A 57671-nucleotide genomic window follows, 5' to 3' on the forward strand; every position below is an offset into this window, starting at 1 on the left:
CAACAAATGCCGGGACAAAAAGGTCGCATTTACCAAACTAGGCCTGTGGCATAATCAGGTTGAGAATGCGGGCATTGCTTCCTTTGAGAGCGTAGCAAGATCCATTGCAGCTCATCATCAATACATTCTCCATTACTTCGACAACAGAAGTACTAATGCATCGGCAGAATCATTCAATGCAAAACTCAAAGCTTTCAGGAGTGTCTTCCGTGGCGTAAGGGACACAACATTCTTCCTGTACAGAGTGATGAAATTGTATGCTTAAAAGTCTTTACCCCCCAAACTTTCGGTATGATCCGCAATCCCCAGGCTCAAACCCTGAACCTTCTCCGAATCGAACCCAATATGGGTGCCTTCGGAATATTATTCGAATCCCGGCGGGCACAAAAAAAAGCTCAATCTTTCGATTGAGCTTTTTTTTGTGAACCCACTGGTACAGAACTCGAACTCTTTTTTGGAAGATTTGAAGCGATTGAATCAATTAAAAGACAGTCCATATCAATACGATTCAGAGGAATATGAGCATAAACCTATACAGCCGAAGAATACGAAGCAAGGTAGGAAATTAAAAACATAAAGGCTGATTTGCAAATTTCTTTTTGACGTTGTGCCGTATAACGAACAAATTCCTTCGTATCTATAATATTAGAGTTTATTTATTAATATAGCCTCGTGCGATGATTAAAGGGATAGATGGAATTGCTATTATAAAAGACAGCCTTTTTCAAAGTGCATAAAAATCTTTTGGATAATTAGGTAGTATTTCATTTGTAAACATTAATCATTCATCCATTTTTTCATGTTTGCTTGTAAGCGTGCTTGCTCATCCACCGTCAAAAAGTTCAGCCGGCCATTAGGGTGGATTTTTATGTTTTTTATATGCGGATAAGTAGCCCACAAAAAATTTCTGAATAAATCATCGTCACCGCTTTCCGTTATTCGGTGGGTTTCTTCTGCCAATAGGAAAAGATTGTGCTCAAATTCTCTTCTGGTTTTTGGCGGAGGCATTCCATATTTACTCTTCTCCATTTTCTTTTGATTTTAGTTCTTTTTGTTGCACCATATTGGCAACTGAATTTGCCATCAGCCTGGCCATTTCATCAACTGTATGAAGGTTAGCTCTTCGGTTAGGCGCTAATCTGGCATTTTTTATCCCTTTAATTGATTTGATGTTCGATCTGTTAATCATTACCTGGTCTCTTTCAAAACCTTCGGATAAAAAATGCATGTTAAGTTCAAATTCTTTTCTACTGTTCGGCATCTTTTCTGTTTTTAAATTCTGGTCTGTCGAAATTTGCCAATGAATTAGCTAATAGTCGTGTTGATTCATCAATAGTCAGAAAATTGGTTCGTCTGTTCGGTAATTGTTTTGCGTTCAGCAAGCTATTGAGCATCCTCCGACTAGGCGGTAAATGAAATCTTCCTTTCTCAATACTCTCGGCTAAAATATCTATATGCCGTTCAAATTCTTTTCTGTTGCTTGGTGTAATCATCTTATTAACTCCTTTTGTTCAAACACATCAATGTACCTGGAATCGTAGCCAAAAGATATTTGCCAAATAAGCTTATACCCGGCTTTCAGCGTTTCGATCTTGGCTTTTGTTACGGTTGTATAATAACCTGTTTTTTCAGCAACCCCCTGTTCTCTATTATCCCAATTTCTTCCTTTACGCCAGTATACAGATTTAGTATTGTCTTTGAGATTTGGGATTAGAGTACCTAGAATTGTAGTCATTACAGCTGGTACCAACTCACTTCCGGTAACATTACCCGCATATTCACTCTTAATAAATAGCGGAATTATATCTTCTTCCTCATAAACACTATCAGGATAACCATTCGCCGGAAAAGTTGGCCAAGGATAAGAGTGACGTTTTGCAGAGAATTTTGCCATAGGGATTAGATAGGCTGTAAGCTCAATTTTTTCTTTACCGCTACGGCGAGATTCCGAATGCTGTGTAGCGTAATAGTTCAATGGAAGTTCACCATCAACTAATAGTTTGTCAAAAGCAATATTTCCGGTTTCAAAAAAATCTTTTACAGCATTTTCAAAAGTTTCATTACTGATATTAAACTGAGGTGCTAATTTGTTTTCAGGGAAAGTTGGTTGATAAAACCGTAATATATTAGCAACTTTCTCTCTGTCACTGAGTGTAGTGCAAGAGCACACAGCAACATTTAAAGCGTATCTCAAAAGAACATCAAAATCCGAAACAAGGGAGATGTCGTTATGATCATTGAAACTCCGATCAATATATTCACTTGCTTTTTGAGTATCCTCAATAGATAGTGGGGTCAATGCTTTTACCTGTCCCACCAATGTCTCAGCAAACTGTTTGGTTAAAATATTTAACTCATTAAGCTCATGTAAGGGGTCGCTTAACGGTTCCAAATATTCTTCTTCAAACACTATCTCACCTTTGCTTTTATTAGATACAGCAAAAGTTTGCTCAAACTTTGCAATCAATTCATCTAGGTCGGTAATGCCACTATTTTTAAGCTCGATAAGAGATGTAAGAATGGCCTCCCTTACCATAAAGTGATTAAGCTTCAATAGTTCTTGTTCCTTTTCTTCAAAAGCAGCTTTCAGATTTTCGGCAAAACCATCAGGATTTACATTTGAGAGCTGATGAATAATTGCAGCGGAGAGTTCTTTAGAAATGCTATAGCCGTCACAAAGTATTTCCTTCACTAGTGCTCGCAAAACAATGCCTGGGTTAATAGAGCCAAGCCAAACCAAGGTTTCAATAACTCGATTTTTTACAACTAATGACGGATGATTTAAGAACCAAATAAGGAATTTTAGTAGATGATCATCTTGTTCATCGGTATTTACTTTATCAGCTCCATTATTCAGCCACTCATACCGATCATAAAAATGCTGGTCAGTTCTCACCATCAAATTAATATGCTCCAGGACAGTTTCTAAAATCAACTGCTTTTCTTGCTCGTCATTTATATTCCGAAGTAATGAAATAATTTGGTTGGCAATTACCCATTCTTCAAAATAGGGCTCATTAATAATCAGTTGTTTTATGTCTTTAATAAACTCTGCAGAATTATTGTAGGTTTCAGCAAAAAGATTTCTTATATCATTGATTTTATTGGAATAATTAAATGACCATATTCCATATTTTTCGTCCTGAACCTTTTTCAATGCGTCGATTATGACTTTTCTTGCACCGCTTTTATTTTCTGTATTAATCTTCCGCTGTGCTTCTTCTTTTGCTATAATTAGTTCGTCAAGAGAATCTTTCTCTTCTCGTTTAGGAGTTGAAGGTTTTCTTTCTTCTTCAGTTTCTTCTTTTTGAGGTTGAGTTGGTTGCATTCCAACCGCTTCTAAATACGGTTTCAGCTTCTCAAAATTTGAAGTGCTCAATTCGCTAAACAATTCCCGTAGGTACTCATATCGAAATTCATCACTTATTTCAGAAACCACAAACCGAGCCAGGCGCTTAAATACTATGTCTAACTTTCCTGGTTCATTGTTTTCCAAATGATTCAGAATGCCTGCCTGAATCTTTGCATAACCTCTGATATATCTATCATCCCCAAGCATAAACAATTCACTTAGTCCCCAAACGATAAGGGAACCTGAATCTTCAATATTCCGTAACATGTCCATTATACCACTCTGCTCCTCGATTGCCCTTGCTCCTAATACGTATCCCTCGCCTGTGTAAGGCATATCGACTGCTCCCGACTCAGCATTGGTAATAATGGTTAGGTAATCCGGAAGCAACAAGTGCTTAAAGTATTCTATTGATTTATTTAAAAAACCTACTTTAGCCAAGTCACCGACAAATTCCTCCTGCTGCTGTTTCACATATCGTTGAAATGTCATCTCGCCGGATGCGTTATGAAGATGCGCAGCGAACTTCTGCAGATACGAAAGATTACCATCTTTAGGGACGATATTTGAAACTGCAGTATTGATTATCCCCAACTGAGCTTCTTTGTACCATGATGGCCCCATTGAGGTATCAATCATTTCCTTAAAAATTTGTTTAGCTTTATCATGATTCTTCAGGAGCGCATACAATTCAACTAATCTCAACAGGTATTCATTTCTTTCCCATCTATTTTCTACTGTGCTAACAATATGTTCTTCTAGGACTTTTGCTACTTTAAAGGCCGGAACCTCATGTTCAGGTTGCTTAGCTAATTGCTGGGCAATAACAAACAAGCTATCGGTATAACCTTCGGTGTATAGCCCAAGCTGATATGACTTCTTGTTGACTATCTGCTCAACAAAAACAGGAATATAATCGGGGAAAGCATCAATCAGTAAATGAATCAGGCTTTTGTAGATGACCGGGTAAATCAATTCAGGAAGGGCATAGCTTCTATTCCAATTCATCCTATCCCTTAAGTCCGGAATTAGCTTTTCAATCAAAGCAGTTAGTTTACTCTGAAGCTGTTTGATCTCTTCATTCCTGTCATCAATTTTATAACGCTTTGCTTTTCCTGTCAGGAAGCATAGATATTTAAAGACAGATTTTATACTTTCCTCCCAATTGGATGAGTACCTATATTGTGGAAGTGTCGGAAATTGATCTTCGGTATCAAAATATCCAAGACATTCTGCATTGAGTGTAAACCGATGTATGGATTGATGATTTAAATCAACGCCATTTTCTTTTCGCAAATCGAACTCTTCGATACCTGGAAAGACGTCCTTGTACAGGTTATCGATAAGATCAAACCTCTTTGATCTTCCCAGAAGAATATACAATAGCATGAAGTAGTAGTCTGGATGTGTGCCATATTTATCAATCACATATTCCAAGTCTTCAATCCACGCAGGAATATTATCCGCTGTTTTTCTTTTAGGACTTTTTTCCTGAAAATCTAACGCATGGTAAATGCTTATTGCAATAAAACCGCTTGACTTATCATCAAATGTGAATTTGTCTTCCGTTTTCTTAGTAAAAGGAGGAAGATTAAATCTCCAGATAAGATAGCCGCTATTGTAAGAACCTATACCATCTTTAAATTTATGTATAGCTTCTTTTGAATTACCGCTTGCTTCAATCATTTTGATAGCCGTTTTCTTCAAGTGTCCAAACTCATGAAACGCATTTTCAAAATCAGAGTTTGATGATAAGGTAACAGCACTGAATTTTAATTGGATAAATCGATTGAAGGCTTCAGTATCAAAACCACTTTCTATGATATTTCTACACGTCTGATTAATTGCATTCAATAAGATTTCTGCTTCTTCATCTGCCTCATACTCGTAAAATTTTTGTAGAAGGTATAAAGCATCCCCATCAGCAGTTATTAGCGTTTTATTGCGTACAACGTACCTTATCGCTTCTTCCGGTCTGCCTAAAGCCAATAAAGCATTTACAAGAAAAATGGCGTTCTCCTGAAAAAGTGTATTGTACCTAAAATTTACCCGCTGTGAAAGAAGCAATAAAGAAATGACTTTGTGCGCTATCCCTAATTCAGCAGCGAGGCCGATTACATTTTTAACGTCTATCAAAACAATATCAGGGTTAATACTGTTTAATGCACAGTCATCAATCCATGCCTGGTTACATTCGTCTAATGCGTTTCTTTTACTTTGCTCATCTCCATGTGTCAGGTGATACACTTTCTCAGACAGGCTAAAATTTGTCTGAGGGTATTTTTGAATATAATTACTTATGTTTTTATGTACCTGTTCGTCTAATTCATCTGTCTTTTTATTTACAAAATCAGAAAAAGAGGTGTGATAGATACTTATCGCTTCATTGTCTCTTAACAAGTGTTCGATCTTCTTAAAACCTGACAGGAAACTATGCCTTGTAGCTTCGGGCTGTATTTCTGATAAGGTTTTCTTATCCACCGGTATTCTTAACCTTGATAAAGTAGCTGCAAGCCAGATTTCTTCTGGATGATCATTTATTTGCAGCCAGATTTTGTTATAATAGTTTTCTATTTCTCCACCAATTACAGGAATCGAACTAATCCAATCGTCAATAGAAGGTATTTCGTCCATTCCTAAAATATACTTGATCAAATACCTTAGATAAAGCGGATGCCCTTCTGATTTTTCTGCAAGTGCGGCTATTTGATTTGCGTTAAGCCCTTTTTCTTTTATATGCTCCAAAAGATATTTCTCCGCATTCTGAATTGAGAGTGGTGTGACCTTAATTTCTTTTGATGCATCAATTGTGGTCTGGATTGCATTAGGTAATAACTCTTTTGATGTACATGAGAAAATCACCTTGATATGTGGAGGTAACTTAACAGGCAACACGGAGAGAAAGTTCTCTATTTGGGATTTGCTAACATCATCCAAACCGTCTATAATCAAAAAGGCTATTTTCCCTTGTTGTTGATAATGTATGGATAACTGCTGTATTGCTTGGTGAATTTCTATTATCCTGTCATTTAGTGTTTTTTCAGCTTTGGGTTTGGGTGGCGGACTATTATACAGGGTACGGTGACAAACTTCTTCTACCCATTTCATAAAAAATCCGGTGTCGCCCTGATTTGTGTTGGAATTTCTTCGCTCTCCGGAACTTTTACAAAAAATCTATCGCTTATAATATGATTGCCATCCTCAAATTTGAATTGAGCAGCTATTGTAGTTTTGCCTGAACCCGGGCTGCCACTTACCAAAAAATAACTCCCGTCAATTTGCGCTGCAACTACATCATTTATTTTTTGCAACACTTCTTCATTGGGCGTAGTGTCTGATATATCACTTTCTATCGAATCTGGTATAGAATGCCCTTTATCGATAGTGACAATGATGTGGTGCTTGTTCAAAATCTCAGTAATACTACTGATACTTGTTGCACCGAGTGTTCCTACGGTATCATACCCAATAACTCCTACTACATGCCCATTCATTACCAGCGGTGCACCTGACAATCCATCAAATTGTTTTATATTGCTGTATTGTTCACATTCTAAATCCACATCCCATTTTGTACCTTCATTAGTCCGAGAGACATTGCCGGTATATCTTCCACCAGAGTTTACCCTTTGTGTCGGGAAACCATAGGTTTCCCAATTTTCATTGTAGGGGATTTCTATTTTTTTTAAAGGAAGACCAGGAATAATAGTTGCAGATTGATTTTTAAGTTCCAATATAGCCACATCACGATCTGATATTCTTTCCAAAATTTCCGCCTCTACTTCCTCATCATTTAGATATAGCTTCACTGGTTGCCCTTCAGGCAAATTATGCTCAGATGTAAGTAAGATTTGTTTATCTCCTTCGGTGACAACAAAAAAGGTTGTACCTGACTTGTTTCCGCAAGTGACCTGCACAGTTGCTGTTTCTATTTGCTTTGGGTTTAATATTTTTTGGCTCATAATGTTAGTGTATAAGGCTGCTGATCTAGGTAGTGGATTGAGTAATTATATTTCTCCTTCCAATCTTTCCTATCAAAATATTTTGAATTAGCAGTGATATAATTAAAATATAGTTTTCTATGAAAACCTGCCTTCCTGGTAATAATATGCACTATAGTTTCTTTGTCCGGATGACCATGCTTTTGGCCGTTAGTAGAGATAAGGTACTTTTCCGAATCAATTTTATGTAACAACTCACGGCTGATATTACCAAAGCTGCCATGATGGGACACTTTTATTAAATCGAAGATTATTGTGCCTTCATTTTGATATTCATTAAGGGATTGAACTATCAAACCAGGGTGCGCATCGGCAAGAAAAAGTATTTTTTTGTTTTGAACCTGTAAAATAAAGGCAATAGAACTGCCATTTGTAGCCGTATAATCTTCATCAAAAGGTGTTTTTAATAGTTCTTCAAGCGTTTCTTTTGTAGCTGAAATTGGCTTAGGAGCTATTTTAGCCTTCTCTATTTCCCATGACAAAAGCATCTCAAATGCGTCATCATATAGCTGCGCATTGCCTGAATTGAAATTAGCGCCATACCTTTTTAATTCATCAGTCCATAGATCTTTTAGCTTTCCTAACTTTTGCTTGTCAGGGGAAAGCAGGTAGATATTAGTACCAGGCTTTAGTTCAATTTCAGACCTTTGTTCAATACAAACAGCCTGATTATTAAAGTCGCAATTCCATGAATATTTTCCTTGTAGCAACAATGCGCCCACTGTTGTTCCTTGCTCTGCACTGATACCTTTCTCTCCCTGTTTGCTTTCGCTTTGGGGATTTCCTCTTCGAATTATCTGTTGTAAAATTCGCTCTTGCTTTATATCTATTTCACCTTCCTTTTGCACACAGAGATGACGATATGTGTTATGCCAAACTTCTTTTATTGCTATAAACTTTTCGGCATTGTTATCTTTTAAAAACCTTATTGCTCCCTGAATATGGTCTGCGTCAATATGTGTCAGAATTAGTTTTTCAAGGGTTCCGCCGCTTTCACCAATTTTTATTAAATCATCTTTTAGATACTTTTGGAATGTATCAACGTAGCCGCAGTCAATGAGCAAATGCTTTTTCTCCGTTATGATTTCCCAAAAACTTACCAGGAAACAATCGCCGTTTTTGGCTGGATATATTTTAATACTAACATTCATTTTACTCTTATCTATATAAAGACTTTTCGCCACCAATACCAAATTATTTTAGCAACCCTAAATTGAAAAACTTTTCAGCTATCTGATTTCGTGAAAAATCAAAAGGCGCCGTAACCAAAAGCTTTTCACATCTATTAGCTATTAGTGTAGCTAACATAGTTTCTGTCTTACTTGTACCTGTAGGCATTACTACGGTTGCTGCATCTAAAGGAAGTTTCAGATGTCCCATTATCATATGTAATGCAGCAATCTGAGGTTGTCTTAATCCTGACTCGTTTTTATCTTCTTCTTTATATAGAAAATCATTTTTCCATGATTGTATAATCTCATTGGATGAGTACTCTTTTAAAAGAGGGTGTTTCGCCCATCCCTTTATAACTATTTTACCCTCTTCAAACCGTTGTTTACTAGGGAGCATATTAGTAAAAAGAGCGTATTCAATTTCTTCGGGAATAAATTCTTCTTTGGTAGTGAGACAGATTTTATTTCCATTGTCTTCTACCAATAAGTAAAAGCGATTTTCCTGCAATACATTAAGTGGTATTGATCGCTTTGAGGCCAATAGTTGCTTTATAATATTTTTGCTTCTAGTTTTTTGATAGAGAGTTGACTTAAGAGTGGGTAAAGTTATTTTCATATGTTACATCAAATTCATTCTCAAGATTATTATTAAAGGTGATTGAATTACAATTTACTAAGTAATAAATTGTAATTCACACAAATATAACCAAATAAAAGCTCTTTAGATTACGGAAAACCCTATTCGAGTTGTAAATAAAAGTGTCTTATTTAACGCTGAGCTGATTCTCTTTGAGAACTTTAACGTTATCATGAGAAACTAATGACAACAGCAATCATATACATTCTAGTCAGAAAAATCGAACAAGCACAGATAAGATACTCGAGGCGTAAAGGAAATAAAATATCAATTCAAAAAGCGGCCAAAATTTTATTTTTTTAACAAGACTGACGAAAATTTGGAGTTTTAAGGAAAAAAATGAATCGGTTCGAAAACAGTTAACATATTTCCAGCTTTTAGCTCAAAATTAATCCATGATACTAATCTGACGAGTATTTAATTAGAAGAGATTTTTAAGAAAACCTTCCTATAGTAAAAGTAAAGGGATTATGATGAAAAATGGCACCATTTGTCTTCCAATGGCGCCATTTAGCTTTTTTTGTGAACTTACTGGTACAAAACTCGAACTCTTTTTTGGAAGATTTAAGACGATTAAACCAACTTAAAGACAGTCCGTACCAATCTGATATATTCGTGGAAAAGGTTAATCAACCTAAACCTAAACAGCTTCAAATTTCGACAAAGGTAAACAAATTGAAAAGATGACAATGCGTTTCTGCCAAAAATTTTAATGCTTCCTACAAAAAAAATCTTCCATGACTTCGACCTGTATTCTGTACCAAACTCATTGCAAAGGATAATATTTGTGTTTAGATAGTGATAGTGTACAATTTAAAAACCTTAGCTATGAGACATCCTTTGAACAATATTGTGGCTGAAATCCAAAAGCAAGAAAGGAAGCTGTCAGCCGAAACGTCCAGTTTCATTGACGAGGCATATAAGATGACGATTTACCTCCAAGAATTATTATATGCCGTCAAAGAGGACGTGATAAAAGAGGGCTTTTCCAGTAAGGACGAGGAAATCTATTTTTTTAAACAGGTCAAGCCGAACATCCTCGGAAAACTTATCTATTACAATAAGGTGTACCGGATTGAGACGGCTTGCCCCGTAGATAACGGAAAACTGCACCAAAACTATTTCGCTCTGCAACTGCGTGACTTAAAACAGGAATACCAAGAGCATATATGCAATTCTGAATTTTACAGGTACTTCCGCTCCGGCAGAACCGACCGTGACGGACATTACTTCACGTTGGGAAACATTAATTACTATGACGGGCTGAACAGTTATGTATTTGAAATCGACCCTAAATTTTCGACCTATTTTGATTACAAGGTGGCGAAAATCATAGCCAACGAATTAATCTATAACTATCTGACGACAAAGCTAAGCCCCGAACAAAATCCCGATGTCCTGCTACAACACGAGGAAACAAAAGACTTCTTTTGGACACAGACAAAAAATGCCCTTATCGAATTGATTTATGCACTCTATGCCTGCGATGCCATTTCGCACGGGAAAATAGGCATCCGCAAAATCAGCATGGTACTCCAAATCCTGTTCCGTGTGTCGCTGAACGACATACATAACAGCTTCCACAGAATGAAGACCCGTGCAGGCTCACGGACATTGTTTTTAGACCAACTCAAATACAGCTTAGAGGAATATATGGACAGGGAAGACAACCTATAATTTTGGTCTTCTCTTTCCATCAAAAAGGACAGCATCAATCGGTGCTGTCTTTTTTTTGCCCGTTTGCCTATATGTGTCTATCGGCAAATCCATTGATTTGGATGCCGACCGATTGACCAAAAGTGCGAAAAGCCCCCAAAAACAGGGCTTTACACGAATTGTAAAAAAATGAAAAAAGTGCCATTTTGATAGACACGTATCGGAAGACAGCCTGCGCCAATCGCTCCAATTTTGTGGTGTTAGAAATCATTAAAAAGTATTGTTATGAACATCGACAGAATGGAATTTATCGCATGGATGGAACGTATAATGGAACGTTTCGATATTTTGAAAGAGTACGTCCTAAACATCAAGAAAGAACGGCACAGCATAGACGGTGAGGAATTACTGGACAACCAAGACCTGCTCCTAATGCTGAAAATCAGCCACCGTTCCCTGCAACGATACCGCTCCACGGGTAAGCTACCATATTATACCATTAGCGGAAAGCTGTACTACAAACTATCGGATGTACACCAGTTCATTAGGGAAAGTTTTAAAGCCCCCATACGGCGTACAAAAGAAAACCGATGACAAACCCTACCACGAAAAGACGGGTACGGCATAGCCGTACCTGCTTCGCTTACTTTCGGACAGTATAATCTTTAAATAATCAATATCATGAGCGAACAGACAAATGAAAATCCACAGCAATATCCCGAACAGCTTTCGGATGTGCTGTTGGTGATGGACAAGGAAAAAAAGAAAATCCAAGCCGTTACGGGTGTTGACGAAAACGGTAATCTGAAAACCGTTGATGCCACCAAGAAAAACCAAAGCCAATTTATGCGGGTTGACAGAGCCGGAGATTTGTTTACAAATTTCTTCTCCAACTTTTGGCGACAGCTTAAAGACCCGACCCATTTTTCATTCTTCAAAGTACCTGCAAAGGAAGCGGTCGAAACCGCTAAAGAAATGCAGAAACAGGTTGATGCCCCCACCAAAGAGGGCGAGGCTGTTATGGCAAAGCATGAGGTCAAAGAACCAAAGGAGCAACAACAGGAAACCAAAAAGGATGTGGAAGCACCACAGGCGACACCGGAAACACAGCAAGCACAGGAGAAAAACGAATACCGCTATAAGGCAGAAGATGTGGACTGGAATTATTTAGCGCAATTTGGGATAAACAAAGAGAGGCTTGAAAAAGACGGGCAATTGGATTTGCTGTTAAAGGGCTATAAGACCAATAAGGTATATCCCACAAGTGTCAATTTCGGTGCGGTCATCATGCGCTCGGAAGCAAGGCTCGGTTTCCAAGACGGTGAAGACGGAAAACCTGTACTTATGATGTATGGTGTACGCCACGAACCCAACCTCAAAGCCCCTTTCTTTGGTCACGAGTTTACCAAAGAGGACAGGGAAAACCTACTCAAAACCGGAAACATGGGGCGTGTGGTGGAATTGACCAACCCCAAAACAGGCGAAAAGATACCCTCCGTTATCAGTATCGACCATCTCACGAACGAGGTCATTGCATTTAGGCATGAAAGAATAAAAATACCCGATGAGATTAAGGGCGTGAAGTTGAACGAAGACCAAAAACGGGATTTGAAAGATGGGAAAGCCATTTATTTGGAAGGGCTGGATTTTAAAAACAGTACGAACAAAAATGCCTATGTGCAGTTCAACGCCGACAAAAAATATACGGAGTTTCTTTTTGGCGATAAAGCCCCCAAACAGACACAGGAAAACGACCCGAAAATGTTCCGCAACAAAGTGTTTTCGGATGAACAGTACAAGCAACTCACCGAGGGCAAGACGATTTACGTTTCGGATTTCAAGGACGGAAAAGGAAACCCGTATAAAGGATATGTCACGCTGAACAAAGAAACTGGAAATTATGATTTCAGCTTTAAAAACCCCAATGCGCTGAAAAATAAGGCACAGCCTGCCGAAGCGCACAAAACACAGGTTGCCGTGAACTCCAACGGGAAAACCAACGAAGCGACCAAGCACATCAACGAGCCTCTGAAACCGGAGCAACAAACGCCGAAAAACAAAACTCAACAGCAACGGCAGAATGACCCTAACCGTCCGGCTAAATCCAGAGGGGTAAAAAGATAATACCATCAAAAAACATTTTCCTTTGGAAATCCCCTTTCACAGAATACGAAGGGGTTTCTCAAAGAGAAATGTTCACCACAAAATCCATTAAAAGAGATAGTATCATGAAAGCAATCATTGCAGAAAAGCCAAGTGTGGCGAGAGAAATAGCTACCCTGTTGGGAGCGACCGAAAAACGGGATGGCTACCTAACAGGGAACGGATACGAAGTTACGTGGGCATTGGGGCATTTGGTCGGACTGGCGATGCCCGAAGATTACGGGGTATCGGGCTTCCAAAGGGAAGTCCTGCCCATATTGCCCGACCCTTTTATCCTTACGGTACGCAAGGTAAAAAAGGACAAAAGTTATGTTCCCGATAGCGGGGCATCAAAACAGTTGAAGATTATCGAACAGGTCATCGGCAGATGCGATAGTATTATCGTGGCCACCGATGCCGGACGTGAGGGGGAACTCATATTTAGGTACATCTATGAATACCTAAAGTGCCGGAAACCCTTTGAACGCCTATGGATAAGCTCGCTCACGGAAAAGGCGATTAAACAGGGTTTTGACAACCTAAAAGCCGGAAGCGAATTTGACGGGCTGTACCGTGCCGGACAAGGGCGGAGCAAAGCCGATTGGCTTGTCGGTATCAATGCCTCGCAGGCGTTGAGTATTTCGGCAGGGCGTGGCGTTTACTCGCTTGGCAGGGTACAAACGCCTACGCTTGCCCTTATCTGCAAGCGGTATTTGGAAAACAAAGACTTTGCCGTCAAGAAATACTTTCAAATCCAGTTGGAACACCGCAAAGAATTTACAGACTTTAAGAGCCTTTCCAAGACCAAATGGGATGACAGAAAACTCGCTGACGATACGCTGAAATCCATTCAGCGTATCGGAACGGCTACCGTAACGGCGATGGAAACCAAAACGGTTTCGGAGCAACCGCCTTTGCTATTCGACCTTACGGGATTGCAGAAAGAAGCGAATAAAAGGGCTTTCTATACTGCCGAGGAAACATTGAACATTGCCCAAAGCCTGTATGAAAAGAAATTTATCACCTACCCCCGTACAGGGAGCAAATACATCCCCGAAGATATGTGGTCGGAAATCCCTGCACTGGTAAGGAATTTGGAAGCGAGGGCTTCCTGTAAAAAGGCGGTCGGAAAAGTGAAATGGGGGCGTTTCAACAAACGCATCGTGAATGACGTAAAGGTCACAGACCACCACGGTCTGCTGATTACCGAAAAAATCCCGTCCGAACTGTCAGCACACGAAAATGTTATCTATGATATGATTGCGCACCGCCTGTTGGAAGCCCTTTCACTTGCCTGTACCAAAGAAATAACCGACATCGGATTGCAGGCTTTGCACTATGATTTTACACTTAAAGGCTGTAAAATCCTCGAAGCCGGCTGGCGTGGCATCAAGGAAAAATTTACCGATGAAGACAGCGAGTCTGTGCAGGAACTGCCGGAATTAAAGGTCGGCGATGAGCTGAAAATCAAAGAGGCATCCGTACTGGAAAAGAAAACCAAACCGCCCGTGCTTTACACCGAGGCAGGTCTGTTGTCCGCAATGGAAAACGCCGGAAAGGAAACCCATAACGAGGACGAACGGAAAGCCTTAAAAGACATCGGCATCGGTACACCTGCCACAAGAGCCTCCATTATAGAAACGCTCTTTAAAAGGGATTACATTCGGCGTGAAAAGAAATCCCTTATCCCTACCCATAAGGGATTGCAGGTTTACGGGGCTGTTAAGGACAAAAAGATTGCCGATATAGCCATGACCGCCGAATGGGAAATGGCATTGCAGAAAATCGAAAACAACGAGGCGGATGCAGGTGCTTTTCACCGTGAAATGGAAGCCTATGCCACTTCCATTACACGGGAACTTTTGGACACTGGCATTGCCAATGAAAAACAACCGGAACTGACCTGCCCCAAATGCAAGAGCCGTCAGCTATTGATTTGGAACAAAGTTGTAAAATGCCCCGATGAGGCTTGCAACTGGCTTCAATTCCGTACCGTGTGCGGAGTGCCGTTGAGCCTTACCGATATAGAAAGCCTTGTGAAAAAAGGAAAGACCAACCTTATCAAAGGCATGAAAAGTAATTCGGGCAATAAATTCAATGCCTATATCGTCATGAACGATAAAGCCGAAACCTCTTTTGAATTTGAAAACAGGAAACCAAAAAGGAAATAAATGCTTTGTTTTCTGGACGGCATACAGCGTGAGGGATAGAAGCGACATCCTTTTGCGGTCCTCGCACATCCGCAAAAGATATAGCGGATAGCCCGACCCGTCTGCATTTTTCGGTAGCCCGGGCATGGGGTTAAAATGCAGACGGTGGCACGCCCAAACCCTACTTTTCGTCCTGCTTGTCCATTCTCCGTATAAGTTCCTCCCGAAGCGCATCAAGGAATTTTGTACGGTTCATCTTCCGGTTTCTCAACTCCAAATAGGTCTGATAAAAATTGCCCAAATCAATGTCAAAGGCACTTTCAAAATATTGGGCTACTTCTCTTATGTCTTTACTCCCGTTGTCAAACACACTTTGATAGTGCAGGGAATAAATCAGTTCTATCAATGCCACTTTGCTACCTGTCCATTTTAGATTTTTCGGGGCTTTCGATTTGTTTTTTTGGAATTTGTTATATAACTGGTCTTCTATGTAAACCTGTATCAAATCATTGGCTATTATTTTGGCGACCTTGTAATCATGTGAAGTGGAAAAGGACTGGTCAGACTGAAAATAATAGGTGTCCAACCATAACTTAATATCGTGGTTGCCCCGTAAAAACATCTTTTCGTCAAGGAACGAGTTGTTACTACGGTAATACTTATAGAAATCGAGGTTGTTGTCAAAGAACCTTTTTAGCTTCTTCAGTTCTTTGTTGAGGTATTTCCTTATGGGCTTTGCTCCATAGGGCTTTTTTGTCTCGATTTTGTAAATGGCATTGTAGTAAATGAGTTTCGCAACAATGGCAGGTTTCTGATATTTGAAAAAACGGATTTCTTCATTGGTATTCTTAAACCCTCTTTTCAAGATATATTTTTTTACTTCGGACAGGCATTCTACAATCAGATGTATAACAGCCTCTATCCGTTCTACGGAGCAATCAGCATCAATCACCGTTTCGGTGATTGAGGTTTCCAGTTTAGAAAGTGTTTCATTGTAAAATTTATCCATTCGGTTATGATATTGGCTATAAACGAAAATGTCTAAAGGTTATTCTTTACGATAGAATAACCTTTAGACCTATTTGATTTACTTTTTCTTGAACAGGGAACACGGTTATTAATTCCCTTGTTCCACCCGTTTCAATGCTTCGTTCTCCCTTGTTTCAAACTTGAAATTACGGAATGCGTCATCTGTCGGGATGTTCAGTTCAAAACTTTTCTGTTCTGAAATTTCGATTTTCAGATTTTTACCATTGAAGTCCAAGACGTGTCCACCCTGTGTTCTATCAGTAGAAAGAAAATGAAAATGGAAACCTTTGCTATTGATGCCGTTCAGATATTCCGGCAGATGGAAACCAATCAATGTTCCCTCTGTATCGGAAAAATCAAAGAATTTCTGTCTGTGAAAAATAGTCGTGATAACCGGAAAAGGTTCTTTCTCTACCGGAGGAAATGCCCGTGTTCTTACGTGGCTGAACTCCCCCGAAATTTTCACGGCATACATAGCATTCTTATTCGTAAGTAGACCGCCAACCAATTCCAAAAGTGCATCTTCATCAATTTGGCTCTCTACATTGATGGTTGTATCAGCTTTAAAAAACGTAACAAAGGACATCGAGGTTTTAAAATCGTTTTCCTTTTCAAAGGTTTCTCCGGTTGCTTTGGTCTGATAAACCTTTCCGTCCAAGACGGTCAATTCGCCATCAAGCATATCGGGTGCGCCCAAACCAAAATCTCCCTTTAACTTCAAATCTCCCACAGGCATAGTACCTCTGTACAGACCACCCACAAAAGCATCTGCAACCCCGTATTGGTACAGCCTGTTGTATTTCTCTTTATTTATCATTTGCAGTTCCTTTTTATCCGTAATGATTACCTTGTTTTTCTGCATTTGGGGCATATAGATTTTTTGTGTGACAGGATGGTAATAAATATCCGCAATACTTTCTTCGGTCAGCAACACTTCGGATTGTTGGGTTTTCAAATCGTAAACCCAAAGTTTGCCATAACCTTTGGTGGGAAACGTTACCCAATCCGAAATCAGCAAGCTGTTGTCGTCCAACCATTCCACGCCGTCAAAAAATCCGTTGGCAATGTTGGGAAGTCTCTCAAAATCTCCATTGCCTGTTTTGAGGTAAACAGAACCCTCGCCCAATGTTTCTCCATTGGTACATACAACAAGCTGATTGGTATTCCTGTTGAATGAAATGCCGTTTATTGTCGGAATGTTCCCGATGGTTTCAAGCGATTTTGTTTGTGTATTTACTTTGTAGATATTTCCCGAATAGGTATCTGTAACACCTATAAAGCCATTTTCCAAACGACAAATATCATTCAATACAGTAGCCTGCGGAATGGCAAGTTCAAAAACGGTCGTTCGGCTGTTTATGTCAAATCCCACGATGCGTTCAAGGTCTGCCACGTACAAAATGCCGTTTTCAACAGCCATACCTTTGGGAGCATGCAAAACACCTTTTGTGGGCGCAAATTTTAGTTCTATCAGTTTGCCGTCTGCGGAAATTTCACTGATAAATCCGTCACTATCCCGACTGCTGAAATCCTGCCCTTGATTGGACACAAAAAAGCGTTTGCCGTCCGATGTAACACTTTCCGGTGTTGCAAAACCGTTGATGACCTGTTGCGAAAAACTGTTTAAACCAATGCAGATAAGGACTGCGGTTAATATGCTTCTTATTTTCATAGTTCCCGTTGTTTTAAAATTTGACGACTACTTTTCCGAAAGCATTGCCCGATTTCAGTCTTAGAAATGCTTCCTGCGTTTGGTCTATCGTGTAAACGCTGTCTATGACAGGTTTAAGATTATTCTTCTCAATGGCATTTACCAATTCGTCCAATTCCTGTGCATTGCCCACGGAATAGCCCTGCAAGCGGATATAGTTCATAATAAGCGGAAACACGTCAAAAGACAGTCTACTACCGGACATGAAACCGACCAGACCCACAAAACCGTGTTCTTTTACGGATAGGATGCTCTGCTCAATGGTTTGCTGTCCTGCCACATCCAGCGTAACATCCACACCTGTACCGTTGTTCAGCCGTTTTACTTCATTGCTCCATTCGGGAAAGTCTCTATAATTGATAACTTCGTCTGCACCCGAGTTTTTCAGCTTTTGCTCTTTCTCCCTGCTACCTGTAGTTGCAATTACTTTCAGACCCGAAATCTTTGCAATTTGCAGGGCGGACAAAGAAACGCCACCGCTTCCCTGTACCAAAATGGTCTGTCCTGCTTTGATGCCTGCCTGCATAAGCATTGCCCAAGCTGTCAGACCTGCAACCGAAAGTGATGTAGCTTTTTCATCGGTAAGGTTTTGAGGGGAACGGACAAGCGTGTTCTCGGGTTGTACCGTAAACTCTGCCAATGTTCCCGAAGTTTGCAGACCTGTCCTTAGCGCATTGTGATAAGGCGTTGTCTTTCCTGCTTCCCAATTCGTAATGAACGGAATAAGTACACGGTCGCCTTTTTTCCACCGTGTTACATTCTTGCCCACGCTTTCCACGATGCCCACACCCTCTGAGACAGGAATGAACGGAAGCGGGATATTCAGCCCAGCGGTGTTCTCTACTGCAATAAGGTCGAGGTATTGAAGTGAAACGGCGGTAGTTCTTACCAAAACCTCATTTTCTCCAACTTCGGGAGTTGGAAGTTCGGTTAATTTCAGATTTTCTATGCCGTAATTTTCTAATTGTATTGCTTGCATAATCTTTTGAATGGAATTTGAAATTAATAACGCTGTCCTCCGATTGTTAAGCCTCCATCAACCAAAATACTTTCTCCCGTGACAAATGAAGCTGACGGGCTACTCAACCAAACAGCCAATTCGGCAACTTCTTCGGGATTTCCGAAACGACCAAGCGGAGCGTGTTTTTTCGTTGGCTCTTTTAATTTATCGGCTTCTTCTTTGGGAAAAGGATAAAAACGGTCAAACATCGGGGTTTGGATGTAGCCTGGCTGTATGTTGTTGACACGTATTCCCGCCGATGCCGTTTCTACTGCCAATACACGCACCAGGCCATCCAAAGCGGATTTGCTCGCCGAATACACGCCCGAACCTCCGAAAGCACCTCTTGATAGCCATGATGATGTATTCACGATTGCTCCGCCTGTTCCTTGTTTTTTAAACTGCTCAATTTCGTACTTACAGGACAGCCAAGTCCCTTTTACGTTGATGCCCATAACGGTATCAAATTCTTCTTCGGGCGTTTCGTCAATCGGTGCAAAATGCCCTTCAACTCCTGCATTGTTAAAGGCAATATCCAGTCTGCCAAAAATGCGGACGGTTTCAGCGATAAGATGTTGCACTTCCACACTTTTGGAAACATCGGTCTTGACAAAGTGAACATCGGGGCTTACTTTTTGCAATTCAATGAGAACGGTTTCGCCAAGCTCCTGCCTCCGTCCGGCGAGGACGACCTTTGCGCCTCTTTGTAAGAACAGCTTCGCAGAAGCCAAGCCTATGCCTGTTGTACCGCCCGTGATTAGGGCTATTTTCCCTATTAGATTTTCCTGTACCATAACTATTAATTTTTATTACGGTACAAAGTTCGCCCCGATGCTTTTTAAAAAATTATGCAAATCAAACAAATTGTTATGAAGTGCAACTAAATAGCATTATTTGCAATAATACGTCACCCTTAATGTTCGCAACTGGTCAGTACGAAAGCTTTTCTCCTTTCCAACCAGTGGTACGCAGGAACTCTTTCCATGTAAGTGCATTGGGGTTTATTTGTCTGCTCCAATTCAAGTCACGCTCTTTTTTGAAATATCCATATTCAACCGCATACTCTGCCATCCCTAAAATCTCACACACTAAAGTTTCATTTGAACGAAATTCGGGGAAATGGTTAATCAGTTCCTTTTGTGAAAATGCAGAGCTGTAAACAGCTTTTTTGCCTGTTACTTCAATAAACGTATCCACCATTTCCTGCGGTGATATAATATCCCCGATTACTGGCAACGACTTGCCCGCATACATGTTTGGATTTGAAAAAACTTCCAAAACAGCGGGGCCTGTCGCAGTAAGAGGGTCAACAAATGGCGCACGGAAATCCTTTGGCAAATAAATCGGAAACACAAGTGTATCACCTTTCATAACAGGGGGGTAAAATTCCAACAGATTGGTATAAAAGAAAGACATGTAAATAAATGAATTTGTGATAGGGAGCGTCCGGATATATTCTTCAACTTTGGCTTTGTCTGTAAAATGGGGAGCAAACTTTTTCCCTCCGGTAATTTTATCCACATTTTCCAAACTGCTGAATACAATATGCCGTACTTCTGCTTCAACTACTGCATCTGCTAATTGTTTGCCCAATTCCATCTCGTGGGTTGCAGGCGGAGCAATGTTCGGTGTCATCATGAAAACACCCTCTGAACCTCGAAAAGCCTTTACGAAATCTTCTTTATATCCGAGGTCAAGGGGTAAATCTACAAGTTCAAGCCCTTGTTCTGCCAAATTAATCGCTTCCGGTGAATTAATACGTCGGGTAATGCCCCTCACTCGGTAACGCCCGCTCTCTAACAATGTGCGTGCGACACTAAGACCTTGCTTACCCAAAACTCCGATAATAGTGATGAGTGGTTTGTCATCCTGTGTCATTCTCTCATTCTCTTTTAAATTTGATGCCATTCCTTTTTTATTTAATAAATCAATAAACTATAATTATTATAGTTGCAAAACTAATTTTAGCATATTACATTTGCAATAACTATCAAAATGGATAGGCTCAAAAAAATATGATATGAAGACTGAATGTATCGGTGATTTTGTAAAATTGAATGGAAAAACTTATCCCTGTACGGTAAGCCTAACAATGGATTTGGTAGGTGGAAAATGGAAAGCGGTTATCCTTTACCACTTAAAGGACGAACCGAAAAGATATAATGAACTTCGCAAGGAAATGCCGTCTGTTACCGAAATGACTTTGAGTTTGCAATTGAAACAATTAGAGAAAGACGGTCTTGTTTCAAGAAAAGTATACGGTAAAAAACCGCCTGTAAAGGTCGTTTATAGCTTGACCGATTTCGGTAAAAGTTTTGTACCTGTTTTGGAAGCTATTACAAAATGGGGCAATCAAGTTGTCGGCGAAAGAGGCGAGTTTATTTCTGCTGAACAGACCGTATAATATGGGATAAATTTTATTGTTTTTTAAACAATACTCGCCCCAATTTCTTTTCTGAACTGTAACGGGGTGATGTCGGTCTGTTTCTTAAAGAAAATGATAAAGTTTGACGAATGCTCAAACCCCAAACTGTACGCTATTTCCGCAATATCCCAATTGCTGAACTGCAATAATGCCTTAGCCTCTTTAGTCATCCTCTCGGCAATCCATTCCGTTGTGGTTTTGCCTGTACTTTCTTTCAAGGCTCTGTTTAGCGTATTAGTATGTACATTAAGCTGTACCGCAAATTCGTTAGCTGTTTTCAGTTTCATTGTCTGGCTTGGGGCATCAATAGGAAATTGTCGCTCCAACAATTCTAAAAACAATGTGGTGATACGCTCGGAGGCATTGACGGGCTGATAAAATGTTTCGGGCGGTTGCATCTTCATCGCCTCGTGTATAATGATTTGCACGTAACTTCTCAACAAGTCGTACTTATTGGTATATTCAGAATTGATTTCACGAAACATACTCTCAAATACGTTCTGCAAAAGTTTCAAACTCTCATCACTTGGAAAAAATACGTGGTTGCCACCGACTTTAAACAATGGCGACTGCGAAAGGCTTTCATTTTTCAACGCTGTATTCACAAAGTCTTCTGTAAAAAGACAGAAATATCCGGCTTGTTCTTCCAAGTTCGGCTCCCATGAATAAGGGATTAGGGGATTAAGAAACGTAATGGACGGTCTGTCAATCTTTATGGATTTGTCTGCATAGCTCAAAATACCTGTTCCTTTTGTGGTCATTGAGATTTTATAAAAATCCCTGCGGTTAGGCGGTAGCGAGGTACTATCACAGGCAAATTCTTCCCTACGGTATATATTGAATTGTCCTGCTTTTGGGTATTCCTTTCCGTGGTTAGCGTAAAAATCTTTGATTGTTTCCTTACGTTTCATTCTACAAAGTTATGAAAATCAAACAAGCAAATTCTCGTATATAAGGAAATTTTAGCTTGCTCGTTTAGTGAGGGATAGAAGCGACATCCTTTTGCGGTTCTCGCAGATCCGCAAAAGATACAGCGGATAGCCCGACCCGTCTGCATTTTTTCGATAGCCTGGGCATGGGGGTAAAATGCAGACGGTGGCACGCCCAAACCCTACTTCTCGTCCTGCTCGTCCATTCTCCGTATAAGTTCCTCCCGAAGCGCATCAAGGAATTTCGTACGGTTCATCTTCCGGTTTCTCAACTCCAAATAGGTCTGATAAAAATTGCCCAAATCGATGCCAAAGGCACTTTCAAAATATTGGGCTACTTCCCTTATATCGTTGTTCCCGTTGTCAAATACATTTTGATAATGCAGGGCATAAATCAGTTCTATCAATGCCACTTTGCTACCTGTCCATTTCAGCTTTTTCGGGGCTTTCGATTTGTCTTTTTGGAATTTGTTATATAATTGGTCTTCGATGTAAACCTGTATCAAATCATTGGCTATTATCTTGGCGACCTTGTAATCATGCGAGGTGGAAAAGGACTGGTCAGACTGGAAATAATAAGTGTCCAACCATAGCTTTATATCGTGGTTACCCCTTAAAAACATATTCTCGTCAAGGATGGAGTTGTTACTACGGTAATACTTATAAAAATCGAGGTTGTTGTCAAAGAACCTTTTCAGTTTTTTCAGTTCTTTTTTAAGGTATTTCCTTATGGGCTTTGCTCCATAAGGTTTCTTTGTTTCAATTTTGTAAATGGCATTGTAGTAAATGAGTTTTGCTACAATGGCAGGTTTCTGATATTTGAAAAAGCGGATTTCTTCGTCAGTGTTCTTAAACTCTCTTTTCAAGACATATTCCTTTACATCGGACAGACATTCGAGAACAAGGTGTATAACGGCCTCCATCCGTTGTATGGAGCAATCGGCTTCAACCTCCGATTCGTCAATTGCTGTTTCTAACCTATATAAGGTTTTATTAAAATATTTATCCATTCGATTAATCTGAATTTTAATGTTAAGGTTGTACAAAAACATAACTTTTTCGTGGCACGCTATGTGCAACTCTAAAAAAGAGGTTGCATTTCGCAACCTCTTTACATGTAACATTTTTTCCGATTAATCTAACGCTAAGCGAATAGCCTGTTCAACTGGAGTATAGCCGACAGTAGAATCCGAAATAGATAATTCATCCCTCAACAGCAAGGGCGGTTGTGCCATAAATTTAGGAATAGTTCCGCTGTGTGGTTGAGCCGAATGAACTATAAACGGATGACATAGATAAACTGTACCTGCTTTACCCATTGCATATACCTCTTTCCTTTTGGGCAGGTCGTCTAACTTGCTTGCAAGTTCCATAAATGAAAGACCAAAATCACCCTGTTTAGCTAATAGCTTTGCAACATCAATGTGAGAACCCTCATAAATGACCGTAGGCGCATCATTTTCGCTAACGTCGGAATACAATACAAGCATTAATAAGGCTCGCCCTTTTGATTTGACATTGACACGCCATTCAAAATAATTATTAGGGTCATTTCCCGCAAAACTTGCATCTACGTGCTTGCCTATATCATTAGGCTTCTGAACAGACGGAAACCTAACTGGAAATGTACCTACATTTCGACAAGGAATCCATCTATCTTTACCAATCAATTGGTTAAAAATTAAATGCATTTTTTTGCCATTTAGCGACTCGACAAAGGATTGTTGAGTGTACATGCCCAAACGTATAACAGGTTCAGTCCAAGTGGAAGGATTAGACCTATCACAAGGAAGGTCATTCCATAGAATATCTAAAACTGCATCTGCAATTTCTTGAGAAAATGCATTTTCAATGCGAACAAAACCATTAAGAACGAACTGCTCTATTTCCTTTTTACTTAGTATTTCTGACATAATTTTTTTGAGATATAAACTAATACAAGGAGCAACAATCGTCTGTTGACCAATTAGTTTAGATTATTAATAAAATTTTACAAATAGAAAATCACGCTATGTAGATAGTACAAAGCGTATTGCTTAAGAACTAAGCCGAAAAGGATTTTATAACATCACAGTCATTCTCATTTGACAAATGTAACGATTATTCTTGTTCTTACAGAATATAAAGGTTCTTAAAAACCGGATTTTTTGTTCCTAATATGCCCCACAGATGCACCAAACCAACAATGCAATGAAAATTCAAGGAAAACAATGCTCGTTTTTATTACGTACAAATACGACATTTTTACAAATGACAAAGCATTTTTTTAAATCATCCCTCTTGTATCAAATGCTGTAAATCGGGGTCATTCTTAATCCGCTCTATTTCGCTTTCGACAATGTGTACAATGTCCGCTTTGACCTGCCTGTAATTGGCTTCAATGACCTGTTTCATATTGTCGTTGCCGTGTTCATCGGCAAAGGATAATATCTGCGGTATCTTCTTATAGGCTTTGGTTTCGGCAGAAACCTTTTCGTTATCTACGACAATTTCAGCATGAAATATTTTCTGCTCGATACGCTCATCAAAATTATCTGAAACAGACCCTACGAACATTCCCTGTGTCAAGGTAGATATTTTGGATGCAGGTATAAGCGTGTCCAATTGGGTGGATATGGATGTGGATTTATCATTGCGGTTAATGGTGATGCTCTGCCGTTTCTGCAAGACCTTACCAAAGCGTTCAGAAAGTGTTTTTGCTGTCTCTCCAACGACCTGCCCACTAAAGATGTTACCGACCAGATTTTGTATGACTTTACTTTCTTTGTCGCCGTAATCCCTCGTCAACTGCGAATAGTCTTGGATGCCAAAAAGTGACGAAATTCGATTTGAACGTGCCGTACTGATAAAATCCAAACCCCTAAAATAAATTGTGGGCAATTCGTCTATGACAATGGAACTTTGAAGCTGTCCTTTCTTATTGATGAGTTTTACAATCCTCGAATTGTACAATCCCAAAGCGGACGAATAGATATTTTGGCGGTCGGGGTTATTACCCACGCACAAGATTTTCGGCTCTTGGGGGTTGTTGATGTCCAGTGAAAAATCATCCCCCGTCATCACCCAATAAAGCTGTGGCGAAATCATCCGTGACAGTGGGATTTTTGCCGATGCTATCTGCCCCTGCAACTGGTCTTGCGCTCCGCCCTGCCACGCATCCATGAAAGCCGAAAGATAGTTTTCAAGGTCGGGATATGAAGTAAGTATCGTAAATACGTCTGCATATTTTTTATTCAGCAATTCAATAGCATGGGGAAACGTGCAGTACTTTCCGTCTTCATAGATTTTCAGAAACCAAATGATTGAGGCAAGCAATATAATTGGGCTTTCCACGAAAAAATCCCCTTGCTTCAAAATCCACGACCTGTTGAGGTTAAGCATGATGGTGTAGGATGCTTCGTAGGCATCGGATATATCCGTCATAAAGGCAGGGCTTAACGGATTGCATCGGTGGCTTCGGCGTGGGTCGTCAAAATTGATAACATAAAATTTCGGCTTTACCTTATACTTATCGGAATGTTTCAGCAAATGGTTGTAGGCAATCGTGGAAAGGTCGTCAAATTTGAAATCGTAGATATACATCGCAAACCCCTTTTCGATATGTTGCTTGATGTAGTTGTTTACGATGGCGTAGGATTTTCCGGAGCCAGGAGTACCAAGTACAATCGAAGCTCGAAAAGGGTTGACGATATTAACCCATCCATTGTTCCATTTGCCTTTGTAATAAAACCTTGTGGGAAGATTGACCGAGTATTCATTTTCTATCAGACGGGTTTCCTGTTGGAAACTCTCGTTTTCATTATTGAAAACATCGTCCATCAGATTGTTGCGGAGTAGTCGGCTCATCCATACCCCTGCCATGAGCAAGGCTATATATCCCAAACTCGTTGTAAAGATGTAAAGCGATGTGGCAACCCCTGCCGACAGCTTTAACAATGGCGTGTTCAGAAAGAACAGCACAAAACCGATAACTAAGACGGTGTAAATCTTGCCCCACGTTATCTTTTCATTCTTCACGCCCTTAGTGCCGAGACAGCTTAACGCCAACAACAGCAATGCAAAAATTTTGGTGTAAAGGGTGTGGGCAAACAGTCCTGCGGTACGGTTGAAATTGGTCAGTATCTTGCCGATAATTTCCAGTGTCCACCCACGTTCGGCAAAGAACCCGTAACAGAACCAATAAAAGTGCATCAGCACCAAAAGAATACTTACGGCACGCATAAAAGCCATGATTTTGGCTAATCCTCTCAAATCGTCTTCTCCCTGCATAACAAAAAATTTTAGTGATGCAGGAAATTTAGAGGCTATTTAAAAGGGCTTATTCAAAGCGGTTTAGGATGGCTTTTGGTGGCAACATTTGACCAAGTAGTAAAATATTGAACGGTTATTTTGTAGCAACCATTACAAAATACTACCTTTGTCACCGATATGCCGAGAAATAAGGAGTTTGATTACAATGAAAAACTGGAAATAGTGCGTAACCTATTTTGGGAAAAAGGCTACCATGCAACCTCAATGAAAGACATTGAGCATGTAATGCAACTTAGCATTACCAGTATCTATAATGCCTATGGGAATAAACATAAACTGTTTCTTGAATGCCTCGGCAATTATGCCCAAATGAAAACTGCCCAATATCAAAGAGCGGTCAAATATGACGGTTCACCGTTTGCAGTACTTTCCCATGTTGTACATGATGTGGTGAACCAAACAATAAAGGACAGAAAAGCCTGCCTTATTATCCGTACAATCTTTGAATTAGGGGATAGTGATAAAGAAGTAAGCAAATTGATTACTGCTAATGCCAAAGTTTTGGAGGGGATATTCAAAGACCTTATAGAAAAAGCAAAAATGGCAAAAGAGATTAAAGGCGATGTTGTACCCGAAGTGGTTGCAAGATTTATCCTTTCATCTTTTAGCGGATTTCACAAACATTATGTTTTATCGGGAAGCAAAAAGGAAGTGGAACAAATGGTTGATTTTATGCTAAACTCAATGAAAGCATAAAATTTTTTGGAACATTTTGTAGCGTTCACTACAAAATAAAATTTATGAGAAAACAACTAAGTATAATTTTAACGTGCGCAATTATTACGACAAATGGAGCGTATGCACAACAATTCACAAAAAACAGCAAAGAAGTAATTATGGTAAACAATTCACAACAGGAAGTGCAACGACTGGTTGCTCAATCCTATTACGAAAAAATCAATAGTGGAAATTTCAATGATGACAGTTATTATGACCTGTTTACAGAAGATGTAAAGGTATTCTATCCAAAATTTGGCTTCGCCGAGGGCAAGGCAGGTGTAAAGAAATTCGGTGAACAGGTAAGGAAGTTGTTTAACAACCTCACTTTTGAGTTGGACAAATTCAATTTTATCGTAACCAATAATACCGTTGTGGTGGAGGGTGTGGAAAAAGGAGCGATACATAAGGGAGTTGCCTTTCCCGATAATGAAGTGTCATTTGGAAAGTTTTGTACAGTATTTGAATTTGAGGGCAACCGCATAAAGAGAATGTACTGCTATGTCGACCCCGACCATGCAGGCGTGGATAAAGAAGTGGTGGCATTGCTCAAAACTGGCTATGAGCATGACAGTACTTCCTTAAAGGAAAAGCAACGGAAAAATGCAGAGGCATATTTTAGAAAAGTTGATGCAGGCGAATTTGACAACGGTTACTACAACCTGTTCACGGAAGATGTGGAACTGTACTTTCCAAAGTTTGGGTATAGCAAGGGTAAAGAGGGTATCAAACAATTTGGTGTAGCAATGTCCGGTTTTCTACAAGGGCTTACACACGATATAGAAAATTTCAACTATGTGGCTTCAAACAATACAGTTGTTGTTGAGGGTAATGAAAAGGGCGTAACCATTGACGGCAAATCGTGGCCGGACAATGTTACAGCCTTTGGCAAGTTCTGTAATGTTTTTGAGTTTGAGGGAGATTTAATCAAACGTGTACATATTTATGTTGACCCCGATGTTGCTTCTGAAGATATGGTAAGGATGGCAAGGTTAAATCAAGACCATAAAGAAAAAGATGTTAATTTGATTGAACAGACCACAAGAACCATTGTAGAAGAATTTTACGAAATTCAATCGGGAAAGAAAGAGGGCAGTTTGGCAGAACTGTTTGCAGATACTGTTGATTTCGATTTAGCCGGAAACGAAGAAAAATTTCCGTGGGTTGGAAAGCGACACACAAAGAAAGAGGTTGAAGACTATTTTAAAGTCCTTTATCAGAATATAAAATCCGAAAAGTTCGATGTAGAATTTATTGCAATAAACGGAGAGAATGCTGTGGCAGTAGGGCAATTGTCATCGGTCATCCTAAAATATGATAAAGTATTTAATGCCCAATTCGTAAATATCTTTAAAATCCGTAACGGCAAAATTGTGAAATACCATTTTATGGAAGATAGCTACCGATTAAATGAGGAAATGAAGTAACGGAATTGAGCGTGGCTGTTAAAGCCAAAAACAAGACAATGACCAAGATGTTAATCCTGGTCATTGCTTGTTTAAAAACTTTATTGTTGTCTTCCCCGTTTTCTGTGTTTCTTCTTTTTCTTCATGCGGTTGGCAAATGCCTGTTCCTCGTAATCTTCGCCCTGTGCCTCCGGCAATAGCCCACCAAATCCGTCTATCAGTAAATCATCGGTCGGCTGTTCCTTATTTAGAAAATCAAAAAGTGCGTGGGCTTCTTCTCTCTCTACGGCGGTGCTGTTACCTGCGGTCGGCGACTGGTGTTGTGCGGTTGCTTTTTCAGCATCTTGACGTTGCCCGACTGCCTGCTCATTCCACCAATCATTAAAGACATTAGCCGATAGGTTTTTGCCCAAAGCTGAACCGTTCCAAACGGTACGGCTTTCATGGTCAATAAAAGTCATACCGTAGATACGCCCCTCATCGTTGCGCCGTACCACGGTATTGATACCCTGCTCCAACAGTTGCTTTTTAAAATCGGCTTCACCTGTGGCGGTGTGCATCGCTACTTCAATGGTGCTTTTGAGTACGGCTCTTGTGGGGTCGGCTTTCATTTTCTCCTTAGCCTTTGCGAATTGGTTTTGCAGTTCGTCCAGTCCTGCCTGTTTACCGAAAAGCGATGCTTTAAAAGGATTGCTTGCTTTTTCTCCCTGTTCGTTCAGCGCAAAATAGACAAGACCGTTTTTAGGCTGTCCGTGCAATTCCCCTTTGACTTCCTCTGCCGTGATGTTGAAAAGCGAAAGCAAGGCATTGTACGCTCCGAGGCTTGCGTACCCGTAATACTTCGGCAGGTGTCGCACCACCGATGCGATTTGGCTCTTAACGTGTCCGGCTCTGTAATCCACCGGACGGAATACCTGCTCGTTTCCGGTGCGCTGTTTTTCCGTGGCAGGTATAAGATTGTACGTTTGTTCCAAATCCCGACAAATTGCCATCGAACGTGGATGGTCGTAACTGTCCGGTAGTTTCTTCCCGTCCAAACCCACACAGACCGTAACGATATGGATATGGGTACGCTCAATATCGGTATGCTTAAAAACGATATAAGGTTGGTTTCCGTACCCCATACGCTCCATATACTCCTGCGCCATTTTTACGAACTGCCCATCGCTGACCCTATCCGCAGGATCAGGGTTCAGCGACATGTGGCGCACAGGCTTTTCAGTTTTGATATTTGCGGACAGATACGGCTCAAAACACTGGTGCAGGTAGCTTGTCGAATAGGTATTATCCAACGTTTCGGGTATTCTGTTCAATAATAAAACCTGCCCGTTTTCACTGTCAATCTTCTTTTGGTTATAGGAAATAGCACCGTACAAATTCTCACCCTTGCCAATCTTTGCTATCATCTTATCTGTGTTTTTGCAGGTGTTCTTTTTCAAATTCCTGTGTTAGCTCAATCACTTTCCGGCACAAGTCCGCCATTTCTGCCGTCTGTTTTTCCAGTTTAAAGAGGTAAGCCGATGCCTTTTTCTCCGAGAAATTGCGGTACAGTATCTTCACGATTTGGTTATAATTCACGCCAACCGCTCTAAACTGGCTGTAAAAATTGGTGAGCCTCGTATGAAAATCGACTGCATCCATATCAATTTTTACGGTCTTGATTGGCTTCTGAAAGATGCAGGCTGTAATAAAATGTGCCATTACTTTCATTCCCGATTGCTCGAACAACGTAAGGAACTGTGCGTTTTCCATGTCGTTGAGACTAATCGAATAACGGTGGATGGCAGGGTCTTTCTTAGGCTTGCGACCAACTTTGTTTGTTCGGTTTCTTCTGTTGTCTTCCATATCTAAATCCATTAATAACCGAGCTTCAGCGAGCTCAACTTTAGTTAATTATCATAAACCCCGACTTCGGAGGGTGTTTTCTAAGCCCCCTGCAAGGGCAAGTGGTTTTGAGGTGCGGAATTTATTTCGAGCATCTCAAAACATAACTTGCTCTGTTCGGGTGAACAGAAAATCCGCCCTACGGGTCGGATTGGGTAAAGCGGAAAAAAACGGCTTTGTGCCGTTCCGCCAATAGTTTCCATTCTCCAATGACTTTTCCATTCACCTCTTGAATTTAAGCCTTTACAAAGTAAGGGTAGCTTTTCCAAAGCATTGCCCTATTACTCCCGACCAAACATTGCCAACAAATGCCCCAAACTACCGCATTAAAAGAGTGCATCGGAATAACCTGCTTCTTTGTGCTATCAGTCACGCAAGCCTGTTTGCAGGCATTCGCTCCCGATGGCAATGCTGAATGACGGAGCGCAGGATTGCAGGAAAGCCGGAACGCATGACGGCATTCCAAACGGCAGGCAGACCGGACGGCATGAACGCTATCCGGTAGCCATTCCATCGGGCAGGACGACAGGCAAGCCATCGGTCTTGCCTGTATGGAAGCCGGAATGACGGCACGGCTGACTGAATGGATGACGGCAAGCCGGACAGACGGCATTGTATCAAGACCGCCGGAGAGCGTGCAGGGATGACAGCCCCTTCCATGCAGGACGGCAGGCAGTCCACGGAAATAGAAACTTAAAAATAGAATAGAAATGGAAGCAACAAACAGGACAAAATTCATTGCTTTTTCAAGCCAAAAAGGAGGCGTTGGAAAAAGCACGTTTACAACCGTTACGGCAAGCATACTCCATTACCAAATGGGTTATAACGTAGCCGTCTTTGACTGCGATTACCCACAGCACAGCATCTGTCAGATGCGAGAACGGGATTTGAAAGCGGTCATGCAGAACGAGATATTGAAAAAACTGGCACACCGCCAATTCTCGACCATCAACAAGAAAGCCTATCCGGTATTGCAAAGTAGGGCCCACAATGCCCTAACGGATGCGGAAGCATTTATACAGTCCTCGGCTGTTCCCGTGGATATGGTCTTCTTCGACTTGACGGGCACGGTGAACACTTCGGGCTTACTGAATACACTGGCAGGAATGCACCATATCTTTTCGCCCATCACGGCAGACCGTGTGGTTATGGAAAGTACATTGAGCTTTACCGATGTGCTGACCAACGTCCTTATGAAACACGGGCAGACCTCCATCGAAACCATAAGGCTGTTTTGGAACATGGTCGATGGCAGGGAAAAATCGCACCTGTACGAAATCTACGGCAATGTCATTAAGGAGGTCGGACTGCAAGCGATGGAAACACGTATTTCCGACAGCAAGCGTTTCCGCAAGGAAAGTGAAGCAACGGCAAAGACCGTCTTCCGCTCCACGCTGTTACCTCCCGATAAAAGATTGATGAAAGCCTCCGGCTTGGATTTGTTCATCAATGAATTTCTAAGAACCGTCAAATTTTAACTGCTATGGACAACGAAAACAAGAAAAAGCCGAATGCCCCGATTGACGAGGCATATCTCATGTCCATTATGGCAGGTGAAACAAAGAAGCCCCAACAGGCGGTAGCCCCCCAAGAGCCGAGCGCAGAGCCGACAAAGGAAACCATTACGGAAAAGCCCGTAACCAAAGAGCGTACCCGACAAAAAAGGGCTTCCGGCACAGGCTATGGTGAGCGTTTTCTCAACAGCCATACCATGACACGCCGTGGCGATAAGAGCATCTACATCCGGCAGGAATACCACGAACGGCTTTCCCGTATCGTGCAGGTTATCGGCGAGGATAAGATACCCCTATATGCCTATTTGGACAACATTCTCGAACATCATTTTGAACAGTTCGAGAAAGCCATCACCGATGATTTCAACAATAAGTTTAAACCCATTTTTTAAAATATTCGATTATGAAAAAGGGACAGCAAAACCAACCTAAAAAGGTACTGCAAATTGCCCGATATAAGTCAGCTTTTTTAAGACCGACCGGAGTTGTAGCACGGTGCGGAAAGTCGGTATATATCTGCCCGGACTTCCACAAGAAACTATCCCGTATCGTCTGTATTCTCGGAGAGGGAGATATTACGCTTACCGATTACCTGCACAGTGTATTGAAACACCACTTTGAGGATTTCGGCGAGGAAATAAATACAATCCATGCCCGAAACCAAAAGCCAATCTTATAGCTATGGAAACATTGATTGTCATATGTCTTATCATCGTCATTATCCTTTTGCTGAAAGATAAGGTGGTCATCCATAAGAACGTCCGCAAGGAGTTAAAGCCGGAAAAGGAAAGCCCCGACCTGCCGGATATTATGGGTCTTCCCAAGCCCGTGGAACGCCACACCTTGCCACTGAATGCCACAAAGAGCCAATCGGGCGAACGTGACGGGATAGCTGATAATTTTGGAACAGAAACCTACGGGATAGGTTTTGGATTGGAAAATCCGCAGATTGAGGGTGAGCCGGATGAAGTTTTCGGGAGTATGTCCGATTTTGAAAATGAGGAAGACGAATGGGATGAATACGGGTTTGAGGACAGCGACAATGAGTTTGCCACAGGGGTTACCTTTGATGAACTGACGACCGTGGGGGCATGGTTGGAGCAAGAGGCACCAGAGCCTGCCCTGCAACAGAAAGCGGTGGATATAGTTCAGCGATTACATGGAACGGAATTGTTCGGTCTGCTCGAAAACTCAATGGAGGGGGCTTCACGGAAGATTGCAGAATTGTTGGATAAGAGCCTCTCCGCCGGAACGGATTTCAGTTCTCCCGATTTGCGGAAAAGTGATTTGGAGGGTTTTGATATTGGGGAGTTTGTCTGACACAGAATTATTTTAATAGAGCCTGAAATTTAGCTTTTCAGGCTCTATTTATTTTTACATTCACTTTGCCAACTTCAATATCCTATACGCTCCCCTTGCTACAACGACAAATACAATCACTCCGATAATCAAATCAGGATAACTGGAATTAAGCCAATTGACCAAAAGACCTGCGACAATAACGCCCGAATTAATAATAACATCGTTTGACGTAAAAATCATTGAAGCCTGCATGTGTGCTTCTTTACTTTTGTTCTTTTGCAATAGGTAAAGACAAAGTACGTTAGCTATCAGCGCCAAAATAGAAACAATAATCATTGTTTTGAAATCGGGCATCGTTTCTATTCCGATAAAACGTCTGATAACTTCAACGAAACCGATAACCGCTAATAGAATTTGAAAGTAACCTGCAAATTTGGCAATGTTGTTTTTCCTTAAAATCGTCCCCCCAACAGCAAACAAAGCCAATGCGTAAACAATACTGTCGGCAAGCATATCCAAGCTGTCTGCTACCAACCCCATTGAATTGGAAAAAATACCGAACAGCATTTCTAATCCAAAGAAAAGGAAGTTAATAATCAGTACAGCCCAAAGTAGTTTTCGTTGGTTATTGTGTGTATCTGTTTCAATAACTGCGTTATTTTCTTCGGTGGAAAGTAATGTTGTATTCAGGTTCAGTGCTTCCAAAGCCGAAAAAATCGGCTCTGGGTTTCCACTATGATAAACATTCAATTTTCTATTAGGAATATCAAAATCTAATGACTTTACCGTATCGAAATTTTGCAATTTCATACGAATTAATTGCTCTTCACTTGGGCAATCCATTTTAGTTATATTAAATATCGTTTTATTCATGTTTTTAAAGTCTAAATTTTATCCCTCCGTTAATTACAAATCCGTCCAATGGTGCATAGATGTCTTTAAAAACAGGGTTGGTTATCGTTCCTGTATAAATGTTGTCAAAACGTGTCTGTCTTGTATCAAGGAAATTTTCAAAGTTGATGTACAAAGAAAATCTTTCCCAAATCTTTTCAGCCATAAAGCCACACATCCAATACTCTTTTCCTGCTGTCCCGTCGTTCAGCTTTTGCGGACTGAAATAATAGGCTTCCAAACCAATCTTCCATTCGTCTTCTATTTCATACATCAATACAGAATTAACCCGATGTTTTGGGGTTAGCGGATTGTCGGTAGTTATTCCGTTTTCAATCAAGCGGGTATCGGTAAAGGTGTAGCCCAAAAACAGTTTCAAATCGTCATAGCCGATTTTGATATTAGTTTCTGTTCCTTTGGTATGGATGTAGCCGGAGGAGTTGATAAATTGATAAGTGTTTGCCGCTATATTTTGAAGTAACAAAGGATTATCCAAATAGGTGTAAAAGAATAAATGATTGATGCTAAAAGTCCAGTCATCACTAATATTAGTACGATAGTTGATGTCTGCATTTGCTCCGTAACTTCTTTCTAATTTATTGGTATTATCGTCAATAGGCATTACGTTTTGATATTGTATGCGTTCGCTTTCTTCGGTAAAAATGGTTGGTGTTTTGTAGCCAAATCCACCCCCGATACGTGAAGTCAATCCGTTTGCAATCTGAAACAATGCCGAAACTCTTGGTAAAAAAACTGCTCCGTAATCGACCACATAATCCGTTCTTAAACCCGCTTCCATTTGAAGCCAATCCGTAGCCTCAAAAGAATTTTGCACAAAAGCGCCAAAAGTCGTCTGGGTGTAATCCCTCATCGGAAATGTGGTCATCTGTTTTTCCTTAAAATTGTCCGTCCAAAGATTAACACCTGTCACCCATTCCGATTTTTCTTTGCTGTGGGTATAACTTGCTTCTGTAAAAGTCGCCGTTTGTGTTCCCTCAAACTCGTAATTGGGAATAGCTGTATTGCGGTTAAAATAACTTACGCTATTTTTTACTTGTATAAAACTGTTTTCATTTACCGTATGGTCAAAAACAAATTGAGTAGAATAACGCTGTGTTTTGTTTTCTTCAAAATATTGATGTGTATTATCTCCTTTGCCTTTGATGTACAGCATATCGCCACCCAAACGGTTTTCAATGGTGGTGTTAATGCCAAAGTTCATTTTTGTTCTATCATTGAAGTAAACAAATAATTTAGGGTTCAGCACATACCTTTCAAATTGGGGGATGGCAGAAAGTCCGATTTTTGCAGGGTCGTAAGCTACGTTACGATTGTGTGAAGCAAATATGGTTGTTCCAATTTTATTGAATTTTTGTCCGTAAAAACCATTGATGTCTAAACCTCTACCTGATGTCCCATTTAAATGAAAACGCAAATCCCTCTCTTCTGTCGGTGTCTTGGAAATTAGATTGACCAAACCTGCTATTGCTCCACCACCGTACAGCGTGGAAGTTGAACCCTTAATAAGTTCAACTTGCTTTAAGTCAAGTGGTGGAATTTGCAACAAACCTAACCCACTCGAAGCACCCGAATAAATCGGAAAACCGTCTTTTAAGATTTGCGTATATCGTCCGTCAAGTCCTTGGATACGAATACTTGCATTGGCACTTGTGGGCGATGTCGTTTGCACATGAATACCTGTACTTTCACTCAAAAGCATACGGATGTCACCGGCTTTCATGTTGCCTTTTTCATCCAATTCCTCACCACCAATAAATTCAATACGTGTAGGGATATTTTGGATGGTTCTCGTGCTTCTTGTGGATGAAATGACAACTTCCTCCAATTGTTCGGAACTATCATCGAGTAGGATTTCAACAACACTGGTGTCCGTTAACGGAAATTGAAAATTATCGATGCGTTCATTAAAACCGATATAGCTAAAATGTATTGATTGCAGTCCGTTGGGAATATCTAATAAAGTGATTTGTCCGTTTTCATTAGATGTTGTTGCAATTGCAGTTCCTGTAATCTGTACGGTTACTCCCATTAAAGGCTCTTTTTTTTCGCTGTCTTTAATTACAGCTTTGAATGTGTTTTGTGCAAATGCACAAAAACCGAGTGCCATAAAAAATGACACAATTAATATTCTTTTCATTGAAAAAATAATGATTAAATGAATGATTGCGGTGCTATGCACCGCAAGTAATAAACTGTGCTGAAAGCACTACATATTACACAAGCTGTGGGGGATGCCAAACAGAAAAGGGGAAGTCTGAAACAGGTGATGCTATTATTCTGCTTATTTTCATTTCAGGTTGCTTGACAACGTGTGGAATTGAAAAATGAAGTAAAGTTACTACAAACCCTGTACACGTTTTGCAAGTGAAAAAAGGCGAGCAACATTCTTTATCACAATCATCTTCATTCTGTTCTTGGTTGTCTGCTATCTGAAATGTTCGGTCATGGCATTTATCTTCCATAAAGCACGGTGCTGTTGATAAAATCAACACCATTAAAGCTAATATGAATGATAAATATTTCATTATGCGAAGATAGTAAAAACCTTTCCCTTTGTAAACATTATCCTGTAGATATAAACCTTTTTTCTTTATCTAAATCGCCATACCCTGCCAATTAATTCCGCTGATTTCCAGTTTCCCATAACGCTTCGATTTTCATAAGACTTTTGTTGCGAAAGCCCGCAAGGTGTGGGAATTAGTAACAAATTAATTCAGTTAAATCATGGAAAAACGAAGCAAAAAAGTGTCGCTGACAGGCGTTGCGTTACTGTCAGCATTCGGTGTGTTCGCACAGGGCGACGGCTCGGCAGGCATCCAAGAAGCCACGCAGATGGTAACGAGTTACTTCGACCCTGCAACTCAACTCATCTATGCGATTGGGGCGGTGGTTGGGCTAATCGGAGGTGTAAAGGTGTACAACAAATTTAGTAGCGGTGACCCCGATACAAGCAAGACGGCTGCGTCGTGGTTCGGGGCTTGTATCTTCTTAATCGTAGCGGCGACCATTCTCCGCTCATTCTTCCTTTAAACTGGCGTATTATGAGCAATTACAATATCAATAAAGGCATTGGGAGAACGGTCGAGTTCAAAGGACTGAAAGCACAGTACCTGTTCATTTTCGCCGGAGGCTTGCTTGGTGTGCTTGTCCTCGTCATGATTATGTACATGGCAGGTGTAAACTCTTACATCTGTCTGTTCATCGGAGCAGGCGGTGCATCGCTCATCGTGTGGCAGACATTCGCATTGAACGGCAAATACGGCGAACATGGCTTGATGAAAGTCGGGGCAAAGAAAAGACATCCGAAATACATCATCTGTCGCAGAGCTGTACACCGCTATTTGAAGTTCAACACTAAATCCAATACCCTATGAGAAATACTGCAAAAGTCACAACGTTGGAAAGCAAGTTTCCACTACTGGCGGTGGAACACAACTGCATCATTTCAAAGGATGCAGACATCACGGCTTGCTTTCGGGTACACCTGCCGGAACTGTTCACTGTGGCATCGGCGGAGTACGATGCCATACACTCGGCATGGCACAAGGCTATCAAGACCCTGCCGGACTATACCATTGTCCACAAACAGGATTGGTACATCAAGGAAAGTTATGCGCCGGATATTGCACAGAACGACCAGAGTTTTCTTGCAAAGTCCTATCAACAGCATTTCAACGAACGTCCTTTTTTAAACCATTACTGCTACCTGTTCCTCACCAAGACAACCAAAGAGCGGATGCGGATGCAGAGCAACTTTAGTTCGCTTTGCAGAGGTGTCCTCATCCCGAAAGAAATTCGGGATAAAGAAACCGTCCGCCGTTTCATGGAGACGGTTGCACAGTTTGAGCGGATTATCAATGATAGCGGTTTTGTGAAACTGGAACGCTTGACCGAGGATGACATCATCGGCACAAGCGACACACAGGGTCTGCTCGAACAGTACCTTACCCTGTCGAGGGAAGCCGGAACGCCCATGCAGGATATAGCTTTGGGCAGTGAAGATGTGCGTATCGGCAACAAAAGGCTGTGCCTGCACACCCTGTCCGATACGGACGATTTGCCGGGCACGGTATCGGAAAATACAAGGTATGAAAAGCTGTCCACGGACAGGAGCGATTGCCTGTTGTCCTTTGCCTCTCCCGTGGGCTTGCTCCTTAGCTGTAACCATATCTATAACCAGTACCTGTTTTTGGATAACAGCGATGAGAACCTGCGCAAGTTTGAAAAGTCAGCCCGTAATATGCACTCACTGGCAAGGTATAGCCGTGCCAATCAGATTAACAAAGAGTGGATTGAAAGGTATCTGAACGAAGCGCACAGCTTCGGGCTATCCTCCATCCGTGCGCACTTCAATGTGATGGCGTGGTCGGATAATCCAAGCGAACTCAAACAGCTAAAGAACGACACGGGCAGTGCGCTCGCTTTGATGGAATGCAGACCGAGGCATAACACGGTGGATGTTGCCACGCTGTATTGGGCAGGCATGCCTGGCAATGCAGGCGATTTTCCGGCAGAGGAAAGTTTCTATACGTTCATCGAACCTGCATTATGTTTCTTCACCGAGGAAACCAACTACCAAAGTTCGCCATCGCCTTTCGGTATAAAAATGGCGGACAGGCTCACGGGCAAACCCATCCACTTGGACATTTCCGACCTGCCCATGAAAAAAGGCATTATCACGAACCGCAACAAATTTATTTTGGGGCCATCGGGTTCGGGCAAGTCTTTTTTCACCAATCACATGGTGCGCCAATACTACGAACAGGGCGCACACGTCCTGCTCGTGGACACAGGTAATTCCTATCAAGGACTGTGCGAGTTGATTAAGGGAAAGACCAAAGGTGAAGATGGTGTGTATTTTACCTACACAGAGGACAACCCGATTGCATTCAACCCGTTTTATACGGATGACGGCGTATTCGACATTGAGAAAAGGGAAAGTATCAAAACGCTCATCCTTACACTTTGGAAGCGTGACGATGAACCGCCGACCCGTTCAGAGGAAGTGGCGTTATCCAATGCCGTGAGCGGTTACATCGACCGTATCAAGCAAAGCGGTGAATATCCCTCTTTCAATGGATTTTATGAGTATGTAAAAGGTGATTACAAAAAAGTACTGAAAGAAAAACAGGTAAGGGAAAAAGACTTTGACGTTGCAGGTTTCCTCAACGTATTAGAGCCTTACTATCGTGGTGGCGAGTACGATTACCTGCTCAATTCAGACAAGCAACTTGACCTGCTTTCCAAACGCTTTATCGTGTTTGAAATTGATGCGATTAAAGACCACAAAATCCTCTTTCCCATAGTGACCATTATCATTATGGAGGTCTTCATCAACAAGATGCGCAGGCTCAAAGGTGTGCGTAAACTGATACTCATTGAGGAAGCATGGAAAGCCATTGCCAAAGAGGGAATGGCAGAGTACATCAAGTACCTTTTTAAGACCGTTCGCAAATTTTTTGGTGAGGCTATCGTGGTCACGCAGGAAGTGGATGACATCATCCAGTCACCCGTGGTCAAGGAAAGTATCATCAACAATTCCGACTGTAAAATCCTCTTAGACCAACGCAAGTACATGAATAAGTTTGACGACATCCAAGCGATGCTCGGACTGACGGAAAAGGAAAAATCCCAAATCCTTTCCATCAACATGAACAACGACCCGTCAAGGCTTTACAAAGAGGTGTGGATTGGGCTTGGCGGTACGCATTCCGCCGTGTATGCCACAGAGGTATCGCTCGAAGAATACTTAGCGTACACCACGGAGGAAACGGAAAAAATGGAGGTCATGCAACTGGCATCCGAACTGGACGGCAATGTAGAACAAGCCATTAAGCGTATCGCCCTCCAAAGACGTGAAAAATCAAATAGTTATTAATCATTTAAAAAAATCAGAACAATGAAGAAAGTAATGTTACTGGTGTCTACGGCATTTATGCTTGCCGTTGCACCGTCCGCTAAGGCACAATGGGTAGTTACCGACCTTGCAAACCTTGCATCGGGTATCATCAACAGTGCGAATGAAATCATACAGACCTCATCCACCGTGTCCAACGTGGTTAAGAATTTCAATGAGGTAAAAAAGGTGTATGAGCAAGGCAAGGAATATTACGACAAACTGAAAGCCGTGAGCAACTTGGTGAAAGATGCCCGAAAAGTACAACAAACGGTGTTGCTTGTGGGGGATGTGTCCGAAATGTATGTAAACAATTTCGGCAAGATGATGAACGACCCGAATTTCAGCCCACAGGAACTGACGGCAATCGCCAACGGTTATTCCACGCTCTTGAACGAGAGTACCGAACTGCTCAAAGAACTGAAACAGATTGTTACCTCAACCTCGCTATCCCTCAATGACAAGGAACGTATGGACATTATTGATAAGGTGTATAAAGAGGTCAAGGATTACCATAGCCTTGTCCGCTATTACACCAACAAGAATATCTCCGTGAGCATTTTGAGGGCTAAGAAACAGAACAACACCCAAAGGGTGCTTGAACTGTACGGTACTGCTGAACAAAAATACTGGTAAACTATGGAATGGAACAATCTTCACGAACTCCTGCGCTCGCTGTACGATGAGATGCTCCCACTGTCCGCCGATATGGCGACAGTGGCAAAGGGCATCGCCGGATTGGGCGCACTGTTCTACGTAGCACTGAAAGTGTGGCAGGCTTTGAGCCGTGCTGAACCGATAGACGTGTTTCCGCTCCTGCGACCTTTCGCCATCGGGTTTTGCATTATGTTCTTCCCGACCATCGTATTGGGAACTATCAATGCAGTAATGTCACCTGTGGTAAAAGGCACACATGCCATGCTCGAAAATCAGGTGCTTGACCTCAACCAATTGCAACAGCAAAAAGATCAGTTGGAACGGCAAGCCATGCTCCGCAATCCCGAAACCGCTTACCTCGTAAGCGATGAGGAATTTGATAAGAAACTGGAAGAATTGGGATGGTCGCCGTCCGATTTGGCTACCATGTCGGGAATGTACCTTGACCGACAAGCCTATAAGATAGAAAAAGCCATAAAGGAATGGTTTCGCAACCTTTTGGAGATACTTTTCCAAGCATCGGCACTGGTCATAGATACCATACGGACGTTCTTTCTTATCGTGCTGTCCATACTCGGGCCGATAGCCTTTGCGATAAGTGTGTGGGATGGTTTCCAGTCCACACTTACGCAATGGCTGACCCGATATATCAGCGTGTACCTATGGTTGCCCATATCCGATATGTTCAGCTCCATACTTGCGAAAATACAATCGCTTATACTGGAACGGGATATTGAAATGCTTGCCGACCCTACATATATCCCCGACACATCCAACACGGTGTATATCATCTTCATGCTGATTGGGATTGTGGGCTACTTCACCATCCCAACGGTGGCAGGTTGGGTTATCCAAGCCGGAGGCGCAGGGAACTTCATGCGCAACGTCAATCAGACGGCATCGAAAACCGGAAACATCGCCGGAGCGGGAACGGGGGCAGTTGCAGGTAACATCGGTGGCAGGTTAATGAACAAATAATAAAAATCAGAAACAATGGAATTTAAGACACTAAGAAACATAGAAAACAGCTTTAGGCAAATACGTCTGTATGCCATTGTATTTGCCGTACTCTGCATCGCAGTGGTAGGATATGCGGTATGGCAGTCCTACCAGTTTGCGGAGGCGCAACGCCAAAAAGTATATGTACTGGACAACGGTAAATCCTTGATGCTGGCACTGTCACAGGATGCAAGCATCAACAGACCTGTTGAGGCAAGGGAACACGTAAGGCGTTTCCATGAACTGTTCTTTACGCTCGCACCGGATAAGAACGCCATCGAAAGCAACATGAAAAGAGCTTTTAATCTTGCTGACAAATCGGCGTTCGATTATTACAAAGACCTTTCGGAAAAAGGGTACTACAACCGTATCATTTCGGGGAATGTGCAACAGCGTATCGAAGTGGACAGCGTGGTCTGCAACTTCGATACCTATCCGTATGCGGTAAGAACGTATGCCAAACAATTTATCATCCGGTCAAGCAACGTCACAAGGCGAAGCCTTGTGACCTCTTGCTATCTCGTGAACTCCGTCCGCTCGGACAACAACCCACAGGGTTTCAATATCGAAAAGTTTGCCGTGTTGGAAAACAGAGACGTAGAAGTTATAGACCGCTAAAATCAAGATTATGGAAGCAATATCAGATTTGAACACGTTTGCCAAAATCCTTACCGCAAAAGGATATGACGGCTATTTCCATACGCAGGGAGCGTATGCCGGAAAGTTGAAAGACAGTATAAGTGAATACCTCGAAAACTGCCGAAATGGTACGGAGGGCGCACCAAAGTCACAGTTATTATTGACGGGCTTTCTACAATGGGCAGGCGAAGACAAGCCGTATGTAGAATGCTGTATGTGGGTGAAGTACCTAAACGGCAAATTCTTCCTCAATAAAATGGAAGTTGCAAGAAAAGACCAATTCGGGCAATTACTGAAACAATCGGAATTGACCGACCTGTCCGTGGTTACCGTTCCCAAAGCAAGGGAGGCAATCGCTATGGTGAGCGATGCACCGGAGCAAAAGACGGTTGACAGGCGGAAGCGGTTCAGCCTTTAAAACGGATTAAGGCATGAAAAATCTAAGAACAACAATCAGTAATTGGCTTGACAAGCTCGATGGACAGTGGCGGACGATGCCTGTTAAAAAACAGCATCGCTATACGCTACTGCTCTTTTTGGGCTATGCGCTATTGTCCTTTGTCGTGCTGTTAAAAGTGTGCTACGATGTAGCACAGTCCGATAATACCATGACCATTGAGCATATCGAAAACCCAATTAACAGGCAAAACAAATCCTCGGTTTCTCCGCAGGACAGTATTAACAAAATCTTAAAACGTAAAAACAATGAAAGAGAACAATAATGACAAAATCCGTTTTCTGTTCGGAAAAAAGGAAACGGAAAACGAAATGGATGCGACCCAAGAAGGGGCGCAGAACAAAGCCGACAAGCTAAAAAAGCCTATCATTTTTGCTCTTATGGGCGTGGTGTTCTTCGGCTGTATGTATTTAATCTTCAAACCATATTCCGATAAGCAAAAGGTTGAGGATATTGGTCTGAACGATGTCGTACCGCAGGCGAGCGATGCCGGGCTTCAATCCGATAAGCAAAAGGCTTATGAACAGGAAATGCTCGAACAGAAAATGGAGGAAAAGCGTAATGCGCTCCTGTCACTGTCCGACTATTGGAGCGAGGACAGTACCGCCGATCCGGAAGCGGAGCTACCGGATGAGGATTACGAAGACGGCTACGCTTACGGCGGTGGTACACGTAGGAACAGCAACCCTGCCCTGAACAGTTACCGCAATGCACAAAGTACGCTGACCTCGTTCTACGACAACAGCGATTACGAAATGCAGGAACTCCGCAGGCAGGTTGAGGAACTGAAAGAACAACTGGCAGAAAAGGACGTACCGCCCGTAACGACCGTGGATGACCAGTTGGCTTTGATGGAAAAGTCATACGAAATGGCATCCCGTTACCTGCCCTCAACTCCAACACAGACAGGTAATGCGGACACAACAGCTTCGGCAAAGAGTGCCTCGCAAAAGGAACATTTTGTGGCATTCACCCCTGTAAGGAAAAATACGGTTTCCGCATTGTATCGTGAACCGACCGACAGTGCTTTTTTGGCAAACTGGAACGAAACCCGAAACCGTGGCTTTTATACGGCAGATGTTTCGGAACAGGTCATACAGCCGAAAAACAGTATCAAGGCGGTAGTACAGAAAACGCAGGTCGTGATGGGCGAAAGCGGTGTACGGTTGCGCCTGTTGGAAACAGCGCAAACTCCCGTCCGTTCCATTCCGGCAGGAACGGTACTGACGGCAAATGCCAAGTTTCAAGGTGGCAGGTTGCAGTTAAAGGTAACGTCCATCGAATATGAGGGCAACATTATTCCGGTCGATATAACCGTGTATGATGTGGACGGACAGCAAGGGCTATATGTACCATATTCTCCCGAAATGAACGCCCTTAGCGAGATAGCTTCCAACATGAGCCAAACCTCCGGTACTTCTATCATGATGACACGATCGGCAGGGCAACAGATGGCAGGCGACCTTTCCCGTGGTGTGGTGCAGGGCGTATCGGGTTACTTCTCCAAGAAAGTAAGGACACCGAAAGTAACGGTCAAAGCCGGTCATCAGATTTTCCTCGTTTCAAAAAATTAATGTTTAACTAAAATCAAAAAGAAAATGAAAGCAATATTTAAAAGCCTCATGGCAATGGTCTGTTTGATAGCCTTTATTACAGGTGCAAATGCACAGCAAGTGGCATCCAGTACAACAAAATTGAGCATGGGTAAGGTCGAGCCTTACGAAATGCAGGTGACGTACAGCAAGACCTCGCACCTCATATTCCCGTCCGCTATCCGCTACGTGGATTTGGGCAGTGAATACCTTATCGCAGGCAAAGCCGAAGATGCGGAAAACGTACTGCGTATTAAGGCAAGCGTAAGGGATTTTGACGAGGAAACCAATTTTTCGGTCATCACGGACGATGGTCGGTTTTACAATTTCAATGTCTTTTACAGTGCTTATCCCTCAACGCTGAATTATGATTTGCTGACGATGCAAAAGGCATCGGACAGGGAAAACGGCAACGATGTGCTGTTTGAGGAATTGGGAGGCAATTCGCCGTCACTGGCAGGGTTGCTCATGGAAACGATTTACAAAAAGAATAAACGGATTGTAAAGCATATCGGGTCGAAAAGCTACGGCATACAATTCCTGCTGAAAGGTATTTATGTTCACAACGGAAAATTCTATTTCCATACGGAACTGCGTAACAAAAGCAATGTACCGTTCAACATTGACTTTGTGAATTTCAAGGTAGTGGACAAAAAAGTCGCCAAGCGTACCGTGGTGCAGGAAAAGGCAATGAACCCGTTGCGGATGTATAAAACGCTCGGTGAAATTACGGGTAACAGCACCGACCAAAACGTGTTCCTGCTTGACCAGTTTACCATCACGGATGACAAGGTACTCGTGATTGAAATCTTTGAAAAGAACGGTGGCAGGCAACAGGTGTTGCAGGTGGAAAACTCCGACCTCGTACACGCCAAACTGATAAGCGATATGCACCTAAAGATTAATTAACCCAAAAGGAAAGAACAATGATAAGATACATTTTTGCCGTGGTGCTTGCCATGCTAAGTATGACGGCAGTACAGGCACAGCGTATGCTCCCCAAACAAAAGGGATTGGAGATAAACGCAGGTATGTTGTCCAAAGATATAAGCGACAATTACTATCTGAATTTGACATTGACCGTGAACGGAAAGAACGGCAGTTACTGGATATTGGGTGCGGAATATGCCTATCAGCTTTCCGGTTACAGGGATGTACAGATACCGCTCGAAACCTATACGGGCGAGGTGGGTTACAGTCTTCAGCTATTGGGCGATGCAAGAAAGACCATCACGCTGAATGCAGGGCTAACAGCCGTTGCAGGTTATGAAACGATTAACCGGAGCGAAGCCATGCTACCGGACGGCTCGACCATCCTCGACAGAGACAATTTTGTTTACGGCACAGGCGGACGGCTCACGCTCGAAACGTACCTGTCCGACCGCTTTGTGTTGCTCCTGCAAGGACGTACCAAAGTGCTTTGGGGTACGGATTTAAAACAGTTCCGTCCATCGGCAGGGATTGGACTAAGGTTTAACTTTTAAATTGATTTACGATGAAAATATCAATCAGAAAATACCGCCTACATTTACAGGCGATGTTCATGCTCTTGGCAATGTTGGTCTGCGCCGTGGTGCTGACCTCCTGCGAAAAAGACGAAATCGACATACAACAAAATTACCCTTTTGAGGTACAGGTAATGCCTGTACCCAAAGAGGTGACGAACGGGCAGACCGTTGAAATACGGATTACCATTGAACGGTCGGCCAATTTCAGCGATGCGAAATACTTTATCCGCTATTTCCAGTTTGACGGACAGGGAGCATTGCGGTATTACAGCGAACCGCCGTATATGCCCAATGACCTGTACCTCTTGCCACAGACACAATTTAGGTTGTATTACACCTCGCAATCCACCGTATCACAGGCGTTTGATATTTGGATTTCGGACAATTTCGGAAACGAAAAGCAAGTCAGTTTCCAGTTTAACAGCCGTGATTAAAGACAGAAAAATCCTGCCCGATGTGGCGGGATTTTTTAGTAGACTTAAAATGTAGTGTACTTTGCTCTTAAAGGACACGATTATAATATTGTGTATAATAAATCGCTTCGTTATCTTTGCTAATAGAAAATATTAAAATACTTAAAGTGTTTTTGCTTTAAGTCTCGATACTGAAAACTGGTAATTTTTAAGACAACGAGACAATAAGTAGGAATACTCACGCCATAGGCGTGGGTGCTCGCTTATTCGTTGTCAGGCATACCAGTGCCCCAGTATCGGTAAGTGTAGTTGCCTGCGCTTTTTTTATTGCAGGTCGCTACTTTTAAAACAGATATTATGAATACTGGAAAAGACAACAAAAACAATGTCTATGTAGCGGTCATAGATGACAATCCAAAGCTTCGGGATATGTCTGTAAAGCAACTTGAAAATTCGGGATATACGGTATTGTTCCAATCGGGTTACGGGCAGGATGCCCTACAAAAAATAAAAGAGGGTGGCAAGTTGCCGGATGTCTGTCTCATAGAGGAAGACTTTGCTACTGCTAAACTTTTGCTCGAAAAGTACCCCGATTTAAAAGTTCTAATTTCCAGTACGGACGATAACGAGGAAAGTGTAACGAGTATGCTAAAGGCAGGTGTTTCGGGCTATATACTGAAATTCGCTGACCCCGATGGAATGCTAACCGCCGTTAAAGCATTGAGTGAAAATAAAAAATATTTCAGCATGGGGATTAGGGGGGTAGCAATGGAATACTCTAAAAGTCAATCATAAACGTAGGTTTCTTTGCTACTTTCTTTTTCGTCTCAACTCACGAAAGAAAGTAGTCTGTTTCAAGCACAGCTCTTTTGAAAAATGCAATGGAGGAAACTGCGGGATGCGAGCATTTGACCAAGGGGGTGTTCCACTTTTCGCAAAAAAGACTGTTCCGACCTGGGGAGGATCTGTCTTTTTTGCCCGAACAGATTTTAATAAAAATGGGAACGGCGCACCGTTCCCTAAAATTCACGAATTACAAAATACATGACCACCATCGCTCCAATAATCACCACAAAACAGGTCACGGGCAAAAGCTTCATAATCGAAGTACCTTTTTGCAAATTCGGGTAAGTCCATTTGCTCAACCTGTTCATAGGCAAAATCTTCCTCGTCCTTGTATTCGCCTATATAGTCATCGTCAAAGTCGCTTATTAGGTCGCTTATATCCCCCTCGGATAGCTTACGGTGTCCGTTGTCGCACCATATTAGGAATGCTTCTTTTCGGGTTTCGTCCATATCTTCCAAAGCCTCCAAAACTTCAAATATGTTATCACTTATCCAACACTCACCGATTAAGCCCTTAGGTATGTTTTCGTAGTCTTGAAACATAAATTCGGGGTCTTCCTCGTTATCGTGTAGCTTCTTGCAAGCGGTGTAAAATTCCTCGCTGTTCGCATAATCGGAAAGGTCAAGCCATTTCCCGAAGATTGAACCGTCATTGTATTTTCTGTATGTGCCGACATATACCCTTGCTTCCGATGTGTTTATTTGTTGTATCATTTCTTTACCGTTTTAAATTGTTTTTGATTTATTCGGCAATGAGAGGTGGTGCTGTTGTTTTGTTTCAATACCATTTCCAATGCTTTTAATTCTCATGCCTGACATTTTTTTTATTCGTGTAAAGAGCCGGAGTATGCTGTGTTTCGTTTCGGGAGCAGTTTAGGTTAGTGTTTAGGAGGCACAAGGTTTTGGAAAACAAATACTACCCAACGGGTGGAGATTTTTTTTCAAACTTGCATGACCTTTTGCCTCCGTTAAGAACACGTCCAACCTTTGCTCCATGAAACGTGAACAACAGGCATACTCGCTTTTTACATTAAAACCAATTGTGGAAGTAAGGAGGATAGTGTGTGGAAAATGGTTCAGAAAGAATTTAATATCTGTTAGTACGGCTACAGGTGATTGAAGTTTGGAGTGGAACAGCCCAACCTGTGGAACGACATCTTCAATTTCCTATTCCCAATCATAGCCCTAAGCTCTTTTGCGGTCAGTAGTGAAGCGAATGCCGTAAATGTGCTTTGGCTATTGTAATGCCACGCGCCAATCTAAGCCAAGTAATCCAGTAAGAAGACATATCCTAATGCTCGTTCCATCAACTCGATAAGTTTGTTTATGCGGATTAATCTGCACGGTTAGCAGGCAAAAATGAGTTGAGATGGAGAAAGAAAAAACGAACGATTTAACTCCCGAAAGAGTTGTGCAAATCTTGAAAAAGAAAGGAACAGAGGTCGATTTAGAGGAAGCAAAAACCATCTTGGAGTTTGTCAAGAAGATAGCTGACATTGCAGTTAACCAATATCTAAGAGGAAAACTTTAATCTAATGAACAAAGAAAACTGTTGTGATGAGAAAGGCAGATTTATACATACGTGTATCGACAGACGAGCAAGCGGACAAGGGATATTCGCAACGTGACCAAGAAGACCGATTAAGAAAATATTGTGAGATAAAAGGCATTCCGGTAAGGGATGTTTACATAGAAGACCATTCGGCAAAATCTTTCAAACGTCCGGAATGGCAGAAATACTTATCCAACCTACGCAAAACAAAGAACAATAAAGCGGGGTCGATAATACTATTTACCAAATGGGATAGGTTTAGTAGAAACGCAGGGGATGCCTACCAAATGATTAACCAGTTACGTACACATGGCGTTGAACCTGTGGCAATCGAACAGCCCTTAGACCTTACCATTCCCGAAAATAAAATCATGCTTGCGTTCTATCTTGCTTCACCCGAAGTGGAAAACGACAGGCGTGCGTTAAATGTTTTTCACGGAATGCGCAGGGCGAAAAAAGAAGGGCGGTATATGGGAACAGCGCCTTTGGGGTATGTCAATAAGATAACAGAGGGCAAAAAGAAATTCATTGCACCCCATGAATTTGAAGCACCGCTTTTAAAGTGGGCGTTTGAACAAATCGTTTCCAATAACTTCAATACGGAACAGATATGGAAAATGGTTCGGGAGAAAGCCGATGGAAAAGGTCGGTTCAGCAAAAATAACTTCTGGGTAGCCGTCCGAAACCCCTTGTACTGTGGCAAAATATTCATTCCTCCCTACAAAGAGGAAAAGGGATATTTTGTCAAAGGACAACACGAGCCATTAATCAGCGAAAAGACGTTTGCCGATGTCCAGGATATTCTCGATGGGAGAAAAAGGGAAGTAAAGCCTAAAGTTGTAGCTATGGAGAACCTACCGCTTCGAGGCTTTCTCAAATGCCCTAAATGCACACTTATGCTGACTGGAAGTGCTTCAAAAGGAAAGATGGGCAACTACTATAACTATTATCATTGTACTTCCTCATGCGGTGTACGGTTTAGGGCAGAACCTGCAAATGAAGCTTTTCTTAAACAGTTACAGTATATGTCGCCAAAAGAAGGTATGGTCGATGTCTTTATTGAAGCTTTTATAAAAGACTTCAATAACAAAACCAAAGCCCAAAACACGGAAAGGACAAATATCATAAGCGAGATTGATGCGTTGAACAAACGCTATCAAAACGCACTTTTAAAGAATGCCGATGGAGAAATGGCAGATGACGATTTCCAAGAAGTAAAGAGATTGACCAAAGGCAAGATTGAAGTTTTCGAAAGAAGATTAAACGACTTGGCGGTTGTGGGAACAGAGATTAAAGACTTAGTGGCTTCCACCTTAAAAAAGGTCGCAAACATTGATAGACGCTATGAAAACGGCGATATTGAAGAAAAAAGGCTTATAGTGAGTTCGATGTTCCCCGAATTTTTGGAATTTGACGGAACACGACATCGAACTCCAAGGCTAAATTCTGCGATTGCTCTTATTTATCAGAATAACAGCAAGTTACAAGGCAAAAAAAATGGGACAAGTCTATCTTTTCTAGACTTGTCCCAAGAAGTGATCCCGCTGGGATTCGAACCCAGGACCCATACATTAAAAGTGTATTGCTCTACCAGCTGAGCTACGGAATCGTTGTTCTTTTTTCGAGAACCCTTCGTTGTTTGAAGTGATGCAAAGGTAGACTTTTTCAAATAAATTCACAATCTAAATCTATCTTTTTTTTATTTTTCAATAAAACAGCCTCATTATAAAAGGATTATTTTTTTCGACACCTATTCTATCCCCTTTAAAAACCTCTAAAAAACTATTTAAACGACCTCATTTCAAGCAATATTAATCATTTGGAAAAATTAATAATTATTTAATAATGCTTTTATTATTTTTAATCTAACAATTAAAAAAGAAGTTCTATAATAAAAACGAAATTCTACCTAAAAAATAAAAACACTGAATTTCAATCACTTACACATTCTTGTAGAGACATTGTATATAGCCGTATTCCATCACGTATGTATTCTGTAGACTAGCATTTATTGCATGTTTTAATCAAATTCAAAAACTTTGAATAACAAAAACAATCGCCTATGTTTTTCATATTCGGATTAAGAAAAGCTCGTATCGGCACTCAAGTGTCTGAATTGCCTTGTAAATATTGCCAAAGTCAAAATACGTTGGCATACATCGCTTATCAAAATTACTTCCATGTATTTTGGATTCCTTTATTTCCTATGTGGAAGGAGTTACGCTCTGTTTGTGTTCATTGCAAACAGAATAGAAGATTTAATGAATTCAGTCCTGAGATGAAATTAGAAGGTATCAAATTGAAAAAGGAATCAAAAACTCCTTTTTACACATATGCCTTACTAGCTTTATTTCTCTTGTTTTTTATCACAAGCATAATAATTCACACAATTAAATAAACTTAAATCTCAAAAAAATGGATAACAAAACACTATCAATCGTAGCCTACATTACCCTAATTGGATGGTTAATCGCTTATTTTTCAGGAAAGGACAAAGCAGATGATTTCTTGAAATATCACTTAAGACAAGGATTCGGAATCTTCATCTTTGGAGTCATTCTTTCTATTGTCCTTAACATTATCATGTGGGTAACCGGCTTTTATATGATAGGTTATTTAGGCTTAATTACCTTGATATTGATGATTATAGGAGCTATTAATGCTTCAAATGGTGTTAAGAAACCCGTTCCTATTATCGGAACATGGGCAGAAAAGCAATTTCAATTTATTGGGTAGTCAATTGCATATCATTTAAAACTTAAATAAACTACTATTATGAGAATAAACCATATTTTAACAGCCTCTGCCCTCGCCTTTTCTTTATTGAGCAGTTGCAACAATTCAGAGAAAAAAGGGGAAACTGAAAATAAGATTGGAGGTATGTTTGATTCAAATGACCAGAAGCTTTCCAAAGCTAACGAGCTTATTCAATTCAACAATACGTTAGTTAAGATTGACAATAGGCACTATAATGATATGAATGCCTTTACAGAGACTTTCGATGCACTGGAGAAACATATTAAGACCAAACTAGAAAATCCTGCTGCAATTTCAATTCCACCTATCAGGAGGCTAAACAGTCTTTCAATAGATAAAATCGAAGACTTAAAATACCCTGAAGGCACGAAAGACTTTAAGCCTTTATTGGATCAGATGGACGAAAGTTACAAAGCGTTACTGACAATTTCAAAGGATATGGAATCTTATAAATCAGCAGAGGATTGGAAGGAAGATAAGGGTGCTAAATTAAAAACTTTCAAAGAGCAGGCAGAATCAGAAATTAAAAAGAATAGAGAGGCCTCGGTAAAAGTTTTTGACCAACTTAAACCTTTAATTGATGCTGCTGAAGAAGTAACATTGGCTAACAATCCTTTAAAAAATCAATATATAAGGTCTGAGAACATTCTTAACACGGTACTTGAAAATACAAAACATTTCTTTGACACAAAGGACATTGCAAAGGTAAAACCAGAATTTGCCAAGAATTACCAAGAGATTGAAAAATTGCTGAATGAAAATAAAGCAGATAAGATATCAGATCAATACAAATCAAAAGCTGGATCTTTCGAAAGATTTAATGATGCTGTAAATGATTATTTGGGTAAAATGAGGATTCTACAGCGTAACCTTGATGAAGGTACAGAGTTTGAAGAATCAAATTTAATTGCATTTGAACAAGCAACAGATCAAGTCTTACATAGTTACAACAACTTTGTCGATTAAATTCAAAAACCTGTATAGTATAGTTTATTAAGTGGAAAATCCCCGTTAGAAAGATCACTAACGGGGTTTTCTTTTATAATAAATAGAGAATAGACTTATTTAAAAATAGTTTCATTCACAATCCGAATCTCTTCCTGTGTTATGGTATGTCCCATATTGGGATAGATCCTCTCTTCCACTTGAGCACCAAGTTCTCGCATTAGTTTGGTGGTCTCTTGAACTCTTTCTACAGGAACATGAAAATCCGGATCACTGGTTCCAATAAATACTGGAGTGTTTTCGAAATCCCCTTTATAATGGCCTCTGGTTAATTCCTCACCGATCAACCCTCCTGTAAAAGCGACAATACCACCATATTTCTGTGCATTTCTGCTCGTATATTCTAGAGTAAGACATGCTCCTTGTGAAAATCCCAAAAAATAAATGTTTTCAGATTGAATGCCTTTTTCTTTAGCCAACTCTACTGCCTGGTTGATCAATTCTAATGCCTGATCAAGCTTCGGTTGATTAGAAGAAATTGGTGCGATAAAAGAATTGGGATACCATGTATTCTGACTAGCTTCAGGACCGATCAGCAGATAATCACCAACATTTAAATATTCTGCCAACCCCATGATATCACTTGCAGTACCACCTCTTCCATGAATCATGATCAACGCTTTGGTTGGATTATCCAGATTTCCAGATTGATATATATTATTCGACATAATCGCTTAATTTTAATGTTATAAATTTTATTAATTAATCTAAGTGTTCATATGAATATCAGACAAACTAAGTTGATTATTTTAAAATTGGCAATACTTTTTCAATGGCAGTTCTTTGAGATTCATATTGCTTTGGTAGTTTCAAAGAGTTACCTAATTCTGCTAATGGTTCATCCACATCAAAGCCTGGATTTTCAGTTGCGATTTCAAACAACACACCTCCTGGTTCACGGAAATACAACGAGTGGAAATAATCTCTATCAATTTGAGGCGTAATCTGTAATCCAGCACTCATTATTTTTTCTCTCAATGCCAATTGATCTTCATCATTTTTAACTCTAAAAGCAATATGATGATTTGTTCCAGCAGTATTTATTCCACGTGCAGCATTTGGGTCAACAAGAATATCAATGATATTTGCAGAATCAATATTTTTGCTTTTAAACCTGAAACGATTACCTTCCTGAGCTATTTGATCATAATCCAACAAGTCAGTTAAAACTTTAGCTGTTGGCTCTAATTCTCTCAATGTCAATGTGCTATTATGAAATCCTTTGGTAGCATTATTTTGATCAATTTCCACTGTTGTCCAACCTACTCTTTTGTCATTCTCTTTAGGAACAACAATGGAAAGGCTCAAACCATCCGGATCCAAGAACGGATAATACACTTCACCGAATCTCTCAACTGCTTCTCCTGTCAACACATTATTCTTTCCAAATCGCTCCTGCCAAAACTCGACAGCCCCATCTGGAATTGAATAAGCAATTTCTGTAGCCATACCTGCTCCATTCTTTCCTTTTCCGATTCCTTCCCAAGGGAAGAACGTTAATATAGTTCCTGCATTTCCTTTTTCATCACCATAGTAAAAGTGGTAGGTCCCTGGATCATCAAAGTTTACAGTTTTCTTTACCATCCTTAAACCAAGTACATTGGTATAAAAATCATAATTTCTCTGAGCCAAATTTGCAATCGCTGTGATATGGTGCAATCCTAATACATTATTATTCATTTTTTCTATCCTTTCAATTTTATACAGTTAAAATTTCCTTTTGTTTAATTACTGATACAAAGATGAAGATATTCTGAAGCAAGACCATTGATATATGTTAAGAAGTGACTATGGTAAGTAACTTTGGTTACAAACCAATCAATATCAACTTATTAACTTTAAGGATAACCAATATAAATAGACTTATGGATACACACTATAAGATTGTAATCATTGGAGCTGGTACAGGCGGCATCATGACCGCTGCTCAAATGTTAAAGAAGGACAGAAACTTGGAGATTGCCATAATTGACCCTGCCAAATACCATTATTATCAACCTGCCTGGACTTTGGTGGGCGCTGGGGCATATGATTATAAGAAAACCGAAAAGCCAATGAAACAATTGATTCCAGAAGGTTGTACTTGGATCAAAGATTCTGTAATTGGTTTTGAACCTGAGAACAATATCGTATTGCTGAATAATGGTGAAAAAATAGGATATGACTACCTAATAGTAGCCTGTGGTTTGGTGAATGATTTAAGTTTAATTGAAGGTCTTGAAGTAGCTGTAAATAAAGGTATTGTATGCAGTAATTACATAGACCCAAACTATACTTGGGAATGTATTCAAAATTTCAAAGGCGGCAATGCTATTTTCACTCAACCTACTACCCCAATCAAATGTGGTGGTGCCCCTCAAAAAATCATGTATTTAGCTTGTGATTATTTTAAAAGAAACAATCTTTCTGAGTCGGCCAATGTTACTTTTGCAACTCCTGGAACTGTAATTTTTGGCGTCAAAAAAATCGCAGATACGCTAATGGAGGTAATTAAAAGGTATAATATCGATTTTAAACCTTATTATGCCCCCATTAAAATTGACTCATCCAAGAAAACCATCACCTTTAAAAATTCGGATCCTAAAAATAACGAGTGTATCATCAATCAAGGGGATGGTTCCGACAATCCTCAACCATCAGAGCAATTTATCGAATTACCATTTGATTTACTGCACTTAGCTCCCCCACAAACTGCCCCAAAATTTGTGAAAGAATCCAGTTTGGTGAATGAAACTGGCTGGTTGGATGTGGACATTAATAGTTTGCAGCATAAGAAATACTCAAATATCTTTGGTTTAGGTGATGTGGCTGGACTTCCGACTGCAAAAACAGGAGCCGCTATCCGAAAGCAAGTTCCTGTAGTCATCGATAACATCTTTAAATTGATCGACCAAAAAGATCCAGACAACAAATCTTATGAAGGGTATTCTTCTTGCCCATTAGTAACAGGTTATGGCAAAATGGTTCTCGCCGAATTCAACTATAAAAATGAGTTTATCCCAGATCCAAAATTAAAGCAAATGTTTATTAAAGATAGCAGTAAAGAGCACTGGAGATTATGGTTACTCAAAAAATATATCCTTCCTCACCTATACTGGAATAAAATGATGAAAGGTGAAGAAGTGTAACAAAATACGAGACAAATAGGCTTTACTGATTAAAAAGAGCAAGTATTTGAACAAAAAAGACAATTTGAGGATATTAAATAATGATAATTTGCAGAATCTCTGTTTTTCTAAGGGAACAATTATTATTTTTAGTAACTGATCAAAACCTTTTTACCTAATGCCTCTTAAATCAGGATTTATATTATTTGTATTATTTATAGTTTTCAACTGTAGTCAAGCTCAGGAGAGACCTTATAATGTTTTAATGATATTAGTCGATGATTTGCGGCCGACTTTGGGAACTTATTCTGATAAACATGCAATCAGCCCAAATATTGACAATTGGGCAAAAGACGCCATGGTATTTGAGCGTGCTTATTCAAATCAAGCCGTTTGTGTTGCTTCAAGGTACAACCTTTTATTAGGGTCGAGGTCCACAAGTACAGGTTTATATGATTTTGGCAGGGCATTTCGAGATTCGTATCCTGAAGCCCTTACGCTCCCTGAATTATTCAAAAACAATGGTTTTTATACGGCTGCTATAGGAAAAGTTTTTCATGTCGGCCATAACACCTATAATGATGAACAGTCATGGTCAGTTCCACATTGGCATGACAAAGTGATAGAATATGCTAATCCTGACCATCATCATGAAACTCGCGAAGAAGCTCTATTTGCCAATAAAAGCTGGGGCGAAGCCAATAAACTTGAGAAAGGTTCTGCTTGGGAGAGGCTCGATGTAGCGGATGAAGCCTACGCTGATGGCCGTGTTGCCAATGAGGCTGTAAATAGATTGGATGAACTTAGAAGCAATCAAAAACCTTTTTTCCTTGCAGTTGGATTTGCAAGACCACATTTACCTTTCACTGTTCCAAAAAAATATTGGGACTTGTATGCCCCTCAAGACCTTCCTTTTCCTAATAATCAAAAGAACCCTTTGAATGCTCCTTATGTGGCAGTTAAAAGAGATGGTGAAATTTCACAATATAGCGAAATCCCACTAGCAGCTGAAAGTGACCCCTTCCCTGCGGAATTGACAAGAACCTTAATACATGGCTATTATGCCGGGGTAAGTTATGTAGATGTTCAAATAGGAAAAGTCCTTAAGCACTTAAAAGAAACCGGTTTGGATAAAAACACAATTGTAGTACTTTGGGGAGATCATGGTTATTTGTTGGGAGAAATGGGTATGTGGACCAAACATGTAAATTACGAATTGGCCAACCGCATTCCATTGATTATCAAACATCCTAAAATGCAGAAGGGCTTCCACAGTGAGAGTCTTATAGAAACAGTAGACCTATATCCTACTTTGGCGACCCTTGCAAAAATAGCTATTCCAAGTACGCAGCAAAAAATCGATGGATTAAGTTATGACAAGTATATCCTTCATCCAGATAAAGAAATAAGGGAAACGGTTTATCACTGTTTTCCTAGAGAAGGAAAATTAGGTCGTGCAATTCGCAACAAAGACTTTAGACTGATAGCTTGGCAAAGTATAAAAGCAACTGAACCCGCAGTGTACGAGCTATATAGTTATAAAGATGGATTGGTTGAAACAGAAAATATTTGGAGAGAAGACCATCCTGAATTTTTAAAATTGAAAAAAGTTTTGGATGCCGAACCAGCACCATTACCTATTAGACCAGAATCTAAACCCAAAAAATAATAAATAAACAAGAATATGATGAAGAAAACGATTGCAATCGCTTGCTTACTTGCTGCTACATTTTCTGAAGGAAATGCTCAAAACTGGGCACCGGTTAAGGATAAGATCCTTACACCATGGGCTGAACAAGTAACGCCTCAAAATGCACACCGAGAGTATCCTAGACCTCAATTGGCGAGGAAAAACAATTGGCAAAACTTGAACGGTTTATGGAAATACAAGATTACCAACAAAGATCAAAAAGACATTCCTTCTTCTTGGGATGGTGACATCTTGGTTCCATTTGCGGTTGAATCTGCACTTTCAGGAGTAGCAAAAAGAGTT

General features: G+C 40.8%; 54 protein-coding genes, 1 tRNA gene and 1 pseudogene (1 of these 56 running past the window's edge). 32 read left to right on the plus strand and 24 right to left on the minus strand.

From position 1 onward, the window contains the following. The coding region (locus CRT24_RS15715) for a transposase (protein WP_144034477.1) at positions 1–265 on the plus strand (265 nt) is incomplete at its 5' end. 512 nt (positions 266–777) lie between these two features. On the opposite strand, the gene CRT24_RS15720 is transcribed toward CRT24_RS15715, so the two are convergent. The 7 genes from CRT24_RS15720 to CRT24_RS15750 are packed head-to-tail and all read right to left on the minus strand — an operon-like array spanning position 778 to position 9141. Then, positions 778–1029: a hypothetical protein gene (locus CRT24_RS15720; RefSeq protein ID WP_218962648.1), complete on the minus strand. Its 252-nt coding sequence runs from the start codon at positions 1027–1029 to the stop codon at positions 778–780. Then, the gene (avs1c, locus tag CRT24_RS15725) at positions 1016–1261 is read right to left on the minus strand and encodes an AVAST type 1 anti-phage system protein Avs1c (protein ID WP_099372143.1); all 246 of its coding nucleotides are present in this window, start codon (positions 1259–1261) and stop codon (positions 1016–1018) included. The genes CRT24_RS15720 and avs1c (CRT24_RS15725) overlap by 14 nt, the downstream gene beginning before the upstream one ends. Continuing rightward, positions 1248–1493 (minus strand): AVAST type 1 anti-phage system protein Avs1c, encoded by a 246-nt coding sequence (gene avs1c, locus CRT24_RS15730; RefSeq protein WP_099372144.1) that lies wholly within the window; start codon positions 1491–1493, stop codon positions 1248–1250. Before avs1c (CRT24_RS15730) ends, avs1c (CRT24_RS15725) begins: the two co-directional genes overlap by 14 nt. Continuing rightward, positions 1490–6460 carry a hypothetical protein gene (locus CRT24_RS15735; protein ID WP_099372145.1) on the minus strand — a complete coding sequence of 1657 codons (4971 nt, stop codon included), beginning with the start codon at positions 6458–6460 and terminating at the stop codon, positions 1490–1492. The genes avs1c (CRT24_RS15730) and CRT24_RS15735 overlap by 4 nt, the downstream gene beginning before the upstream one ends. After that, positions 6457–7314 carry a serine protease gene (locus tag CRT24_RS15740; RefSeq protein WP_099372146.1) on the minus strand — a complete coding sequence of 286 codons (858 nt, stop codon included), beginning with the start codon at positions 7312–7314 and terminating at the stop codon, positions 6457–6459. Before CRT24_RS15740 ends, CRT24_RS15735 begins: the two co-directional genes overlap by 4 nt. Beyond that, positions 7311–8504 carry an AVAST type 1 anti-phage system MBL fold metallo-hydrolase Avs1a gene (gene avs1a / locus CRT24_RS15745; protein ID WP_144034599.1) on the minus strand — a complete coding sequence of 398 codons (1194 nt, stop codon included), beginning with the start codon at positions 8502–8504 and terminating at the stop codon, positions 7311–7313. Before avs1a ends, CRT24_RS15740 begins: the two co-directional genes overlap by 4 nt. Before the next feature lie 43 nt (positions 8505–8547). Next, positions 8548–9141: a hypothetical protein gene (locus CRT24_RS15750; RefSeq protein WP_099372148.1), complete on the minus strand. Its 594-nt coding sequence runs from the start codon at positions 9139–9141 to the stop codon at positions 8548–8550. An 849-nt stretch (positions 9142–9990) separates the two neighbouring features. Between CRT24_RS15750 and CRT24_RS15760 the strand changes: the two genes are divergently transcribed. The 4 genes from CRT24_RS15760 to CRT24_RS15775 all read left to right on the plus strand — a co-directional run bounded on the left by CRT24_RS15760 (position 9991) and on the right by CRT24_RS15775 (position 15131). Beyond that, positions 9991–10839: an RteC domain-containing protein gene (locus tag CRT24_RS15760; protein ID WP_099372342.1), complete on the plus strand. Its 849-nt coding sequence runs from the start codon at positions 9991–9993 to the stop codon at positions 10837–10839. Between the two features lie 264 nt (positions 10840–11103). Continuing rightward, positions 11104–11412 (plus strand): helix-turn-helix domain-containing protein, encoded by a 309-nt coding sequence (locus tag CRT24_RS15765; RefSeq protein WP_013632691.1) that lies wholly within the window; start codon positions 11104–11106, stop codon positions 11410–11412. Positions 11413–11499: 87 nt separating this feature from the next. After that, complete coding sequence (locus CRT24_RS15770) at positions 11500–12942, plus strand: DUF3945 domain-containing protein (RefSeq protein WP_099372150.1); 1443 nt, start codon at positions 11500–11502, stop codon at positions 12940–12942. Positions 12943–13046: 104 nt separating this feature from the next. Continuing rightward, complete coding sequence (locus CRT24_RS15775; protein ID WP_099372151.1) at positions 13047–15131, plus strand: type IA DNA topoisomerase; 2085 nt, start codon at positions 13047–13049, stop codon at positions 15129–15131. A 160-nt stretch (positions 15132–15291) separates the two neighbouring features. On the opposite strand, the gene CRT24_RS15780 is transcribed toward CRT24_RS15775, so the two are convergent. The 5 genes from CRT24_RS15780 to CRT24_RS15800 all read right to left on the minus strand — a co-directional run bounded on the left by CRT24_RS15780 (position 15292) and on the right by CRT24_RS15800 (position 20758). Beyond that, entirely contained in the window at positions 15292–16119 is an 828-nt protein-coding gene (locus CRT24_RS15780) for an RteC domain-containing protein (RefSeq protein ID WP_099372152.1), read from the minus strand. A gap of 108 nt (positions 16120–16227) precedes the next feature. Beyond that, a complete protein-coding gene (gene budA / locus CRT24_RS21085) occupies positions 16228–17811 on the minus strand; it encodes an acetolactate decarboxylase (RefSeq protein WP_218962649.1) in 1584 nt (527 codons plus the stop codon). 13 nt (positions 17812–17824) lie between these two features. Continuing rightward, positions 17825–18829 carry an NAD(P)-dependent alcohol dehydrogenase gene (locus CRT24_RS15790; protein WP_099372153.1) on the minus strand — a complete coding sequence of 335 codons (1005 nt, stop codon included), beginning with the start codon at positions 18827–18829 and terminating at the stop codon, positions 17825–17827. A 23-nt stretch (positions 18830–18852) separates the two neighbouring features. After that, positions 18853–19644 carry an SDR family NAD(P)-dependent oxidoreductase gene (locus tag CRT24_RS15795; RefSeq protein WP_099372154.1) on the minus strand — a complete coding sequence of 264 codons (792 nt, stop codon included), beginning with the start codon at positions 19642–19644 and terminating at the stop codon, positions 18853–18855. A gap of 136 nt (positions 19645–19780) precedes the next feature. After that, positions 19781–20758 (minus strand): NmrA/HSCARG family protein, encoded by a 978-nt coding sequence (locus tag CRT24_RS15800; protein ID WP_218962650.1) that lies wholly within the window; start codon positions 20756–20758, stop codon positions 19781–19783. A gap of 112 nt (positions 20759–20870) precedes the next feature. Between CRT24_RS15800 and CRT24_RS15805 the strand changes: the two genes are divergently transcribed. Further along, positions 20871–21254, plus strand: a complete 384-nt coding sequence (locus CRT24_RS15805; RefSeq protein WP_099372155.1) for a helix-turn-helix domain-containing protein — start codon at positions 20871–20873, stop codon at positions 21252–21254. Between the two features lie 23 nt (positions 21255–21277). Here the strand turns inward: CRT24_RS15805 and CRT24_RS15810 are convergent, their stop codons facing one another. The 4 genes from CRT24_RS15810 to mobC form a co-directional block, all read right to left on the minus strand. Next, positions 21278–22186, minus strand: coding sequence for an AraC family transcriptional regulator (locus CRT24_RS15810; protein WP_099372156.1), 909 nt, complete (start codon positions 22184–22186; stop codon positions 21278–21280). A 200-nt stretch (positions 22187–22386) separates the two neighbouring features. Next, complete coding sequence (locus CRT24_RS15815; RefSeq protein WP_099372157.1) at positions 22387–23214, minus strand: RteC domain-containing protein; 828 nt, start codon at positions 23212–23214, stop codon at positions 22387–22389. 123 nt (positions 23215–23337) lie between these two features. Further along, positions 23338–24117: a phytanoyl-CoA dioxygenase gene (locus tag CRT24_RS15820; protein ID WP_099372158.1), complete on the minus strand. Its 780-nt coding sequence runs from the start codon at positions 24115–24117 to the stop codon at positions 23338–23340. 358 nt (positions 24118–24475) lie between these two features. Then, a complete protein-coding gene (mobC, locus tag CRT24_RS15825) occupies positions 24476–26473 on the minus strand; it encodes a conjugal transfer protein MobC (protein WP_099372159.1) in 1998 nt (665 codons plus the stop codon). A gap of 159 nt (positions 26474–26632) precedes the next feature. Here mobC and CRT24_RS15830 point away from each other — a divergent pair, with 159 nt between their 5' ends. Continuing rightward, on the plus strand, positions 26633–27211 hold the full coding sequence (locus tag CRT24_RS15830) for a TetR/AcrR family transcriptional regulator (RefSeq protein ID WP_099372160.1): 579 nt from the start codon (positions 26633–26635) through the stop codon (positions 27209–27211). Positions 27212–27255: 44 nt separating this feature from the next. Then, the gene (locus CRT24_RS15835) at positions 27256–28659 is read left to right on the plus strand and encodes a nuclear transport factor 2 family protein (RefSeq protein ID WP_099372161.1); all 1404 of its coding nucleotides are present in this window, start codon (positions 27256–27258) and stop codon (positions 28657–28659) included. An 80-nt stretch (positions 28660–28739) separates the two neighbouring features. Here the strand turns inward: CRT24_RS15835 and mobB are convergent, their stop codons facing one another. Together mobB and mobA are read right to left on the minus strand one after the other, a co-directional pair. Then, positions 28740–30044: a conjugal transfer protein MobB gene (gene mobB / locus CRT24_RS15840; RefSeq protein ID WP_099372162.1), complete on the minus strand. Its 1305-nt coding sequence runs from the start codon at positions 30042–30044 to the stop codon at positions 28740–28742. A gap of 1 nt (position 30045) precedes the next feature. Next, complete coding sequence (gene mobA, locus CRT24_RS15845) at positions 30046–30483, minus strand: conjugal transfer protein MobA (protein ID WP_099372345.1); 438 nt, start codon at positions 30481–30483, stop codon at positions 30046–30048. A gap of 749 nt (positions 30484–31232) precedes the next feature. On the opposite strand from mobA, the gene CRT24_RS15850 reads away from it, so the two are divergent. From CRT24_RS15850 to CRT24_RS15865, 4 genes are read left to right on the plus strand one after another with little or no spacing between them, the layout of a single operon-like run. Continuing rightward, complete coding sequence (locus CRT24_RS15850) at positions 31233–32000, plus strand: ParA family protein (RefSeq protein ID WP_099372163.1); 768 nt, start codon at positions 31233–31235, stop codon at positions 31998–32000. Between the two features lie 5 nt (positions 32001–32005). Then, complete coding sequence (locus CRT24_RS15855) at positions 32006–32428, plus strand: DUF3408 domain-containing protein (protein ID WP_099372164.1); 423 nt, start codon at positions 32006–32008, stop codon at positions 32426–32428. Between the two features lie 11 nt (positions 32429–32439). After that, complete coding sequence (locus tag CRT24_RS15860; RefSeq protein WP_099372165.1) at positions 32440–32715, plus strand: DUF3408 domain-containing protein; 276 nt, start codon at positions 32440–32442, stop codon at positions 32713–32715. Positions 32716–32717: 2 nt separating this feature from the next. After that, positions 32718–33356: a conjugal transfer protein TraD gene (locus CRT24_RS15865; protein ID WP_099372166.1), complete on the plus strand. Its 639-nt coding sequence runs from the start codon at positions 32718–32720 to the stop codon at positions 33354–33356. 60 nt (positions 33357–33416) lie between these two features. Here the strand turns inward: CRT24_RS15865 and CRT24_RS15870 are convergent, their stop codons facing one another. Further along, positions 33417–34211 (minus strand): cation transporter, encoded by a 795-nt coding sequence (locus CRT24_RS15870; RefSeq protein ID WP_099372167.1) that lies wholly within the window; start codon positions 34209–34211, stop codon positions 33417–33419. A 4-nt stretch (positions 34212–34215) separates the two neighbouring features. Further along, the gene (locus tag CRT24_RS15875; protein WP_099372168.1) at positions 34216–36387 is read right to left on the minus strand and encodes a TonB-dependent receptor; all 2172 of its coding nucleotides are present in this window, start codon (positions 36385–36387) and stop codon (positions 34216–34218) included. A gap of 587 nt (positions 36388–36974) precedes the next feature. Between CRT24_RS15875 and CRT24_RS15885 the strand changes: the two genes are divergently transcribed. From CRT24_RS15885 to CRT24_RS15945, 13 genes are all read left to right on the plus strand, one after another. Continuing rightward, complete coding sequence (locus CRT24_RS15885; protein WP_099372170.1) at positions 36975–37280, plus strand: DUF4134 domain-containing protein; 306 nt, start codon at positions 36975–36977, stop codon at positions 37278–37280. An 11-nt stretch (positions 37281–37291) separates the two neighbouring features. Continuing rightward, positions 37292–37624 carry a DUF4133 domain-containing protein gene (locus CRT24_RS15890; RefSeq protein WP_099372171.1) on the plus strand — a complete coding sequence of 111 codons (333 nt, stop codon included), beginning with the start codon at positions 37292–37294 and terminating at the stop codon, positions 37622–37624. Continuing rightward, complete coding sequence (locus tag CRT24_RS15895; protein ID WP_099372172.1) at positions 37621–40128, plus strand: TraG family conjugative transposon ATPase; 2508 nt, start codon at positions 37621–37623, stop codon at positions 40126–40128. The genes CRT24_RS15890 and CRT24_RS15895 overlap by 4 nt, the downstream gene beginning before the upstream one ends. Before the next feature lie 21 nt (positions 40129–40149). Beyond that, positions 40150–40782 carry a DUF4141 domain-containing protein gene (locus CRT24_RS15900; RefSeq protein WP_099372173.1) on the plus strand — a complete coding sequence of 211 codons (633 nt, stop codon included), beginning with the start codon at positions 40150–40152 and terminating at the stop codon, positions 40780–40782. A gap of 3 nt (positions 40783–40785) precedes the next feature. Then, a complete protein-coding gene (gene traJ / locus CRT24_RS15905) occupies positions 40786–41781 on the plus strand; it encodes a conjugative transposon protein TraJ (protein WP_099372174.1) in 996 nt (331 codons plus the stop codon). A gap of 15 nt (positions 41782–41796) precedes the next feature. Beyond that, entirely contained in the window at positions 41797–42420 is a 624-nt protein-coding gene (gene traK, locus CRT24_RS15910) for a conjugative transposon protein TraK (RefSeq protein WP_099372175.1), read from the plus strand. A gap of 10 nt (positions 42421–42430) precedes the next feature. After that, positions 42431–42859: a hypothetical protein gene (locus tag CRT24_RS15915; RefSeq protein WP_099372176.1), complete on the plus strand. Its 429-nt coding sequence runs from the start codon at positions 42431–42433 to the stop codon at positions 42857–42859. A gap of 13 nt (positions 42860–42872) precedes the next feature. Next, a complete protein-coding gene (locus tag CRT24_RS15920) occupies positions 42873–43163 on the plus strand; it encodes a nitrogen regulatory IIA protein (RefSeq protein ID WP_099372177.1) in 291 nt (96 codons plus the stop codon). After that, positions 43147–44472: a conjugative transposon protein TraM gene (traM, locus tag CRT24_RS15925; protein WP_099372178.1), complete on the plus strand. Its 1326-nt coding sequence runs from the start codon at positions 43147–43149 to the stop codon at positions 44470–44472. The genes CRT24_RS15920 and traM overlap by 17 nt, the downstream gene beginning before the upstream one ends. A gap of 24 nt (positions 44473–44496) precedes the next feature. After that, positions 44497–45399, plus strand: a complete 903-nt coding sequence (gene traN, locus CRT24_RS15930) for a conjugative transposon protein TraN (protein ID WP_099372179.1) — start codon at positions 44497–44499, stop codon at positions 45397–45399. Between the two features lie 17 nt (positions 45400–45416). After that, a complete protein-coding gene (locus tag CRT24_RS15935; protein ID WP_099372180.1) occupies positions 45417–45974 on the plus strand; it encodes a conjugal transfer protein TraO in 558 nt (185 codons plus the stop codon). A 53-nt stretch (positions 45975–46027) separates the two neighbouring features. Next, positions 46028–46432, plus strand: a complete 405-nt coding sequence (locus CRT24_RS15940) for a DUF3872 domain-containing protein (RefSeq protein WP_373604707.1) — start codon at positions 46028–46030, stop codon at positions 46430–46432. 336 nt (positions 46433–46768) lie between these two features. After that, positions 46769–47206: a response regulator transcription factor gene (locus CRT24_RS15945; RefSeq protein ID WP_099372182.1), complete on the plus strand. Its 438-nt coding sequence runs from the start codon at positions 46769–46771 to the stop codon at positions 47204–47206. A gap of 231 nt (positions 47207–47437) precedes the next feature. On the opposite strand, the gene CRT24_RS15950 is transcribed toward CRT24_RS15945, so the two are convergent. Then, entirely contained in the window at positions 47438–47971 is a 534-nt protein-coding gene (locus CRT24_RS15950; protein ID WP_099372183.1) for an antirestriction protein ArdA, read from the minus strand. Positions 47972–48626: 655 nt separating this feature from the next. Between CRT24_RS15950 and CRT24_RS20940 the strand changes: the two genes are divergently transcribed. Beyond that, positions 48627–48788 carry a hypothetical protein gene (locus CRT24_RS20940; protein WP_165438746.1) on the plus strand — a complete coding sequence of 54 codons (162 nt, stop codon included), beginning with the start codon at positions 48627–48629 and terminating at the stop codon, positions 48786–48788. A gap of 26 nt (positions 48789–48814) precedes the next feature. After that, positions 48815–49612: pseudogene (locus tag CRT24_RS21290) on the plus strand (recombinase family protein); the annotation flags it as partial. A gap of 733 nt (positions 49613–50345) precedes the next feature. Here the strand turns inward: CRT24_RS21290 and CRT24_RS15960 are convergent. Further along, positions 50346–50418 (minus strand) — tRNA-Lys (locus tag CRT24_RS15960). Positions 50419–51224: 806 nt separating this feature from the next. Here CRT24_RS15960 and CRT24_RS15970 point away from each other — a divergent pair. Beyond that, entirely contained in the window at positions 51225–51545 is a 321-nt protein-coding gene (locus tag CRT24_RS15970) for a DUF4870 domain-containing protein (protein ID WP_099372185.1), read from the plus strand. A 39-nt stretch (positions 51546–51584) separates the two neighbouring features. Next, positions 51585–52532 (plus strand): hypothetical protein, encoded by a 948-nt coding sequence (locus tag CRT24_RS15975; protein ID WP_099372186.1) that lies wholly within the window; start codon positions 51585–51587, stop codon positions 52530–52532. A 95-nt stretch (positions 52533–52627) separates the two neighbouring features. On the opposite strand, the gene CRT24_RS15980 is transcribed toward CRT24_RS15975, so the two are convergent. Together CRT24_RS15980 and CRT24_RS15985 are read right to left on the minus strand one after the other, a co-directional pair. After that, positions 52628–53239: an alpha/beta hydrolase gene (locus CRT24_RS15980; protein WP_099372187.1), complete on the minus strand. Its 612-nt coding sequence runs from the start codon at positions 53237–53239 to the stop codon at positions 52628–52630. Between the two features lie 76 nt (positions 53240–53315). Continuing rightward, a complete protein-coding gene (locus CRT24_RS15985) occupies positions 53316–54251 on the minus strand; it encodes a ring-cleaving dioxygenase (protein WP_099372188.1) in 936 nt (311 codons plus the stop codon). A 185-nt stretch (positions 54252–54436) separates the two neighbouring features. On the opposite strand from CRT24_RS15985, the gene CRT24_RS15990 reads away from it, so the two are divergent. From CRT24_RS15990 to CRT24_RS16000, 3 genes are all read left to right on the plus strand, one after another. Next, positions 54437–55699, plus strand: a complete 1263-nt coding sequence (locus tag CRT24_RS15990; protein WP_099372346.1) for an FAD/NAD(P)-binding oxidoreductase — start codon at positions 54437–54439, stop codon at positions 55697–55699. A gap of 244 nt (positions 55700–55943) precedes the next feature. Further along, positions 55944–57347, plus strand: coding sequence for a sulfatase (locus CRT24_RS15995; RefSeq protein ID WP_257214066.1), 1404 nt, complete (start codon positions 55944–55946; stop codon positions 57345–57347). Positions 57348–57362: 15 nt separating this feature from the next. Further along, positions 57363–57671, plus strand: partial view of a glycoside hydrolase family 2 protein gene (locus CRT24_RS16000; RefSeq protein ID WP_218962651.1) — the beginning only. Its footprint extends 1545 nt past the window's final position; 309 of the gene's 1854 nt are visible here — the first part of the coding sequence; its start codon is at positions 57363–57365; its stop codon lies beyond the right edge, outside the window.

The organism is Sphingobacterium sp. 1.A.5 (assembly GCF_002734235.1).
Lineage (GTDB): Bacteria > Bacteroidota > Bacteroidia > Sphingobacteriales > Sphingobacteriaceae > Sphingobacterium > Sphingobacterium daejeonense.

Coding starts and splice junctions, on each gene's coding strand:
- CRT24_RS15795 (WP_099372154.1), bottom strand. CDS start 19,644: ATGGTACAGGAAAATCTAATAGGGAAAATAGCCCTAATCACGGGCGGT.
- CRT24_RS15815 (WP_099372157.1), bottom strand. CDS start 23,214: ATGGATAAATATTTTAATAAAACCTTATATAGGTTAGAAACAGCAATT.
- CRT24_RS15980 (WP_099372187.1), bottom strand. CDS start 53,239: ATGTCGAATAATATATATCAATCTGGAAATCTGGATAATCCAACCAAA.
- avs1c (WP_099372143.1), bottom strand. CDS start 1,261: ATGCCGAACAGTAGAAAAGAATTTGAACTTAACATGCATTTTTTATCC.
- mobA (WP_099372345.1), bottom strand. CDS start 30,483: ATGGAAGACAACAGAAGAAACCGAACAAACAAAGTTGGTCGCAAGCCT.
- CRT24_RS15920 (WP_099372177.1), top strand. CDS start 42,873: ATGAAAAATCTAAGAACAACAATCAGTAATTGGCTTGACAAGCTCGAT.
- CRT24_RS15990 (WP_099372346.1), top strand. CDS start 54,437: ATGGATACACACTATAAGATTGTAATCATTGGAGCTGGTACAGGCGGC.
- budA (WP_218962649.1), bottom strand. CDS start 17,811: ATGAAAATAAGAAGCATATTAACCGCAGTCCTTATCTGCATTGGTTTA.
- avs1c (WP_099372144.1), bottom strand. CDS start 1,493: ATGATTACACCAAGCAACAGAAAAGAATTTGAACGGCATATAGATATT.
- CRT24_RS15720 (WP_218962648.1), bottom strand. CDS start 1,029: ATGGAGAAGAGTAAATATGGAATGCCTCCGCCAAAAACCAGAAGAGAA.
- mobB (WP_099372162.1), bottom strand. CDS start 30,044: ATGATAGCAAAGATTGGCAAGGGTGAGAATTTGTACGGTGCTATTTCC.
- CRT24_RS15800 (WP_218962650.1), bottom strand. CDS start 20,758: ATGGCATCAAATTTAAAAGAGAATGAGAGAATGACACAGGATGACAAA.
- CRT24_RS15770 (WP_099372150.1), top strand. CDS start 11,500: ATGAGCGAACAGACAAATGAAAATCCACAGCAATATCCCGAACAGCTT.
- mobC (WP_099372159.1), bottom strand. CDS start 26,473: ATGCAGGGAGAAGACGATTTGAGAGGATTAGCCAAAATCATGGCTTTT.
- CRT24_RS15765 (WP_013632691.1), top strand. CDS start 11,104: ATGAACATCGACAGAATGGAATTTATCGCATGGATGGAACGTATAATG.
- CRT24_RS15735 (WP_099372145.1), bottom strand. CDS start 6,460: ATGAAATGGGTAGAAGAAGTTTGTCACCGTACCCTGTATAATAGTCCG.
- CRT24_RS15895 (WP_099372172.1), top strand. CDS start 37,621: ATGAGAAATACTGCAAAAGTCACAACGTTGGAAAGCAAGTTTCCACTA.
- CRT24_RS15810 (WP_099372156.1), bottom strand. CDS start 22,186: ATGAAACGTAAGGAAACAATCAAAGATTTTTACGCTAACCACGGAAAG.
- CRT24_RS15935 (WP_099372180.1), top strand. CDS start 45,417: ATGATAAGATACATTTTTGCCGTGGTGCTTGCCATGCTAAGTATGACG.
- CRT24_RS15950 (WP_099372183.1), bottom strand. CDS start 47,971: ATGATACAACAAATAAACACATCGGAAGCAAGGGTATATGTCGGCACA.
- CRT24_RS15850 (WP_099372163.1), top strand. CDS start 31,233: ATGGAAGCAACAAACAGGACAAAATTCATTGCTTTTTCAAGCCAAAAA.
- CRT24_RS15900 (WP_099372173.1), top strand. CDS start 40,150: ATGAAGAAAGTAATGTTACTGGTGTCTACGGCATTTATGCTTGCCGTT.
- CRT24_RS15975 (WP_099372186.1), top strand. CDS start 51,585: ATGAGAATAAACCATATTTTAACAGCCTCTGCCCTCGCCTTTTCTTTA.
- CRT24_RS15985 (WP_099372188.1), bottom strand. CDS start 54,251: ATGAATAATAATGTATTAGGATTGCACCATATCACAGCGATTGCAAAT.
- CRT24_RS15805 (WP_099372155.1), top strand. CDS start 20,871: ATGAAGACTGAATGTATCGGTGATTTTGTAAAATTGAATGGAAAAACT.
- CRT24_RS20940 (WP_165438746.1), top strand. CDS start 48,627: ATGGAGAAAGAAAAAACGAACGATTTAACTCCCGAAAGAGTTGTGCAA.
- CRT24_RS15995 (WP_257214066.1), top strand. CDS start 55,944: ATGATATTAGTCGATGATTTGCGGCCGACTTTGGGAACTTATTCTGAT.
- CRT24_RS15945 (WP_099372182.1), top strand. CDS start 46,769: ATGAATACTGGAAAAGACAACAAAAACAATGTCTATGTAGCGGTCATA.
- CRT24_RS15940 (WP_373604707.1), top strand. CDS start 46,028: ATGTTCATGCTCTTGGCAATGTTGGTCTGCGCCGTGGTGCTGACCTCC.
- CRT24_RS15780 (WP_099372152.1), bottom strand. CDS start 16,119: ATGGATAAATTTTACAATGAAACACTTTCTAAACTGGAAACCTCAATC.
- CRT24_RS15820 (WP_099372158.1), bottom strand. CDS start 24,117: ATGTCAGAAATACTAAGTAAAAAGGAAATAGAGCAGTTCGTTCTTAAT.
- CRT24_RS15870 (WP_099372167.1), bottom strand. CDS start 34,211: ATGAATAAAACGATATTTAATATAACTAAAATGGATTGCCCAAGTGAA.
- CRT24_RS15865 (WP_099372166.1), top strand. CDS start 32,718: ATGGAAACATTGATTGTCATATGTCTTATCATCGTCATTATCCTTTTG.
- CRT24_RS15790 (WP_099372153.1), bottom strand. CDS start 18,829: ATGCAAGCAATACAATTAGAAAATTACGGCATAGAAAATCTGAAATTA.
- CRT24_RS15775 (WP_099372151.1), top strand. CDS start 13,047: ATGAAAGCAATCATTGCAGAAAAGCCAAGTGTGGCGAGAGAAATAGCT.
- CRT24_RS15750 (WP_099372148.1), bottom strand. CDS start 9,141: ATGAAAATAACTTTACCCACTCTTAAGTCAACTCTCTATCAAAAAACT.
- CRT24_RS15860 (WP_099372165.1), top strand. CDS start 32,440: ATGAAAAAGGGACAGCAAAACCAACCTAAAAAGGTACTGCAAATTGCC.
- CRT24_RS15970 (WP_099372185.1), top strand. CDS start 51,225: ATGGATAACAAAACACTATCAATCGTAGCCTACATTACCCTAATTGGA.
- avs1a (WP_144034599.1), bottom strand. CDS start 8,504: ATGAATGTTAGTATTAAAATATATCCAGCCAAAAACGGCGATTGTTTC.
- CRT24_RS15890 (WP_099372171.1), top strand. CDS start 37,292: ATGAGCAATTACAATATCAATAAAGGCATTGGGAGAACGGTCGAGTTC.
- traJ (WP_099372174.1), top strand. CDS start 40,786: ATGGAATGGAACAATCTTCACGAACTCCTGCGCTCGCTGTACGATGAG.
- traM (WP_099372178.1), top strand. CDS start 43,147: ATGAAAGAGAACAATAATGACAAAATCCGTTTTCTGTTCGGAAAAAAG.
- CRT24_RS15915 (WP_099372176.1), top strand. CDS start 42,431: ATGGAAGCAATATCAGATTTGAACACGTTTGCCAAAATCCTTACCGCA.
- traK (WP_099372175.1), top strand. CDS start 41,797: ATGGAATTTAAGACACTAAGAAACATAGAAAACAGCTTTAGGCAAATA.
- CRT24_RS15760 (WP_099372342.1), top strand. CDS start 9,991: ATGAGACATCCTTTGAACAATATTGTGGCTGAAATCCAAAAGCAAGAA.
- CRT24_RS15740 (WP_099372146.1), bottom strand. CDS start 7,314: ATGAGCCAAAAAATATTAAACCCAAAGCAAATAGAAACAGCAACTGTG.
- CRT24_RS15855 (WP_099372164.1), top strand. CDS start 32,006: ATGGACAACGAAAACAAGAAAAAGCCGAATGCCCCGATTGACGAGGCA.
- CRT24_RS15875 (WP_099372168.1), bottom strand. CDS start 36,387: ATGAAAAGAATATTAATTGTGTCATTTTTTATGGCACTCGGTTTTTGT.
- CRT24_RS15830 (WP_099372160.1), top strand. CDS start 26,633: ATGCCGAGAAATAAGGAGTTTGATTACAATGAAAAACTGGAAATAGTG.
- CRT24_RS15885 (WP_099372170.1), top strand. CDS start 36,975: ATGGAAAAACGAAGCAAAAAAGTGTCGCTGACAGGCGTTGCGTTACTG.
- traN (WP_099372179.1), top strand. CDS start 44,497: ATGAAAGCAATATTTAAAAGCCTCATGGCAATGGTCTGTTTGATAGCC.
- CRT24_RS15835 (WP_099372161.1), top strand. CDS start 27,256: ATGAGAAAACAACTAAGTATAATTTTAACGTGCGCAATTATTACGACA.